Annotated in this window: 57 protein-coding genes, 4 tRNA genes and 1 rRNA gene; 29 read left to right on the forward strand and 33 right to left on the reverse strand. The window is 71.1% G+C overall.

From position 1 onward, the window contains the following. Positions 1-90 (forward strand): 16S ribosomal RNA (locus tag L1280_RS12360); the annotation flags it as partial. A gap of 124 nt (positions 91-214) precedes the next feature. On the opposite strand, the gene L1280_RS12365 is transcribed toward L1280_RS12360, so the two are convergent. The 8 genes from L1280_RS12365 to L1280_RS12400 all read right to left on the reverse strand — a co-directional run bounded on the left by L1280_RS12365 (position 215) and on the right by L1280_RS12400 (position 8,876). Further along, positions 215-1,369 carry a DUF418 domain-containing protein gene (locus tag L1280_RS12365; protein WP_253582606.1) on the reverse strand — a complete coding sequence of 385 codons (1,155 nt, stop codon included), beginning with the start codon at positions 1,367-1,369 and terminating at the stop codon, positions 215-217. Between the two features lie 146 nt (positions 1,370-1,515). Beyond that, positions 1,516-2,685 (reverse strand): cytochrome P450, encoded by a 1,170-nt coding sequence (locus L1280_RS12370; RefSeq protein WP_371922917.1) that lies wholly within the window; start codon positions 2,683-2,685, stop codon positions 1,516-1,518. Then, entirely contained in the window at positions 2,673-4,088 is a 1,416-nt protein-coding gene (locus L1280_RS12375) for an NAD(P)/FAD-dependent oxidoreductase (RefSeq protein ID WP_253582607.1), read from the reverse strand. Before L1280_RS12375 ends, L1280_RS12370 begins: the two co-directional genes overlap by 13 nt. A 31-nt stretch (positions 4,089-4,119) precedes the next feature. Further along, positions 4,120-5,214 carry a glycosyltransferase gene (locus tag L1280_RS12380; RefSeq protein ID WP_253582608.1) on the reverse strand — a complete coding sequence of 365 codons (1,095 nt, stop codon included), beginning with the start codon at positions 5,212-5,214 and terminating at the stop codon, positions 4,120-4,122. Next, positions 5,211-5,867, reverse strand: coding sequence for a 1-acyl-sn-glycerol-3-phosphate acyltransferase (locus L1280_RS12385; protein WP_253582609.1), 657 nt, complete (start codon positions 5,865-5,867; stop codon positions 5,211-5,213). The genes L1280_RS12380 and L1280_RS12385 overlap by 4 nt, the downstream gene beginning before the upstream one ends. Next, the gene (locus tag L1280_RS12390) at positions 5,864-6,910 is read right to left on the reverse strand and encodes a carotenoid biosynthesis protein (RefSeq protein ID WP_305881881.1); all 1,047 of its coding nucleotides are present in this window, start codon (positions 6,908-6,910) and stop codon (positions 5,864-5,866) included. Before L1280_RS12390 ends, L1280_RS12385 begins: the two co-directional genes overlap by 4 nt. After that, a complete protein-coding gene (locus L1280_RS12395) occupies positions 6,907-7,308 on the reverse strand; it encodes an NUDIX domain-containing protein (RefSeq protein ID WP_253582610.1) in 402 nt (133 codons plus the stop codon). Before L1280_RS12395 ends, L1280_RS12390 begins: the two co-directional genes overlap by 4 nt. 17 nt (positions 7,309-7,325) lie before the next feature. Continuing rightward, a complete protein-coding gene (locus L1280_RS12400) occupies positions 7,326-8,876 on the reverse strand; it encodes an NAD(P)/FAD-dependent oxidoreductase (RefSeq protein WP_253582611.1) in 1,551 nt (516 codons plus the stop codon). Between the two features lie 79 nt (positions 8,877-8,955). Here L1280_RS12400 and L1280_RS12405 point away from each other — a divergent pair, with 79 nt between their 5' ends. Beyond that, positions 8,956-9,150: a hypothetical protein gene (locus L1280_RS12405; RefSeq protein WP_104991733.1), complete on the forward strand. Its 195-nt coding sequence runs from the start codon at positions 8,956-8,958 to the stop codon at positions 9,148-9,150. A 15-nt stretch (positions 9,151-9,165) separates the two neighbouring features. Here L1280_RS12405 and L1280_RS12410 read toward each other — a convergent pair whose 3' ends face one another. Then, a complete protein-coding gene (locus tag L1280_RS12410) occupies positions 9,166-9,756 on the reverse strand; it encodes a GNAT family N-acetyltransferase (protein ID WP_253582612.1) in 591 nt (196 codons plus the stop codon). Continuing rightward, positions 9,753-10,214: a ketosteroid isomerase-related protein gene (locus tag L1280_RS12415; protein WP_253582613.1), complete on the reverse strand. Its 462-nt coding sequence runs from the start codon at positions 10,212-10,214 to the stop codon at positions 9,753-9,755. Before L1280_RS12415 ends, L1280_RS12410 begins: the two co-directional genes overlap by 4 nt. Positions 10,215-10,414: 200 nt before the next feature. Between L1280_RS12415 and L1280_RS12420 the strand changes: the two genes are divergently transcribed. Further along, the gene (locus tag L1280_RS12420) at positions 10,415-11,626 is read left to right on the forward strand and encodes a hypothetical protein (protein WP_253582614.1); all 1,212 of its coding nucleotides are present in this window, start codon (positions 10,415-10,417) and stop codon (positions 11,624-11,626) included. An 18-nt stretch (positions 11,627-11,644) separates the two neighbouring features. Here the strand turns inward: L1280_RS12420 and L1280_RS12425 are convergent, their stop codons facing one another. Both L1280_RS12425 and L1280_RS12430 read right to left on the reverse strand, forming a co-directional pair. Continuing rightward, entirely contained in the window at positions 11,645-12,658 is a 1,014-nt protein-coding gene (locus L1280_RS12425) for a GNAT family N-acetyltransferase (RefSeq protein WP_253582615.1), read from the reverse strand. Between the two features lie 125 nt (positions 12,659-12,783). Beyond that, the gene (locus tag L1280_RS12430; RefSeq protein WP_253582616.1) at positions 12,784-14,502 is read right to left on the reverse strand and encodes a M3 family oligoendopeptidase; all 1,719 of its coding nucleotides are present in this window, start codon (positions 14,500-14,502) and stop codon (positions 12,784-12,786) included. Positions 14,503-14,579: 77 nt separating this feature from the next. On the opposite strand from L1280_RS12430, the gene coaBC reads away from it, so the two are divergent. Together coaBC and argR are read left to right on the forward strand one after the other, a co-directional pair. Beyond that, positions 14,580-15,815: a bifunctional phosphopantothenoylcysteine decarboxylase/phosphopantothenate--cysteine ligase CoaBC gene (gene coaBC / locus L1280_RS12435; protein ID WP_371922918.1), complete on the forward strand. Its 1,236-nt coding sequence runs from the start codon at positions 14,580-14,582 to the stop codon at positions 15,813-15,815. Positions 15,816-15,923: 108 nt separating this feature from the next. Further along, positions 15,924-16,385, forward strand: coding sequence for an arginine repressor (argR, locus tag L1280_RS12440; protein WP_253582617.1), 462 nt, complete (start codon positions 15,924-15,926; stop codon positions 16,383-16,385). A 51-nt stretch (positions 16,386-16,436) separates the two neighbouring features. Here the strand turns inward: argR and L1280_RS12445 are convergent, their stop codons facing one another. From L1280_RS12445 to mqnP, 7 genes are all read right to left on the reverse strand, one after another. Further along, positions 16,437-17,549, reverse strand: a complete 1,113-nt coding sequence (locus L1280_RS12445) for a hypothetical protein (RefSeq protein WP_253582618.1) — start codon at positions 17,547-17,549, stop codon at positions 16,437-16,439. Then, positions 17,546-19,108, reverse strand: a complete 1,563-nt coding sequence (locus tag L1280_RS12450; protein ID WP_253582619.1) for an ATP-binding protein — start codon at positions 19,106-19,108, stop codon at positions 17,546-17,548. The genes L1280_RS12445 and L1280_RS12450 overlap by 4 nt, the downstream gene beginning before the upstream one ends. Positions 19,109-19,214: 106 nt before the next feature. Continuing rightward, complete coding sequence (locus L1280_RS12455) at positions 19,215-19,892, reverse strand: response regulator transcription factor (RefSeq protein ID WP_010887388.1); 678 nt, start codon at positions 19,890-19,892, stop codon at positions 19,215-19,217. A 45-nt stretch (positions 19,893-19,937) separates the two neighbouring features. Beyond that, positions 19,938-20,531 (reverse strand): adenylate/guanylate cyclase domain-containing protein, encoded by a 594-nt coding sequence (locus tag L1280_RS12460; protein WP_253582620.1) that lies wholly within the window; start codon positions 20,529-20,531, stop codon positions 19,938-19,940. Positions 20,532-20,619: 88 nt separating this feature from the next. After that, complete coding sequence (locus L1280_RS12465; protein ID WP_253582621.1) at positions 20,620-21,063, reverse strand: hypothetical protein; 444 nt, start codon at positions 21,061-21,063, stop codon at positions 20,620-20,622. Positions 21,064-21,099: 36 nt separating this feature from the next. Then, positions 21,100-21,420, reverse strand: coding sequence for a hypothetical protein (locus L1280_RS12470; protein WP_253582622.1), 321 nt, complete (start codon positions 21,418-21,420; stop codon positions 21,100-21,102). Beyond that, entirely contained in the window at positions 21,402-22,286 is an 885-nt protein-coding gene (mqnP, locus tag L1280_RS12475) for a menaquinone biosynthesis prenyltransferase MqnP (RefSeq protein WP_253582623.1), read from the reverse strand. The genes L1280_RS12470 and mqnP overlap by 19 nt, the downstream gene beginning before the upstream one ends. 74 nt (positions 22,287-22,360) lie before the next feature. Here mqnP and L1280_RS12480 point away from each other — a divergent pair. The 3 genes from L1280_RS12480 to L1280_RS12490 all read left to right on the forward strand — a co-directional run bounded on the left by L1280_RS12480 (position 22,361) and on the right by L1280_RS12490 (position 22,667). Further along, positions 22,361-22,437 (forward strand) — tRNA-Pro (locus L1280_RS12480). A gap of 40 nt (positions 22,438-22,477) precedes the next feature. After that, a tRNA-Gly gene (locus L1280_RS12485) sits at positions 22,478-22,551 on the forward strand. A 39-nt stretch (positions 22,552-22,590) separates the two neighbouring features. Continuing rightward, positions 22,591-22,667: transfer RNA gene (locus L1280_RS12490), tRNA-Arg, on the forward strand. 134 nt (positions 22,668-22,801) lie between these two features. Here the strand turns inward: L1280_RS12490 and L1280_RS12495 are convergent. The 4 genes from L1280_RS12495 to L1280_RS12510 form a co-directional block, all read right to left on the reverse strand. After that, positions 22,802-23,224, reverse strand: coding sequence for a hypothetical protein (locus L1280_RS12495; protein ID WP_253582624.1), 423 nt, complete (start codon positions 23,222-23,224; stop codon positions 22,802-22,804). 68 nt (positions 23,225-23,292) lie between these two features. Further along, a complete protein-coding gene (locus tag L1280_RS12500) occupies positions 23,293-23,616 on the reverse strand; it encodes a hypothetical protein (RefSeq protein ID WP_253582625.1) in 324 nt (107 codons plus the stop codon). A 39-nt stretch (positions 23,617-23,655) separates the two neighbouring features. Beyond that, positions 23,656-23,949, reverse strand: a complete 294-nt coding sequence (locus tag L1280_RS12505) for a hypothetical protein (RefSeq protein ID WP_253582626.1) — start codon at positions 23,947-23,949, stop codon at positions 23,656-23,658. Beyond that, positions 23,946-24,413, reverse strand: a complete 468-nt coding sequence (locus L1280_RS12510) for a helix-turn-helix transcriptional regulator (RefSeq protein ID WP_253582627.1) — start codon at positions 24,411-24,413, stop codon at positions 23,946-23,948. Before L1280_RS12510 ends, L1280_RS12505 begins: the two co-directional genes overlap by 4 nt. A gap of 172 nt (positions 24,414-24,585) precedes the next feature. Between L1280_RS12510 and L1280_RS12515 the strand changes: the two genes are divergently transcribed. From L1280_RS12515 to L1280_RS12535, 5 genes are all read left to right on the forward strand, one after another. Continuing rightward, positions 24,586-24,948 carry a hypothetical protein gene (locus L1280_RS12515; RefSeq protein WP_253582628.1) on the forward strand — a complete coding sequence of 121 codons (363 nt, stop codon included), beginning with the start codon at positions 24,586-24,588 and terminating at the stop codon, positions 24,946-24,948. Positions 24,949-24,975: 27 nt separating this feature from the next. Then, complete coding sequence (locus L1280_RS12520; RefSeq protein ID WP_253582629.1) at positions 24,976-25,464, forward strand: hypothetical protein; 489 nt, start codon at positions 24,976-24,978, stop codon at positions 25,462-25,464. 40 nt (positions 25,465-25,504) lie between these two features. Then, entirely contained in the window at positions 25,505-26,659 is a 1,155-nt protein-coding gene (hemW, locus tag L1280_RS12525) for a radical SAM family heme chaperone HemW (RefSeq protein ID WP_253582630.1), read from the forward strand. Between the two features lie 103 nt (positions 26,660-26,762). Continuing rightward, a complete protein-coding gene (lpdA, locus tag L1280_RS12530) occupies positions 26,763-28,166 on the forward strand; it encodes a dihydrolipoyl dehydrogenase (RefSeq protein WP_253582631.1) in 1,404 nt (467 codons plus the stop codon). A 75-nt stretch (positions 28,167-28,241) separates the two neighbouring features. Beyond that, positions 28,242-28,318 (forward strand) — tRNA-Arg (locus tag L1280_RS12535). A 187-nt stretch (positions 28,319-28,505) separates the two neighbouring features. On the opposite strand, the gene L1280_RS12540 is transcribed toward L1280_RS12535, so the two are convergent. Then, positions 28,506-29,321, reverse strand: a complete 816-nt coding sequence (locus tag L1280_RS12540) for a peptidoglycan-binding domain-containing protein (protein WP_253582632.1) — start codon at positions 29,319-29,321, stop codon at positions 28,506-28,508. A 95-nt stretch (positions 29,322-29,416) separates the two neighbouring features. Between L1280_RS12540 and trmH the strand changes: the two genes are divergently transcribed. From trmH to L1280_RS12555, 3 genes are all read left to right on the forward strand, one after another. Next, on the forward strand, positions 29,417-30,079 hold the full coding sequence (gene trmH, locus L1280_RS12545; protein ID WP_253582633.1) for a tRNA (guanosine(18)-2'-O)-methyltransferase TrmH: 663 nt from the start codon (positions 29,417-29,419) through the stop codon (positions 30,077-30,079). A 47-nt stretch (positions 30,080-30,126) separates the two neighbouring features. Next, positions 30,127-30,927, forward strand: a complete 801-nt coding sequence (locus L1280_RS12550) for a TerC family protein (RefSeq protein ID WP_253582634.1) — start codon at positions 30,127-30,129, stop codon at positions 30,925-30,927. A 98-nt stretch (positions 30,928-31,025) separates the two neighbouring features. Continuing rightward, positions 31,026-32,270: a 2,3-bisphosphoglycerate-independent phosphoglycerate mutase gene (locus L1280_RS12555; RefSeq protein ID WP_253582635.1), complete on the forward strand. Its 1,245-nt coding sequence runs from the start codon at positions 31,026-31,028 to the stop codon at positions 32,268-32,270. Between the two features lie 55 nt (positions 32,271-32,325). On the opposite strand, the gene L1280_RS12560 is transcribed toward L1280_RS12555, so the two are convergent. The 3 genes from L1280_RS12560 to groES all read right to left on the reverse strand — a co-directional run bounded on the left by L1280_RS12560 (position 32,326) and on the right by groES (position 35,030). Then, complete coding sequence (locus tag L1280_RS12560) at positions 32,326-32,850, reverse strand: ATP-binding protein (RefSeq protein ID WP_253582636.1); 525 nt, start codon at positions 32,848-32,850, stop codon at positions 32,326-32,328. A gap of 162 nt (positions 32,851-33,012) precedes the next feature. Next, entirely contained in the window at positions 33,013-34,659 is a 1,647-nt protein-coding gene (gene groL, locus L1280_RS12565) for a chaperonin GroEL (RefSeq protein WP_253582637.1), read from the reverse strand. 83 nt (positions 34,660-34,742) lie between these two features. Further along, entirely contained in the window at positions 34,743-35,030 is a 288-nt protein-coding gene (groES, locus tag L1280_RS12570) for a co-chaperone GroES (RefSeq protein ID WP_152870936.1), read from the reverse strand. 252 nt (positions 35,031-35,282) lie between these two features. Here groES and L1280_RS12575 point away from each other — a divergent pair, with 252 nt between their 5' ends. Genes L1280_RS12575 through L1280_RS12590 form a run of 4 tightly spaced genes read left to right on the forward strand, consistent with a single transcriptional unit; the run spans position 35,283 to position 38,081 of the window. Continuing rightward, positions 35,283-35,888, forward strand: a complete 606-nt coding sequence (locus L1280_RS12575; protein WP_253582638.1) for a diguanylate cyclase — start codon at positions 35,283-35,285, stop codon at positions 35,886-35,888. Beyond that, complete coding sequence (locus L1280_RS12580) at positions 35,885-36,532, forward strand: deaminase (protein ID WP_253582639.1); 648 nt, start codon at positions 35,885-35,887, stop codon at positions 36,530-36,532. The genes L1280_RS12575 and L1280_RS12580 overlap by 4 nt, the downstream gene beginning before the upstream one ends. Beyond that, complete coding sequence (locus tag L1280_RS12585) at positions 36,529-37,485, forward strand: NUDIX domain-containing protein (RefSeq protein ID WP_253582640.1); 957 nt, start codon at positions 36,529-36,531, stop codon at positions 37,483-37,485. The genes L1280_RS12580 and L1280_RS12585 overlap by 4 nt, the downstream gene beginning before the upstream one ends. Next, on the forward strand, positions 37,482-38,081 hold the full coding sequence (locus L1280_RS12590; RefSeq protein ID WP_253582641.1) for a histidine phosphatase family protein: 600 nt from the start codon (positions 37,482-37,484) through the stop codon (positions 38,079-38,081). The genes L1280_RS12585 and L1280_RS12590 overlap by 4 nt, the downstream gene beginning before the upstream one ends. 31 nt (positions 38,082-38,112) lie before the next feature. Here the strand turns inward: L1280_RS12590 and L1280_RS12595 are convergent, their stop codons facing one another. Further along, a complete protein-coding gene (locus L1280_RS12595; RefSeq protein WP_253582642.1) occupies positions 38,113-38,631 on the reverse strand; it encodes a peptidoglycan DD-metalloendopeptidase family protein in 519 nt (172 codons plus the stop codon). A gap of 80 nt (positions 38,632-38,711) precedes the next feature. Between L1280_RS12595 and L1280_RS12600 the strand changes: the two genes are divergently transcribed. The 6 genes from L1280_RS12600 to L1280_RS12625 all read left to right on the forward strand — a co-directional run bounded on the left by L1280_RS12600 (position 38,712) and on the right by L1280_RS12625 (position 47,178). Then, on the forward strand, positions 38,712-39,167 hold the full coding sequence (locus tag L1280_RS12600) for an arsenate reductase ArsC (RefSeq protein WP_253582643.1): 456 nt from the start codon (positions 38,712-38,714) through the stop codon (positions 39,165-39,167). Positions 39,168-39,170: 3 nt separating this feature from the next. Next, the gene (locus L1280_RS12605; protein WP_253582644.1) at positions 39,171-40,133 is read left to right on the forward strand and encodes an RluA family pseudouridine synthase; all 963 of its coding nucleotides are present in this window, start codon (positions 39,171-39,173) and stop codon (positions 40,131-40,133) included. Continuing rightward, positions 40,130-41,410: an insulinase family protein gene (locus L1280_RS12610; RefSeq protein WP_253582645.1), complete on the forward strand. Its 1,281-nt coding sequence runs from the start codon at positions 40,130-40,132 to the stop codon at positions 41,408-41,410. Before L1280_RS12605 ends, L1280_RS12610 begins: the two co-directional genes overlap by 4 nt. Beyond that, positions 41,407-42,633, forward strand: coding sequence for a pitrilysin family protein (locus L1280_RS12615; protein WP_253582646.1), 1,227 nt, complete (start codon positions 41,407-41,409; stop codon positions 42,631-42,633). Before L1280_RS12610 ends, L1280_RS12615 begins: the two co-directional genes overlap by 4 nt. A gap of 173 nt (positions 42,634-42,806) precedes the next feature. Next, positions 42,807-44,417 carry an Ig-like domain-containing protein gene (locus L1280_RS12620; protein ID WP_253582647.1) on the forward strand — a complete coding sequence of 537 codons (1,611 nt, stop codon included), beginning with the start codon at positions 42,807-42,809 and terminating at the stop codon, positions 44,415-44,417. A gap of 46 nt (positions 44,418-44,463) precedes the next feature. Further along, a complete protein-coding gene (locus tag L1280_RS12625; protein ID WP_253582648.1) occupies positions 44,464-47,178 on the forward strand; it encodes a S8 family serine peptidase in 2,715 nt (904 codons plus the stop codon). A 60-nt stretch (positions 47,179-47,238) separates the two neighbouring features. Here the strand turns inward: L1280_RS12625 and cmk are convergent, their stop codons facing one another. Further along, entirely contained in the window at positions 47,239-47,868 is a 630-nt protein-coding gene (gene cmk / locus L1280_RS12630; protein ID WP_253582649.1) for a (d)CMP kinase, read from the reverse strand. 76 nt (positions 47,869-47,944) lie between these two features. On the opposite strand from cmk, the gene L1280_RS12635 reads away from it, so the two are divergent. After that, positions 47,945-48,751, forward strand: coding sequence for a peptidylprolyl isomerase (locus L1280_RS12635; RefSeq protein ID WP_253582650.1), 807 nt, complete (start codon positions 47,945-47,947; stop codon positions 48,749-48,751). A 61-nt stretch (positions 48,752-48,812) separates the two neighbouring features. Here L1280_RS12635 and obgE read toward each other — a convergent pair whose 3' ends face one another. From obgE to L1280_RS12655, 4 genes are all read right to left on the reverse strand, one after another. Then, on the reverse strand, positions 48,813-50,114 hold the full coding sequence (obgE, locus tag L1280_RS12640; RefSeq protein ID WP_253582651.1) for a GTPase ObgE: 1,302 nt from the start codon (positions 50,112-50,114) through the stop codon (positions 48,813-48,815). Between the two features lie 97 nt (positions 50,115-50,211). Then, positions 50,212-50,487, reverse strand: coding sequence for a 50S ribosomal protein L27 (gene rpmA, locus L1280_RS12645; protein ID WP_104991676.1), 276 nt, complete (start codon positions 50,485-50,487; stop codon positions 50,212-50,214). A 137-nt stretch (positions 50,488-50,624) separates the two neighbouring features. Next, positions 50,625-50,927, reverse strand: a complete 303-nt coding sequence (gene rplU, locus L1280_RS12650; RefSeq protein ID WP_152870908.1) for a 50S ribosomal protein L21 — start codon at positions 50,925-50,927, stop codon at positions 50,625-50,627. 387 nt (positions 50,928-51,314) lie between these two features. After that, positions 51,315-52,805 carry a hypothetical protein gene (locus L1280_RS12655; RefSeq protein ID WP_253582652.1) on the reverse strand — a complete coding sequence of 497 codons (1,491 nt, stop codon included), beginning with the start codon at positions 52,803-52,805 and terminating at the stop codon, positions 51,315-51,317. A 68-nt stretch (positions 52,806-52,873) separates the two neighbouring features. Here L1280_RS12655 and L1280_RS12660 point away from each other — a divergent pair, with 68 nt between their 5' ends. Both L1280_RS12660 and L1280_RS12665 read left to right on the forward strand, forming a co-directional pair. Beyond that, positions 52,874-53,263, forward strand: coding sequence for a YkvA family protein (locus L1280_RS12660; RefSeq protein ID WP_253582653.1), 390 nt, complete (start codon positions 52,874-52,876; stop codon positions 53,261-53,263). A gap of 33 nt (positions 53,264-53,296) precedes the next feature. Continuing rightward, the gene (locus tag L1280_RS12665; protein ID WP_253582654.1) at positions 53,297-53,959 is read left to right on the forward strand and encodes a response regulator transcription factor; all 663 of its coding nucleotides are present in this window, start codon (positions 53,297-53,299) and stop codon (positions 53,957-53,959) included. Positions 53,960-54,134: the final 175 nt, after the last annotated feature.

A 54,134-nucleotide genomic window follows, 5' to 3' on the forward strand; every position in this document is an offset into this window, starting at 1 on the left:
TCACGGCAGGCGTCTAGACTGTGGCGCATGACTGGGGTGAAGTCGTAACAAGGTAACTGTACCGGAAGGTGCGGTTGGATCACCTCCTTTCTACAGGTCACGTCACGCACCAGCGATGCGAACACGCCCCGAGTCATATGACTCGGGGCGTTTCCTATTGAGCTGAGATGGACCGGCGCCTAACGGTGTCGGTCCATCTCTTTTGCTTGCTCCTTCAGCGTCGCCCGCCATACACCAGCGTCCGGACCAACTCTTCCAGCGGCCCGCTGCCCCACGTCCGCAACATCCACTGGCTCAGGGGGATCTGCGCGAGGGTGACGCCCAGGGCCAACAGCACGGCGGGAGCGGCCCCCCAGCGGCCGAACTGGCCTCCGGCGTAAGGGTAGAAGACGGTGGTCATCACCAGGCTCTGCAGGATGTAGTTCGTCAGGGCCACGTGTCCGCTGGCGGCAAAGGCTCGCAAGGGACCCAGACGGCCCTGCACAGCCAGCAGTCCCACCACCCCCACATACCCCAGCGCACTGGCGAGGCCCCCGCCCATCCGGACAGGAATGGCGATCAGTCCAGCAGCGAGGCTGGGCTGGGTGTTCAGCCAGGCGAGCAGCCCCCCCAGCGGCAGCCCCAGCCCCAACCCCCAGACCGCCAGGCGGCGCAGCAGCGGTCGGTGCTCGTGCGGGCGGGTGAGCAGGCCGCTGCGCTGCGCGGCGGCGCCCAGCAGAAACAGGGCAATCAGCCATGGGCCGTTGTACAGGCTGCCCCCGATCAGGTCGTCGAGGAAGGTGGCGGCCCGCCCGGCCACGACCTGCGCGTAGGTCATGCCAGCGGTAAGGTCGGGCAATCCCGCCGTGCGGAGACGGGGACTGTTCTGGTAGGCCAGCGCCAGCAGCACTCCCGACCCCAGCCAGTACACCCCCAACACCCCGGCGAGGCCCAGCAGCGCCCGCGCAGACAGGCGCACCGTGACCAGCAGAACCAGCGCCAGCAGCGCGTAGTTGGAAATGATGTCGCCGTGCCACACCAACACCCCATGCAGGGTGCCCAGCCCCAGCAGCACCAGCAGCCGCCGGGTCAGGAGGCCCGAGCCGTGCCGGGTCAGCAGCCCCGCCGCCCCCCAGCCGAACAGCATGGCGAACAGGCTGATGGAACGTCCATTGAAGAACATGTCGGTGACGACCTGCACCGCGCGGTCTACGCCTGTCTGCGTCCACTCCCGAAACCCCGCGAAGTCCTGCACATTGACGATCAGGATGCCCAGCAGCGCCAGCCCCCGCAGCACATCGGGCAACGGCGAACGGTCCCGCACTGTCACCGGCTGTGGCGGCCCAGACTCCGGCGCAGGGGTAGGCGTGGGCTCGGCGGGCAGGTTCATGCGCTCAGGCTAGCGCGGGCAGCCCTCCTGCACGGGCCATAAAAAAAGCCGCCTTCTCAGGCGGTGATAGAACCAAGATAGCGCGGTATGCAGCATGCGTCAACCTCAACCGGGCCATTCTGGAGGCCGGACACAGCGGCGGCCCGTCACGACGTTGCTTCCCCGACCGCCCGCACCCGCACCGGCCCCACGGGTCCCAGCGTCACCCCGGCCCAGGGCACCGGGTCGTCGCCCACAGGAACCAGCGCAGGCAGCCCAGCGAGCGCTTCCAGAATGATCAGGTGCGCGAGGTGCATCCCCAGACAGATGCGCTCGCCACCACCGAAAGGGAGGTAGGTCCAGGCTGGGGGCGGCTTCTGCCAGCGCTCGGGGCGAAACTCGCCGGGGGCCTCCCAGCGCCCTGGGTCGCGGGCGCTGAGGTAGGGGCTATACAGCACCAGCGCGCCGCGCGGCAGGCTCACGCCCTCCCACTCCAGCGGTGTCCCCAGGCGGCGGCTGCCCATCCAGCCGGGAGGGTACAGGCGCAGCGTCTCCTTCAGGGCAGCGGGGTGGCCTTCCCGCGTGTGCCACGCCGGATGCCGGGCGAGGTGCCACATCGTCCACGCCAGCGCGTGCGTGGTGGTGTCGTGCGCGGCGGCGAGGCTGATCCGCACCTCCTCCAGCCCGCCGGGGAGGGGGGCGAGGACGGCGAGGAGATCGTCGCCGCCGCCCGCTGCCCGCCGCCGCAGGGCCAGCCAATCCAGCTCGGCCCGGACGTGGGCGAAGAGCCGGGGTCGGGGCAACGCCGGGTAAGGAAAGGGCCGCCGCAACGGGGCGAGAAAGGCGTGCAGCAGCTCCTCCGGAAACTCGCCGCTGAAGTACGCCGCGTTCAGCATCCGCAGCACGGCGTGGTCGGCCCAGTCCAGCGCGTCGAACTCGCCCGTGGGGACGGGGGGGCGGGCCAAGCGTACCCGCTCGCGCAGGGCTTCCAGCTCCGAGCGGCCGAACGCCGGATTCAGCACGCCCCGGCGGGCGCGGTGCTCGGGGGCGTCGGTCAGGACGATGCCGCCCGCGATGAAGGGCACCAGGCGGGGAAAGGTGCCCGCGCTGCGAAAGCCACGCAGGTCGGTCAGCACCCGGCGGTTCCACTCCGGGCTGAAGCCCATGACGGCGGGCAGACCCAACCGCAGCCGGAAGAGGCTTCCGCCGCCCTCGCGTGCCCGCCGCGCCCCCTCCTCCAGCAGCGGCAGCGGCGCCCGCGCCCAGTCCTGAAGGTGGCCGGAGCCGGGGCGGGGCGGCGGTTCGGGGAGGGCCGCGAGGGGAGTCAGCCGGGCCACGTCTCGCCGTCCCCCGGCACGTCCCGTCCCCCCAGGTCGTCGTAGCTCAGGCCCAGCAACTGCCCGGCCCCGTTCCAGCCGCTGAGGATCGAGAGGGGCACCCCCCCGCCCGGGTGCACCGTGCCCCCCACCTGCACCAGATTGCGGGCGCCGGGCAGCGTCCAGCCGGGGCGCAGGCTCCCGGTCAGGCCGTGCGGGGCCTGTCCGTACAGCGCCCCCCCCACCCCGGTGCGGGCGTAGTCGGCGGGGGAGAGGGGCCGCCACTCGGCCACCTCCAGCGGAAAGCGGGCCTGAAGCTGGCGCAGCAGGAACCCTCCGTACTCCGGCGCGTCCCCGACGGCCTCTGGTTGCGGCGGCGCGTTCACCAGCAGGAAGGCCCGGTCGCCGTCCAGGTGCAGGTAAAGGGTGGGGTCACCCGGCAGCCGCCCCGCCCGGATGTCTCGCCACTCGCGGGTATAGTCGGCGGGCCAGAAGATGTGGTGGGCGTGGCCCCGGTCCTCCGAGAGCCGCAGTTGCAGGGCAAACCCGCTCAGGCCACGCGGAGCGGGGTCCGGCGGCAGTCCCAGCCAGCCGCGCGTGAGGGCACGGTCGGCGGCGCTGACCCAGGCGTCGGCAGCGAAGGCCCCCCGGCTGGTGTGGGCGCCCAGCACCTGCCCGCCGTGGGCGCTCAGAAGCTGCACCCGCGTCCCGAACTCGAAGCGCACGCCCAGCGCCGCCGCCCGCTCGTAGAGCCGCCCGGCGAGCGCCCCCAGCCCGCCCTCCAGGTGCCAGACCCCGTAGCCCAGCTCCACCCAGGAAATGTTGTGCAGGACGGCGGGGGCGCGGTAGGGGTCGGCCCCCAGGTACGTGGCGAAGCGCAGCCAGAAGGGAGTCAGGAAGGGGCCACTCCGCACCAAGCGGGCGAGACTGCTCCACGGGGCGGCCCGGTGCCCCTGCGTGAGGGCGTAGCGGGCGAGCTGGGCGCGACTGGGCGGCGGCCCGAAGATGAAGGTGGGGGCGGCGTCCCGGTACATCCGCCGGGCTGCCCCCAGCAGCCGGGCATAGTCGCGGGCCTCCTGGCGGGAGAGTTGCGCCAGCGTCGGCTCCAGGCTTCCGGCGACGTGCAGCGCCTCGGGGGCGAAGGTCCGTCCCGAGAGCGTGTGGTAGGTCGTGGTGGGGCGGGCGGGCTCCAGCGGGGGCCGCTCCAGGCCCAGCCGGGCGTGCAGGCCCCGGAACACCTGCGGCATGGTGACCACGGTGGGGCCGCTGGAGAAGTCCTCGTAGCCCAGCGCCGCCTTGCCGCCGGGCCGCTTCAAGGCGTCGAGCACGGTGACCCTGGCCCCGGCCTGCGCCAGCCGCAGCGCCGCCGCGAGCCCCGCGAAACCCGCCCCGATCACGGCGATGTGCCGGGTCCGGGGGCTCATGCGGGGCCTCCGGGACGGGGGGCGGGACCGTTCATTGCTCGTACTCCCGGCCCTTCCAGGCCACCTTGCGCCGCATGGCCCGACGATACACGGGCAGCGCCAGCAGGGGGGTGCCGGGAGCGAGCAGGCCCTCCGCGAGGTCGGCGGGGCGGCGCCGCCCGGTCAGGAGGTTGACCGCCGCGCGCTCGGCCAGCCCCGCGAGGCGCAGCGGCCACACCCCCCGCACGTGTCCGGGCAGCAGCCAGGGTAGCGTGTACGCCGCGAGGTGCCATCCCAGCGAGGCGGCCAGCAGCGCCCGCGAGCGCCCGTGAAAGGACCCCATGTTCTTGCCGAAGCCCGCCACCGAGTCCGGGTAGCTGCGGTACATCCGCACCTCCAGCACCCCGCGCCCCAGCGCCAGCCCCAGCCGCCCGCCCCGCGCCTTGACCCGGCTGGCAAAGGCCACGTCTTCGAGCAGTTCCGAGCGCACCAGCGCGTGCCCCCCCACCCGGCGGTACGTCTCCCGCCGCAGCACGATGAGCTGGCCGTTGGCGGCGGCGGCGGTGTGGTGCGGAAAGCGCAGCAGCGGATGCGGCAGGAAGGTCAGCAGCACCGCGTCCACCAGCGGCGTGAGCAGCCGCTCGCCGAACGTCACGTTGCGCTGCCGGGGATAGACGCTCAGGAAATCGGCCCCCGAGCGGGCGAACTCGTGCAGTGCCGCGCCCAGGGCGCCGGAGTGCCACTGCACGTCCGCGTCGGTGAAGATCAGGACCTCGCCCGTCGCCGCCTCCCCCAGTTGCTGACAGGCCCAGGGCTTGCCGTGCCAGCCGGGGGGGAGAGGAGCGCCCGTGAGCACCCGCGCTCCCAGCGCCCGCGCCACCTCGGCGGTGCCGTCCGTGCTGCCGTCATCCAGCACCAGTACCTCCTCCGCCCCCTGCGCGAGCAGGCCCGGCAGCGTGTGGGGGAGGTTGTGGGCCTCGTTCCGCGCGGGCACCAGCAGCGAGACGCGGGGCCGCTCCGGGGGGAGGGGCCGGGGCCGCAGCCGGGGATAGGTCAGCGCGTTGACGAGGAGGGTCAGCGCCTTATATCCGAAAAAGCCCGCCGCCGTGAGCCGGTAGGCGCGGGCGAGGTCGGGCCTCCCCCTCACCGCCCCTCCGTCAGCCGGGCGAGCAGGCGGCTGGCGAGGCCCGGCCGCGCCGGATCGGGCAGCGGCGCCCCGGAGACGTGCAGATATCCCGCCAGCGGCCGCTCCGGGTCGCCCGCCGCGAGGTCGGCGTCCAGCGCCGCGAGTTCGCGGGCGAGGGCCCCGGCCAGCCCTCCGGCGGTCGTAGGTGTCCCGAAACGCAGGTGGGCTTCCGGCCGGGGGCGTCCGCGCAGGCCCACCCGCAGGGCGACGGGCACGAGCGGCACCCCCGCCTGCCGCGCGATCCAGCCCGCGCCGGGCCGCAGCTCGCGGGGGGGACCGGCGGGCTGCAAGGCCCCCTCCGGAAAGACCACCACCCACGCCCCCGCCCGCGCCGCCCGCACCGCCGCCCGCAGCTCGTCGGCGCCCAGCGCCCCCACCCGCCGCAGAAAGGGGTAATGGACGAGTTGCCGGGAAGTCATCAGCACCCGGAAGTCGCCGTCCAGTTCCCAGGTCAGCTCGCCCATCACGTAGCCGTCCCACCAGGAATGGTGGTTGGGAGCGAGGACCGCGCCCCCCGCCGGGAGCGGCCCGCGCAGCCACACGCCCCCCAGCCCGGTGCGGACACTGCGGCGGATAGAGGCCCGCAGCATCGCCCCGACCGGATCGGGAGTCATGCCCGCCCCCCGGTGCCCCGCCCCCGCACCGCCCGCGCCAGGGCGAGCGCTGCCAGCATCGCCACCAGCGTGCCCCCGGCCTCCACGTACCGCCCGACGAGGACGAGGCCCCCCGGCAGAAAGAAGAGTTCGGTGGGGTAGGCGGCGGCGAAGGAGAGGCGCGAGAGGTCGGGGCGGGGCGCGGGTTCCACGCGGACCGCCTCGGCCCGGAAGCCCACCGACACGCGGCCTGCGGCCCGCACCTGCATCGGCCACCCCCACCCGCGACCGGTCCGCCCGAACAAGCTCGGCGCAATGCGGGTGAAGGCCCAGGCCAGCCCGGTCCCCACCACCCACCAGCCCACGAAGTTCTGCAGGGGCGCCCCGGCCCACAGCGGCGCGGGGTCGCTCCAGAGCCAGTACCGCTGGGCGGTCATCAGCGGCTCCAAGCCCACGTCCCACGCGACCATCAGCACTCCGGCCAGCCACGCCCGCCCCCCCGCCAGCCGCGTGGCCGCCAGCGTCAGCGCGAACCAGCCCAGCGGCACGATCAGCGGCACCGTGAGGAGGGTGGGCGGCGGCGCAGTCCCGTAGGAGTAAATCCCGAAGGGAAACCCGGTGCGGCTTCCCAGCAATTCCACCCCCCAGCCGACCCCGAACGACAGCGCGGCCATCGCCCACGCCCGCCGCGCCCCCACCCGCTCGGCGGCGTAGAGCCACCCCGCCACGCACAGGGCCGCCGTGCTGAGCAGCCCCAGCACCGGGAACCCCTCCGGCCAGAGGGGGACCGGAATCTTGAGCGCCACGTAGGCGACCAGCCACCACATCCAGGGCCGCATCTGTGCCGAGAGGGCCGCCCAGCGCGTCCGCAGCGTGCCCGCGAAGTCGACTCCCAGCGCGTCTCCCGCCAGCGCCAGCCCCAGCGAGGCGGGAAAGGCCACGGCAATCATTCCCCACCCCACCGCCATGCCCCGCAGCACGAGCAGCGCCCCCAGGAACGCCACGCCGAGGGCGGTGAAGGCGAGGCCGAAGCGCCGAACGGTAGGGGAGAGGCGCAGGGTCAACCCGCCCCCGTCCGCAGGGCCAGGAAGTAGGCGCGGGTCGTCTCCGAGACTTTGCCCGGCAACCCGCCCAGAGGCCACCAGCGCAGTTCCGAGGCGTCGTCCCCGGCCCGCGCCTCCCCGCCTGCGAAGTCGGCGGCGTAGACGTGCGTTTCCCAATTCACGACGTTCCCATCGGGGTACGTGTGGCGGTGCGGGAAAGTCCCCAGTGGGCGCAGGCTGCCCACCGTCAGGCCCGTTTCCTCGCGCAGTTCGCGCCGGGCTGCCTGTTCGGGCGTCTCACCCGCCTGAGCCCCACCGCCCGGCACGTCCCAGCGCCCGTTATCCCCGCGCCGGACCAGCAGGACCTCGTCACCCCGCAGGACCGCCACCCCCGCGCCAAGGCGGGGCCGCTTCTTCACCCTTCCGAACAGCCCCCTCACTTCCACCCCCGCCGCGTCAGGTCGCGCAGCAGCACCCGCGCCGCATTCCGCCCCGACGCCCCCATGATGCCGCCGCCGGGGTGGGTGCTCGCGCCCGTCAGGTACAGGCCCTTGAGCCCCGGCCAGCGGTACTGGCTCGCGGCCATCCAGGGCCGGAAGGCGAACATCTGGTCAAAGCTCATCTCCAGGTGCATCACGTTGCCCCGGTGCAGCCCGAGGTTCGTTTCCAACCACTGCGGCGTCTGCACGAGTTCACCCACGATGGTGTCCCGCGTGCCCGGCGCGTAATGCTCGAACGCCCGCAGGATGTTCTCCCGCGCCTCGGCCGTGCGCGTCTGCCAACTGCCGGAGGCCAGTTCATAGGGATAGTACTGCGCCCACAGCCACAGCACCTCGCCGCCGGGGGGCGCGAGGCTGTCGTCCACGGCGGAAAAGCTCATGGCGATCAGCGGGGGATCGGTGGTCGGTTCGCCCGCCAGATATTCCCCATACGCCTTCGCCAGTTGCCGCTCGTCCTTGATGAGGAGCCCCAGCCCCACCCGCGACTCCGGCTCGGTGTGCTGGCGGTAGCGCACCTTCTCGCTCAGCGCCAGCCGCAGGATCATGCCGAAGCCGTTGCCCACCCGCACCCGCCGGGCAGCCTCGGGAACGTGTTCCTCAGGTAAGGCCCCCGCCGTCGTCAGGACGTGGGCACCGGACACGACCGCGCGGGCGGTGTAGCGTTCGCCATTCTCCAGCTCCACGCCCTGCGCCTTTCCGCCCCGCACCAGAATCCGTTTCACCGGGGCATTGACATGCACCTCGCCGCCGTAGTCCTCGGTGGCCCGCCGCAGCGCCCGCGTCAGGCCGCCGGAGCCGCCCTTGGGCCGCGCGACCCCGCCCTCGTGATAGAGGGGGTGCCACAGCAGGAAGGGGGCACTCAGGGGGTCCGTGGGCGGCGGGCCGCTCTGCGCCGCCATCCAGGTCAGCGGCGCCCGCACCCGCTCCTCCGAAAAGTATTCCCGCGCCACGTCCCCGTAGGGCCGCAGGATGCGCGAGAGCTGGGTCTGCATCTCGCGGCCCCCACCCTTTCCAGCACGGCCGCTGCCCATCACCATCTTGCCCAGCTCCAGCGGTCCCGGCGCCGAGTTGAAGAGGTCAGCCACCGAACGGGCAAACGGGGTCCAGTCGTCCAGAAACTTGCGATATGCCTCGCCCTGACCGGGAAAGAGGGCTTCCAGCTCCCGCGCGGTGCGCTCCGGGTCGCGGTAGACGAACCACGGCGTCTCGCTGTCGGAGGCGTGGAACATGGGGTCCACTTCGAGGTAATGCAGGCCGTGGCGGGTCAGCTCCAGCTCGCGCACGACGGGCGTCATCCGGATCAGGATGTGGGCGCTGCCCCCGTAGTCGAAGCGGTAGCCGGGCACCAGCTCCTCGGTGCTGACGGCCCCCCCGACGATATGGCGGCGCTCGAAGACGCCCACCTTCAGGCCCGCCCGCGCCGCGTAGGCCGCCGTCACCAGGGCGTTGTGGCCCGCCCCCATCACGAGTACGTCGTAGTCCGGCATCAGTGCCTCCGAGTCTGGCACGCCGGGCGCTCCGGGGACGGTCAGGAATCCGCCAGAGGCCCTCCGCTACCGTGGTCCCATGTTCGGTCGCCGCGTGCCCCCCCACATCGTCTTCGCCCTCAGCGTGCTGCTGGCTGTGCTGTGCGCGATTCCTGCCGTGCGCTACGGGTTGGCGGAAAACTGGCTCCCCGCCCTGATCTGGGGCGCGGTTGCCGTGTGGTTCGCGGTGGACGCAGTGCGGTCCTACGGGTGGAGGCAGCAGAAGAAGTCGTAGACGCTGCGGGAGAGGTCAGTCCAGCCGCTTGACCCAGAAGCGCATGGGCTTGGGCGTGTCCCGCGTCTCGCCCACGTCGGGCCAACTCAGCGTGGTTTCGAGGTCGGGGCGCTCCACGTACCCCCGCGCTTGCCAGAAGGTGTTCAGCGGGCGGTAATCGGCGGGCCGGGCCGGGTGGTCCGCCGGGCGCTGCACCGCGCAAAAGGCGGTGACGGGCAGCCCCAGCCGCCGGGCGTGGGCCTCCCGCTCGTCGAAGAAGCGGTGCCCCAGCCCGCGCCCCCGGTACCCGGAACGCAGCACGCTCTCCCCGAGATACAGCACCTCGCCAGGGTCGAACTCGGACCCCAGGAAGGGACGCTGAATCTCCCCGGTCTCCGCGACGAGGGGGAGGGCGGTGCTGGCCCCCACCACCTCGGTCCCGTCGCGCACCAGCAGGGCGAGGGCTCCGGGCGCCTCCAGATAGGTCTGGAGGTACCGCTCCTCGTACTCGGGGGTGCCGTCGTACAGGTACGGGAAGTCGCGGAACACCTCGGTCCGCAGCCGGGCGAGGTCGGGCAGGGCCGCCCGCAGTGCCTCGCCGCTCGCCGGGGTGACGCTGAGGCTCAAGCCTGCTCCGTCCCCGTGTTCACCTGCCGGGTCCAGTCCGCGAGATTGTAATAGTTCGTCACGCGGGCGATCTTGCCGCCGCGCTCCTCGCCGCGCACCTCGAAAAAGGCGCCCACGGGCAGCACGTAGGTCTGCCCCGCCGCTTCGGGCAGGCCGGGGTCGGTCTTCAGGTACTCGCCGTGAATCACGAATTCGGCCGCCGCACGCCTTCCGTCCGGAGTCGCCATCACCACGATCCCCTCGGCCCGCTCGCGGTAGTGGGCGTCCATCCTCGCCAGAAAGGTGCGGAAAGCGTCCAGCCCGCGCTGGGTCTCGCCCTCGTTGACATCGTGCTGCACGTCGTCGGTGAGCAGGGCCAGCATGCCCTCGGCGTCGCTCGCGTTGAAGGCCGCGTAGTACCGGGTCACGAGGTCGAGGGTCTGCGCCTGCGCAGTCTGGGTCGGGTCGCCGCTGGTCATGCCCGGCAGTCTAGCGACTCCCCCACTGGGGGAAGGGGTATGGTTTTCCTCACATCGCTAAAGATTTTCGCGCTCTGGCCGCGCACTTTGGGGTTGTGGCGCGGGCGGGCTCTGCTATGGTTTGGCGTAAGCAGTGCCCACGAGTCTTCGCGTGTCCGGCGGTGCCGGTTCGGACCGCCATCCATGAAGGAGTTCCCCGCATGAAGCAGATGCGTTACATCCTGACCCGCCCCTGCCTTCAGGAAGGCGTCCTGCGGCTTCAGAAGTACCTGGAGCCCACCTTTCCCGAGAGTGGTCCGGCCGTCTTCGTGGACGACCGTGGCCGCGAGCATGGGGTCCAGATCGACCGCGCGGCCGGAGTCGTGCGCGGCCTGCACCCCCTCTACCACGACGCCAACCTCGGCGTGAACGACGTGCTGATGATCACGCCGCTGGAGCCGGGCCGCTACAGCGTGGAGGGCATCGTCAAGCCGCACGCGCCCATCACCACCCCGCGCCCCGAGCACCAGCGGACCCCCGAGCCGCGCCGGGTGGTCGTGACCGCCACCCCGCACGTCCGCGAGGTGCGGCTGCAACATGCGCAGAGCCCTGAGCCTGCCCGTCCGGTGGCGCCCGCCCGCGAGCCGCTGGTCCCCGTGGCCCAGGCGCCTGAGCCGCCCCGCGCCGCTGCCCCCATGCCGAGCCCGGCGCCCGCTGCTCCCCGTGTGGCGGCCCCCACCCCCGGCCCGGTGCCCGAGACGCCCGAAGCGCAACTTGCCGAACTCGCCAGCCTGACGGGCTACCGCCTGAGCTACGCGGCGCCCGGTGTGGCGCGTCTGGCGGCCGAGCTGGGCGAGTTCAGCTATGTGGTGCACGTTGCGCTGGGCGAGTCGGCCCGTCGCCCCGGCTGGGAGAATGGGGCCGACCACAGCGTCCTGCTGACGGCCGAGAGCCAGCAGGTGGGAACGTCGCGTCTGACCCGCGAGGCCCTGGTCGCGCTGCTGGAACACGCGCGGCTCGCGCCCCTCTCGCCCATCGACCTGCGGCCCTACTGGGAGGCGGGCGACCTCGACCTGAACGCGGCGGCGGGCGTGTCCGAACTGGTCGGCGCCCACCTCGCGCAGCGCGGGGCATTTTCCTTCGTGCTGCTGACCCTGGCGGCGCAGCCCGCGCACAGCATCATTGGGGTGCCCCGCCTCGCCGAGCGCCTGGGCAGCGGCGTGAACCCGGCCGAGCTGCGCAGCATCCTCGACACGCTCAGCCGGGCGCCCTTCCTGGCGCTGACCCCGCTGCCGGGCGGCCAGTACCTGCTGCGGGCGGGCGTCGCCGAGATGCTGCGCGACGTGGCCGACTACGCCGACGGGGTGCGCCGCCGCATCCGCCCGGCGACCCCCGTTCAGACCGAGGCGCGCCGGACGCCCACCCTGGTCTGAGCGGCCCGGCCCCCTGGGTCAGCCCAGCCGCACCTGCCACTCGGTAAAGCTGGCCCAGGGCTGAAACCCCAGCGCCACATTGATGCCCAGCATGGCGGCGTTCTCCTCGGCGTTGTTGGTCCGCATCCAGCGGGCGCCGGGAAAGTCGGCCATCACGCGGCGGAGCATGTCAGCCTTGAGCCACTTGCCCAGGCCCTGCCCCCGCGCTTCCGGGCGGACGGCGGTGGCGCCCTGGTAGGCGAGCGCGGCCCGCTCCGGGTGCCAGAAGGTCTCGGTGTACCCCACGAGCTCGCCCGTGCGGGTGTCCTCGGCGGCGAGGATGAGCCGGACCTCCCCGGCCTCCTCGATCATGCCCTCCCAGGCCCGGACCATCTCGGGGGTGATCCGCCAGTCGTCCACCTCCAGGTCCCCCTTGGGCGCGGTGTTCATGACCTCCATCATGGTGACCATGCGGTCCAGGAAGTCGTCGGGAACGCGGGTCCAGAGGTGCAGGCGGTAGGGGTCCCCCTCCGGGCGGGCGCTCCAGCGGTCCAGCAGCTCGAGGTCCAGTCCCGCGAGGTCGAGCTGGCTCTGGCGCATGGGCAGCGCGGGCTCGGCCCCCAGGGTGCGGGCGAAAGCTTCCCCGGCGGGCACGTGGCTGGTGGTGCCCAGGGTGATCAGGCGGCGGCCTTCCTCCCGGGCGGCTTCCCGCAGCGCCCCCGCCACGGCGCGGCCCAGGCCCCGCCGCCGGAGGTCCGGGTGGACAATCAGCCGGGCGTGGGCCGTGTGCAGGTTCTGCGTGAGGCTGTAGCTCAGGCTTCCCCAGGCCACGGCCCGGTCGCCGTCCCACACGGCGAAGTGCCGCACCGCCTCGTCGGGCGAGACGTGGGTGAGGCCCAGGGCCTCCAGTTCGGGCCGCAGGGGCGGGTCGTCCGGCAGCGCGAAGGCGTGGCTGTCGGTAAGGAGCTGGCCCACCGCGAGCCGCTGCTCGGGGGTGGCCGTCGGTGGGTCGAAGGGGGAAACCGTCCAGAGGGAGGCAGAAAACGTGGTCATGTCCACAGTGTGCGCGGTGGGCCGCCTGGAGACATGGGCCAAACGGCGCACGCCGCGCTAGGCCGGAGCGCGGGGCTGGGGAAGGGGGCAACGTGCGGACGGTCGCCCCCTCCCGGCCCTCCTGCTCAGCTCCCCTCCGCCAGCCGCTCCCGCAGAAAGCCCATCAGCCCCCGGATGTGCTCGCGGTCGAAGCGGAACTCGACCCCGGCGGCGCGGTACAGCTCGGGCACGGGCACGGTGTTCCCCAGGCGCAGGCTGGCCTTGTACCGCTCCAGCGCCCCGGCCGGGTCCTGCCGCGCCTGCCGCCAGATGCCCACCGCCGCGAGGTAACACATCGCGTACTCGATGTAGTAAAAGGGCGCCCGGAAGATGTGGTAGTACTGCCAGCCTTTCGCCCGGATTCCCTCGTCCAGCCCCTCCCAGTTCACGAACGGGTGGAAGGTCCGGTCGAGTTCCAGCCACTTCGCGTCGAGGTCGGCCATCGTCAGGTCCTCGCCCGCCTCGGCGTAGAGCCAGTGCTGGAAGGCGTCCATCTGAGCGGCCCAGGGCAGGAAGGCCACCACGCCCTGAAGCTGCTTCTCGCGGTAGCGGGCGAGTTGTTCCGGTGAGAAGACGTGCCCGAGGTGGTCGAGCGTCAGGAACTCCATCGCCATGGAGGGAATCTCCACGAACTCGATGGGGCTCCAGCGGTTCCACACCAGGGGCTGCGCCGCCCCGCTCAGGAAGCCGTGAAAGGCGTGCCCGACCTCGTGGAACAGCACCCGCACGTCCTCGGCGGTGCCCACCACGTTCATCAGCACGAAAGGCTGGTTCTGCACCGGGAAGTACTGGCAGTAGGCGTGCGTCATCTTGCCGGGCCGCGATTCGAGGTCCAGCAGACCCCCCGTCCGCATCTGCCCGAAGCGCCCGGCGAGTTCGGCGTCGAGGCCCTCAAACGCCGTCTGCGCCAGCGTCTCCAGCTCGGCCCCCGTCGTGAAGGGCTTCAGCGACTCGCGGCCTTCCGCGTCGAGGAGGTTGTTGCGGTTGTAGTCCCAGGGGCGCACCGAGTCCAGTCCCAGCCGGGCGGCGATGTCCCCGACGATCTCGGCGGCGAGGGGCACCACCTCGTCGCGCACGGCCTCGTGAAAGGCGCGGCAGTCTTCGGGCGTGTAGTCCACCCGGTCGAGCCGCTTCCACATGTAGTCGCGGAAGGAGGGCAGGTCGGCGTTCGCCGCGAGCTGGCGGCGGGTGGGTAGCAGCTCCAGCATCAGCGCGTCGAGCTGCGGGGCGACCTCGCCATTGCTGGCCGCGAGCGCCCGCCACGCCCCCTCGCGCACCGAGCGGTCGGGATGGTCGAGGCGCTGTTTGGCCTGCGGCACGGTCAGCGTCTCGCCATTCAGGGGGACCGTCTGGTTCCCGGTGATGACCCCGTGGCGGTTCATCTGCGCCTCGTGCGTCACGCCGAGGTCCACGTTCGCCTCCCGGAACAGGGCCGCCTCGTCCTGCATCCGGCGGTAGGTCAGGGCGAAGTCGGGGGCAGGCTGGTAGCCGGGCACGGCCAGCAGCTTCTCGATCAGGGCCTGCCCGGTGCGCTGCGCCTGCGGGGAGACTTCCTCCAGAAAGCGGGCGTAGCGGGCCTGGGTCGCCTCGTCGTCCGTGTGGAGGTCGGCGTGGGTGGCGAGCTTGCTGCCGACCTGTCCCAGTTCGGCCTCCAGCGCACTCCACTCGGAAAGCCAGCCGGGAACCGATTCGGCGCTGAGGTCGGCGGCGAGCAGGGCCTCGAAACGGGGCGCGTAGGTGTCCCAGCGGGTCGCCTCGGCGGAGACGGTGAGCACGCGCTCCACCGCGTTCAGGGTGGTGGTCATGCGGGAAAGTCTAGCGTCCGGGCTGCCGCGTTCCGGTAGGCCGGGTGGCGTAGCGGGCGGGCCTCTAGACTGACCGGGTGACCGTGCCCGCCCCGACTGCCCCGACGCCGCCTGCTCCTCTCGTCCTCGTGATCGTCGGGGGCAGCATCGCCGCCGTGAAGGCTCCCTCGGTGCTGCGGCGGCTGCGCGAGCGCGGGGCTATAGCGCGGGTCATCGCCACGGACGCTGCGCTCGCTTTCGTGACTGATCTCAGCCTCGCCACCGCCGCCGCGCACGAGGTCGCCACCGACGCGACGTGGTTCTCGCCGCGCCCGGACGCGCAGCACCTCACCCTGGCGCGGGCGGACGCAGTCGTCGTGGTGGGCGCCTCCGCCGACCTGCTCGCGCGGGCGGCCGGGGGGCACGCCTCCGACCTCGCCTCGGCCACGCTGCTCAGCGTCCGCGCCCCCGTGCTGTGGGTCCCTGCCATGAACGAGAAGATGTGGACCCACCCGGCGGTGCAGGCCAACGCGGAGACGCTGCGCGGCTGGGGCCACCGTTTCCTGGGGCCGGAGGTCGGCGCGTTCGGAACAGCGGGGGAGGGGTCAGGCCTGGGCCGCATGGCCGAGCCGGAGGAGATCGCGGCGGCGGCGCTGGCGCTGCTCACGCCCCCGGTTCCCCAGGACCTCGCGGGCCTGCACGTCGTCGTCTCCGCCGGGCCGACCCGCGAATACCTCGACCCGGTGCGCTTTATCAGCAACCCGTCGAGCGGCAAGATGGGCTTCGCGGTGGCCGAGGAGGCGCGGGACCGGGGCGCCCGCGTGACGCTGGTGACCGGGCCGGTGTCCCTCCCCGACCCCTCTGGCGTGACGGTGCAGCGCATTGAGACGGCGCTGGAATTGCGGGACGCGGTGAAGGCTGCCGCGCAGGATGCCGAGATCGTCGTGATGACGGCGGCGGTGGCCGACTACCGCGCGGCCGAAGCCGCCACCGAGAAGCAGGCGAAGGTCGCAGGCGACGTGACCGTCCCCCTCACGCCCAATCCCGACATCCTCGCGGAACTGGGGCGTGAGAAAGGCGAGCGCGTGCTGGTCGGTTTTGCGATGGAGACGCACGCGGGGGTGGAGCGGGCAGCCGCCAAGGCGGAGCGTAAAAACGCCGACTTCATCCTGCTGAACTACCCCACGCGCGAGGGGACCGCATTTGGCGGCGACGACAACGAGGTCACGCTGGTCCGCCCGGACGGCTCGCACGAGGCCTGGCCGCGCCTGAGCAAGCGCGAGGTGGCCCGCAGGTTGCTGGACGAGGCGCGGCGGGTGCGCGGGAAGCGGTAAGCAGGGCGTGGGAGGGGAGGGCGGTTGCCGCGTACCCCGTCCTGCGTCCCGCCTCCCCCTCTCGCCTCACCGTTGCCTTATTCACTCCCGCTGCATACCATGAGCGCAATGCTCAGCAAGGACCAGCGCCAGAAGCGCATTCAGGACATCATCGCCCGCGAGAGCGTCTCCACCCAGGCCGAACTTGTTGAGCGTCTGCGTTCGGAGGGCATTCAGGTCACCCAGGCCACCGTCAGCCGCGACATCAACGAGCTGCGGCTGGTGCGCGTGCCCGTCGGCAAGGGCCGCCACCGCTACGCCCTGGCGCAGATGGCGGGGCATCAGGGGGTCGAAGAAGAACTCGGGCGCCTCTTTCAGAACTTCGTCAAGGACGTGGACCGGGGCGAGAACATCCTGGTGATTCGCACCGCCGACGGCCACGCCACCGGGGTGGCGCTGCTGCTTGACCGCCTGCGCCGCGACGACATCGTGGGCACCATCGCGGGCGAGGACACCATCTTCCTCGTCGCCCGCACCACCGCCGAGGGCGAGGAGCTGATGGAGGAGTTGCACGCGCTGATGCTGGGGTGATGGGGTGCGGGAGGCAGTGCGCGGTGCGTGGGTGGGGCGGGCGGGTCCCGCTTACCGCTCCCCGCGCCCCCGCAGCGCCCCTCCCACCGAGGTGCCCAGCAGCAGCGCCGCGTCCATCCCCGGCAGGCCGTGCACAGCGGCCTGGCCCTCGTGGATCACCCGGACCTGACACGAGGGGCCGAGCCTTCCGTCCAGGCGTTCCCGTAGGCCCGCTTCCAGATCAAGTCCGGCGAGGGAGCCGTAAAAGCTGCTGGCCGCCGTTGCCGGGCTCACGTTTCCCGCCCCGTCCAGATGCGCCGAGAGGCTGACGGCCACCTGTTCGGCCCGTTCCTGTGCGGAAAGAGTCTCCAGCATGGCCCCGGCCAGAAAGTCCAGCAGTCGGTGCCCGTCGCTGACTTCATACGGAGTCGGCAGAAGGGGCGCGGGCCGCACCTCCTGGACCTCGCCCGCCGAGACCTCCGCGTAAGCCCGCTTGACCGCGGTGTGCCCGGCGTCCAGCACGAGCACCGGCCCCTCCCGGTACTGCCGCGCGGCACCGTGCAGCATCAACAGGCGCGGCTGCGCGAAGAGATGCAGCCGCACGCCCTCCACGCCCAGCCGGGGCAGCCACTCCCTCGCCGTGGAGGCGAGGTGCTGGCCCAACGTTCCGCTCAGCACACCCCCACCCAGGACGATGTCGTTGACCTGCCCCCAGCGGTTCCAGTGCGTCTCCGGCCAGTCGGGCCGGGCCGCGCGGCTCTCCGCCGGGGCCAGCTTCAGGGTCGCCACGAGGGCCGCCAGCGCCAGGCCCAGACGGTCCGCGAAGGCGGCGGCGCGGGGGTCTCCCCGAGAAAGGCGCTCCTCCAGAGCTTCTGGATAGCGGCTGCACACCCGCATCTTCCGGGCGTGCAGTTCCCCCACGCTGCTCCGCAGCAGGCTGGGGAGGCCCTGGGTGCGCCGGGGCAGCCGCTGGAGGCACAGCCGCGCGATGTCCCGCTTCCGGGCGGCGGGGATGGGGGGCAGGTCCGGGGTGCCCAGCTCGGCCCGCATCCGGGGCGCGATGCTCCACGTCGCCAACCATTCGTGCGCCAGGCTGCCCGCCATGCCGTCCGGAAGCCCACCGAAGTGGCCCAGGGTGACCCGGTTCAGGCCGGGGTTGAAGGTCTGGCGCGTGCCCCCACTCACGGCACGTCGCCGTCTTCCAGCTCCGGCACGTCCCCCACCGGAAGCTGCACGTGGGCGACGGTCCCCTTCCCGACCTCGCTCTCCAGCCAGATGCGCCCGCCGTGGGCGTCCACGATGCCCTTGGCGATGCTGAGGCCCAGCCCGGCGCCGCCTGCATCGCGGCTGCGGCTGTCCTCGACCCGGTAGAAGCGGTCGAAGAGGCGCGAGAGGTGCTCGGGCGGAATACCGGGGCCGTCGTCCCCCACGCTCAGGCGCACCTCGCGGCCCTCCTCCTGCGGGGTGCTCGTCAGGGTGACGGTGGTGGCCCCCGCCTTGAGCGCGTTGCCGACGAGGTTGATCAAGACCTGCTTGAGGCGGTCGGGGTCGCCCTCAAAGGCCACCTCCTCGCCCGCGACGCGCAGCTCGGTGCCCTGCGCCTGCCCCAGCGGGGCGAGTTCGCGGGCCACCTCGCCCAGAAAGAGGGTCGAGAGGATGGGCTGGCGGGTCAGGGTCAGCGCCCCGCTGTCCGAGCGGGCGAGTTCCAGCAGGCTGGCGATCAGGGCGGTGAGGCGCTCGGATTCGCTGCGGATGATGTTCAGGCTCTCGCGCTGCTGCCCGGTCGGGTTGGTGCGCCGCAGCAGGTAGCCCGCGTGCCCGCTGATCGCGGTGACCGGCGTGCGCAGTTCGTGGCTGGCGTCGGACGTGAAGCGGCGCTGCGCCTCGAAGCTGGCCTGGAGGCGGCCCAGCATGGCGTTCAGCGCCTGCGCGAGCGCCTGCACCTCGTCCCCGGTCCTGGGCACGGGCACCCGCTCGTCCAGGTTCTGCCCGCCGATCCCTTCGGCAGCCTGCCGCACCTGCCGCAGGGGCCGCAGCGCCCGGCCCGCCAGGACATACGCCCCCGCCGCCGCCGCGAGCAGGCCCAGCAGGCTCAGCGCGAGCACCCCCCGCTGAAGCTGCGCGAGGGTCCGCAGCGCCGGGTCGAGCGGGCGCCCGACATAGGCCACGGCGAGGTTGGGCGGCGCTCCGGGGTCGAGTTGCAGCGGCCCCAGCACCACCATGAACAGGTGCGGGCGGCGGATGTCGGTGTAGGGGTCGCGCACCTCCCGCTCGACCAGGATGCGCCCGTTCGGCGACCCGATCAGGCGGGTGAGTTCCTCGTCGGAGAGCCGGATGGCGTTGTCCGGACCCATCCGGATGAACTGCCGCCGACTGCCCGCCTGACTGCGCACGAAGTTCAGCAGTTGCCGCCGCGCCTGCGGGTCCCGCGCCTCACCGAAATCCCGCATCAGCGAGGCCAGGTCGTAGGTCGGCAGCTCCTCGACCTGAATGGCGTCGTCGGGAAAGAGGTAGACCGCCCGGGGCAGGATTCCGGCCGCGTCCCGCTCCTCGGAGGTCGAGGGGTCCTTGAGGTTCAGCCCCGGCACCACGTCCCGCAGCAGCAGGTAGGAATTGCCCAGTTCGCGCTCGAGGTTGCCGATCAGGCTGCCCCGGATGGTAAAGAACACCGACACCGACACGGCCGCGAGCACCAGCGCGACCAGCCCGCTGTAGAACAGGGTCAGCCGCCAGCGCAGGCTCACGGGGCGGCACCCACCGGGGCGGGACGGTGGCGCCGGAACACAGCGAAACCGGGCGCGTCAGGAAAGCCTGTCACGCCCGGCAGTGTACCCTCCCGCCTCCCGGCCCCTACTCCTCGCGCAGCACGTACCCCACCCCGCGCACGGTGTGGATCAGGCGCCGCTCGCCGCCCTCCTCGAGCTTGCGGCGCAGGTAGCCGATATACACGTCGACCACGTTGCTGCCGCCGGTGTACTCGGGCCAGACCTTTTCCTCGATCTCGAAGCGGGAAAAGACCTTGCCGGGGTTGCGGGCCAGCAGCTCGAGCAACTCGAACTCCTTGGCCGACAGCTCGACCCGCCGCCCCCCCCGGAAAATCTCGCGCCCGTCGAGGTTCATCACCAGGTCGGCCACCCGCACCTCGCCCGTGACGGCGGGGTTCACCCGGCGCAGGTGGGCGCGGACGCGGGCGAGCAGTTCCTCGATGGAAAAGGGCTTGATCAGGTAGTCGTCGGCGCCCGAGTCCAGCCCCTCGACCTTGTCCTGAATGCCGTCTTTGGCCGTCAGGATGATGATGGGCGTGTTGCTGGTCTTGCGGATGCGCCGAGCGACCTCCAGGCCGTCGAGCACCGGCAGCATCAGGTCGAGGATGACGAGGTCCGGGTTGACCTCGCGGAATTTGCTCAGGCCGGTTACGCCGTCGAAAGCCACCTCGGTGGCGTACCCCTCGGCGGCCAGCTCCAGTTCGATGAAGCGGGCGATGTCTTTTTCATCCTCGATGACGAGGACCAGGGGCTTGCGTTCCATGCGGCCAGTCTAAGAACCGCTCTCATGAGAAGACGGCCCGGCCGCTTAACCGGTTTTCATGGGGGTTGTGGGGACGGCGCCGGGCAACACCCGGTGGGCGCGGCAGTCCGGTCCGAAGCCGCGCAGGGGAGGCAGGGGGCGGGGCCGCAGCGCCGCCGCGCTCCCCACGGCCCGCGCCGCCGCCTCACAGATCAGGGTCTCGCCGGGCTCGGCGGCGTCACACAGGCGCCGGGCGTAGTTGACGGGCAGACCGTAGGCACTGGGCTGCCCGCCCACCACGCCGGTCACGACCTCGCCCGAGGCGACCCCCGAACGCACCTGAAGCGTGAGCCCCAGCGACCCGGCCAGTCCCAGGTGGGCGGCGCGGTCGTGGGCCTCAACGGCTGCCCGCAGGGCCTGCTCCGCGCGCTCGGCGGGCCACAGCGCCAGCACCGCGTCGCCCTGGTGCTGCAAGACCTGTCCGCCATGCACCTCGAAACTCAGCATCAGTACCTGCACGAACTCGGCCATCAGCGTGGCGTAGGCCCCCAGGGACAGCCCATGCGCGATGCGGGTGCTGCCCACCAGGTCGACCATCACCAAGCACGCCTGCTCGGGGGCGGGAGGGTCGGCGGGCAGCGGCAGCAGCAGGTGGGTCATGGTCCGGCCCCACTATGCGTCCGGCACCGCTCTTGGGTAAAGCCCCATCTGCCTCACATGGCCCCCTCACCTCTTCATGAGGGGGGGTTCAGTGGGCGGGCACCACGAAGCCGTGGAGGGGCGGCAGCGTCCGGAAGGCCACCCCGTCTCCCGGTTGCACGGCGGGCAGGCCCCCGAAATGCCCCAGCACCAACGGCACCCGCGCCTGCACCACCCAGATCTGGCGGCCCACATTCAGGACCCGTCCCCGCCCGCTCACGGCCGAGACGCCGACGACCTCCAGGTGTTCTTCTGCCGCCTCGTCCCACTCCAGGCGCCGCGTGCCTGCCGGGTCGAGCAGGCCGTGGATCACGAAACGGGCCGGGCCGGGCCGCGCGGCGTAGGGGCCACTGCGGTCAAAGAGGTAGAGCACCCGTCCCCCCGCCGCGAACTCCAGCAGCGGGCTGCCCTCGCGGCCGGGATAGAGCACGCCCTCGGCCGCGTGGGGCGCGTAGGTCACCGCGAACTCGGTGTCCGAACTTTCCAGCGTCAAGGCGCCAGCTTCCTCTCGGCGTGCATGGGGGAGATTCTAGGGCACCGCTCCCCCCTCGCCCCTGTCCCCCTCCTCCAGCCACTCCAGCCCCGGCTGGGGCACACCCGCCGCGTCGAGGACCGGGTCGGCCCGCTCCAGCGCGAAAGTCCCCTCCACTTCCCGCAGCAGGTGAATCAGGACCAGCCCGCACAGGCGCTCCAGCACGGCCCAGCGCAGGCTCCCAGCTTCCTCCCGCGCCTGGGCACGGCGCAGACCGGTCAGGGCGAGGCGTTCGTCGCCGTCCCGAAAGGCCCTGGCCGCGTCCGGCGGCACCAGTCCCGCCCGCTCTTCCGGCCCGCTCAGGTCAAGGTGCGCCACGTCACGTCCAGGATGACCCCCGCCAGCATGGTGAGGGCCAGCCACATGTTCGCGTCGAAAAAGGCCACGTTGACGCGCCCGAGGTCCTCCGGGTTCACGATGCGGTGCTCGTACAGCAGGATGCCCCCCATGACGAGTGCGGCGAGGTAATACCAGACGCTCGCCCCCGTGACCACCCCCACCGCGAGCAGCAGCGCGAAGGTGAGGCCGTGGCTCGCCGCCGCGATCCGCAGGGCGCGGGGGATGCCGAAGCGGGCGGGGATGCTCCTGACCCCGTTGGCGAGGTCGAAGCGGTAGTCCAGGGTCGCGTAGATCACGTCCAGCCCGATCATCCAAAAGATCACGACGGCCCACAGCAGCCATGCGCCGGGCGCGAACTCGCCCGTCACGGCGATCCAGCCGCCCGCCGCCGCCGCCCCGTCGGTGACGCCCAGCCAGGCGTGACACAGCCAGGTATAGCGCTTGGTATATGGGTACCCGATCAGGAAGAGGACCGCCAGCGGCATCAGCGCGAGGCACAGCGGATTGAGCTGCGCCGCCGCGAACGCCATGACCGCGAGGCTGACGATCACCAGCGCCCACGCCTGCGCGGGGCGGACCTTGCCGCTGGGGACCTCACGGCCCGCCGTGCGGGGGTTGCGGGCGTCGATGAAGCGGTCGATCACCCGGTTGGCAGCCATCGCGGCGGTCCGCGCCCCGGCCATCGCCACGGTGACCCACAGCAGCACCTCCCAGCCGGGCCAGCCCGTGCCCCGCGCCTGCATGCTGGCGAGCAGCATCCCCGCGTAGGCGAAGGGCAGCGCGAACACGGTGTGCTCGAACTTCACGAGGTCGAGGTAGGTCTTGACACGGGCCGCCGCGTTCACAGCCGCCCAGCATACTCCCCCTGCACATTCCGGTTGTCCTCTGCTATCATGCCTCCCGCGCGGGTGCAGGGAAGCGAGGCGTAGCGCAGGCCGGTAGCGCACTTGGTTTGGGACCAAGGGGTCGCTGGTTCGAATCCAGTCGCCTCGACCAGCTTTTTCCGCAGGGAAAGGGCAGCACGCGCAGCACCCGGGCGGGATTGGTGTAGTGGTAGCACAGCAGCCTTCCAAGCTTCTGGCCTCGGTTCGAATCCGTGATCCCGCTCCAGATTTGAGCCTCCCCCGCGGAGGCTTTTTTCATCTCCGGGCACCCTTAGCTCAGTTGGATAGAGCAACCGCCTTCTAAGCGGTCGGTCGTAGGTTCGAGTCCTACAGGGTGCGCCACAAGAGCCTCCCCCACCCGGTGTGGGGGAGTGCTGCTGGGTCCCGTGGGGTCCGGTGAAGCGGTGGGAGAACCGTTCAGCCCGAGCGGACTGGCAAAGCGGCCGAAGGGGAGAACGGAGTGGGCGGAACCCGGATCAAGCCTGCCGGGGCGCGAAGACGAGGCCCTCGCCCACAAAGGCCACGCCGCCCGGCTCCCGCGCGTCGTGCACAAAAGCGAGGCGGCCCCCCGGCCCGAACTCGGCCCGTTCCACGTTCAGGCGCAGCAGGGCCATCAGCAGGTCGGCGTAAAAGGTCACCTCGTCGCGTTCCTCCTCCAGCCTCGCGTCCGCCGGGAGGGCCGCCGCCTGCCGCAGCCGGGCCAGGTCGTCAGGGTGCGCCCAGGTCAGGTGCAGGGCGACGGGGCGGGCCATGCCGCCCGTTCCCAGCCCCAGGGACCCCGTCTCCCCGGCGCGTGCACGCAGGCTCAAGGCGCCGTGCCGCGCCATCACGTCGCGCAACCCGCGCAGCAGCGGAGCGGCCAGGGCCGATTCGAGGGGCTGAAGGGATTCGGTGCTCACCCCCCGACTGTAACAAACCGGGGTCCACAGCTCCGGTGCAGCCGTCGGGGAATTCGCGCCTCCCGCCCTCACCACGCCACGGTCCCCAGCACCAGCCCCGCCCCGTACTCGCGCGGCACCCGCCGCAGCCGGGCATCGGGTTGCCGCAGCGCGATCTCGGGGACGCGGGCACCCACCCCGAAGTCCAGGGAAATGTTGGCGCTCGCCACGTCGCGCACGTAGCTGCGCTGGGTCAGGAAGGCGGCCCGGTGGGCGTCGGGTTCCAGTCGGCCGTACACCAGGCGGCGCATCGCCACCGGCAGGCTGGTGCGGCTGACCTCGGCCAGATGCAGCACGGCCCCCGGACTCACCCCGTAGCGCCGCAGGGCCTGCTCCAGCAGCGGCCCCGGCATCTGGAGTTGCGCGGCCCCGTAGTTGCAGTAGGCCTCGACCTAGGCGCGGAATTCCTCGGGCGAGTCGGTCTGCCAGCGCAACTGGGCCTCGATGCCGCTGTCGCGCAGCAGGGCGTGGCTGACCTCGTGCATCTTCACGAAGGTCCGCTCGCTGCGGTACACGCTCTCCTCCAGCGTGATGACCGTGCGCGGCAGCGACACCGTGCTGCTGAACGGCCCCGGCGCGACCGGAATATCCAGGCTGGCCGCCAGCCGCCAGAAGTCCGTCTCGTAGCCGTGCGCGGCGTGCACCCGGTCCACGAACTCCAGAAAGGCCGCCCCCAGCTCGCTCACGGCTCCACCTCGATCCACTCGCGCACGCTGGTGAAGTACCGGAACCACTCCTGCGGGGTCTGCGGTCCCCGGCCATAGAAGTTGCCCGCCTGTGCCAGCGCCGCCTGCACCTTCGGGTGCGCGATCAGGGGATCGACCGCCGCGTACCGCTCCCCCGCCTCACGCAGCCCCTCTGGGATATCCGGGGAGGGAAGGAGCGGGGATGGGGCCGCGACCTCCATGACCAGCGCCGGGTTGAGCCGCCGCAACTCCTCGGCCGTCAGCCCCAGCACGTCCGCGATGGCCCGCAGGTACTTGGACTCGGCCACGTTGACCCGCCCCTTCAGCAGGTGGCTGAGGTAACCGGGATCGGGAATCCCCGCCCGACCGGCCAACTGCGCCTGGGTCAGTCCCCGCTCCCGCAGCTTGCGCCGCAGGAACTCGCCCGCTTCGGTAGGGGAGAGAGGAGGGGCAGGCTGGGTCATAGGCGGTGTCCCCAGCGTAGCCCCTCCTGGGATGAATCGCAACTCGACTTGCGACCTGTCGCTTGACACCGGGTGGCAGAGCCGCCACAATGTCCAGCACTAAACCCAGACCCAGAATTCGCTTCCAGCAGAACACCATGTTGCGACCTCTCGCAACTCCAGGAGGTCTTCCATGCCCCTACTCACCCCCACCGAACTGCTCGCCGCCGTCACCGGGGTGGGCGGCCTGCTGATCAGTGGGCTGACGCTGCTGCTGCGGGGCCGGGAAACGGCGTGGAGCCAGGCGGCGGGGCTGCGCGGCGAGTTCCGGGCCGAGATCGGTGAGTTGCGGGGGCAGGTGGCGGCGCGAGAGGCCGAACTGGAGGCCGCCCGCACCCGCCTCACGGAGCTGGAAGACGGGCTGACCGCCCTGCACCTCGACCGCCGCCTGCTGCTGGACTACCTGCGCGACGTGGCGGGCGGGCAGTTCGGCCCCGGCTGGTGCGAGCGCCGGGCACGTGACCTGCTGGGGCGGCTGGAGCGGGAGGGCGGGTAGAGATGGGGGCTCGGTATGCTGGCCTCCATGAACCACACCCGCACCTGGACGGACCTCTACGGCTCGGCCTGCGCCCTGTTCGAGGGCCGGGCGGGGGGCCACCGCTGGCTCGTCGCCGCGCCCCCCGAGCGGGCGAGTGAGCTGCCCGCTACGCTGCAAGCCCTCGACGGCAAGGGCGAGGTCCGCCTGCTCGTGCACGAGGGCCTGACGCCCCTGCTCGCCGCCCTGCACGAAGGCCCCGTGCGCGGCGTGCTCATCGTCGGAGGGCGGACGCTGACCGCCGGGCCGGAGGTCACGGTGCCGGAGCAGGAGGTGGAGGACAGGGGCGGCGTCGTCTACCGCGAGGGCGGCACCTTCCCGGCCTGGACGGCGGCCCTGGACCTCGGCGGCGCGGAGGGCGAGTGCCCCGCCGCGAGCGCCGCCGCGTCGCTGGGCGTGCCGGTCGTGGTGGTCTCCCCGGAGGGCGTCCGCACCGCCCTGGAAGCCTGGATGGACGCCACCCCGCACGGGCGGTAGGCCCCCAATCCGCCTCCCGCGCACCGCGTACCCTGCCCCCGTGCCCGCCCTCGACCCCACCGTTCGCCACCTGTATGTCCATGTCCCCTTCTGCCCCACCATCTGCCCCTACTGCGACTTCCACGTCCTGACGCGGCGGGCCGGGCTGGTCGAGCGGTATCTGGAGCGGGTGGAGGAGGAAGCGGCGCGGCTGGCGGACGAATACCCGGTGGACCTCGATACCGTCTATATCGGCGGCGGCACCCCCAGCTTCCTGCGCGACGCGGAGATCACGGCGCTGGTGGGGAGCGTCCGGCGTCACCTGGGCTGGGGCCGCGCCGAGAACACCCTGGAGATCAATCCCGGCACGGTCAGCCCGGCGCGGGCGGACCTGTGGCGTGACCTCGGCTTCGGCCGCGCCTCGGTGGGCGTGCAGAGCCTCGACGACCCCACCCTGAAGTTCCTGGGCCGCCAGCACGACGCCCGGCAGGCGCGGGAGGCCGTGCGCGAGCTGGTAGGGGCGGGCTTCCGCGTCAGTGGAGATTTGATTACCGCCGTGCCCGGACAGCCGCTGGAGGCCGATATTCGCGGCCTCGTCGAGCTGGGCGTGGGGCATGTCAGCGCCTACACCCTGACCATCGAGCCGGGCACCGAGTTCGCCCGCCGAGGCGTGACGGTGGGGGAGGACGACGAGCGCCGGGGCTTCGAGGAGACGGAGGCCCGCCTGACCGACCTCGGCTTCTCCCGCTACGAGATCAGCAACTACGCCCGCCCCGGCCAGGAGTCGCGCCACAACCTCGCCTACTGGGAGGGGCGCACCTACCTGGGGCTGGGGCCGGGGGCGGCGGGGCACTATCCGGCACTCCGGGGGTCGAGGGGTCGGGGGGTCGAGGAGTCGGGAGAAGCGGCCCTCACCCTGCGCCGCACCAACCCCCATCTCCACGACTGGCTTACGGGGGAGGGGGGGGAGGCCGAGGCCATTTTGCCCGAAGATTACGTCACCGACGCCCTCTTCATGGGGTTGCGGCTGCGGGCGGGGCTGGACCTGGCCGACCTGTCGCGGCGCAGCGGGGTGGACGTGCGGACCCGCTATGCCGTGCCCATCGCCGCCAACGTGGAGCGCGGCCTGCTCGTGCTGGAGGGGGACCGGTTGCGGGCCACGCCGCAGGGCTGGTGGGTGCTCAACCGGGTGGTCACGGACTTCTTGGAGGCGTAACGTCCCGTCTGTCCGGACTCACCACCTCCACTGATGGCTGCCCGCACTCCGACTTCCGGCGCGGGACACGGGCCGCCTGCGGGGGGACGGTAGACTGCCCCCCATGACCAAGCAGATGGATTTCGACGTGCTCGTGATCGGGGCCGGGCCGGGCGGCTACCACGCCGCGATCCGCGCGGCGCAACTCGGCCTCAAGGTGGCCTGCGCCGAGCGCGAGTCGGTGGGCGGCGTATGTCTCAACGTGGGCTGCATTCCCACCAAGGCCCTGCTGCACGCGGGCGAGCAGATGGCGGCGGCCCGCCACGCCTCCGAGTTCGGCCTCTCGTTCGGGGAGCAAACGCTGGATGTTTCCAGGCTCAACGGCTGGAAGGACGGCATCGTCAAGAAGCTGACGGGCGGCGTGAGCAGCCTCTTCAAGGCGAACAAGGTGACGCACCTCAGGGGTCAGGCCTCCTTCGTGGACGAGCACACCGTCAGGGTGGGCGACCAGACCTACACGGCGGCCAACATCATCATCGCCACCGGGTCGGAACCCGCCCGCCTGCCCGGCATCGAGGTCGATCAGCAGCGCATCGTGGACTCGACCGGGGCGCTCGTGGTGCCCGACCCCATTCCCGCGCGGATGCTGTGCGTGGGCGGCGGCGTGATCAGCTTCGAGTTCGCGCACGTCTACAACAACCTCGGCTCCAAGGTCCGCATCATCGAGTTCCTGCCCACCATCATCCCCGGCGCAGACGCCGACGCCGTGCGCGAGTTCGGCAAGGCGATGAAGAAGCAGGGCATCGAGTTCGAGACCGAGACGAAGGCCAACTCCGCCGTTCAGAAGGACGACGGCATCCACGTCGAGATCGAGAACGTGAAGACCGGCGAGAAGCGGGTGGAGGTCTTCGACCGGGTGCTCGTGGCGGTGGGCCGCCGTCCCCGCACCGACGGCCTGAACGCGCAGGCGGCGGGCGTGCACGTCACCGACCGGGGCTTTATCCCCGCCGACCAGCAGCAGCGCACCAACGTGGGGCATATCTACTCCATCGGTGACGTGGCGAGCAACCCCATGCTGGCCCACAAGGCGATGAAGGAAGGCCTCGTCGCCGCCGAGGTCATCGCCGGGAAGCCCGCCGCGCAGGATGCCGTCGCCATCCCCGGCGTGGTGTACACCTCGCCCGAACTCGCCTGGGTGGGCCTGACCGAACTCGAGGCCAAGGAAAAGGGCTACCAGGTCAAGACCGGCGTCTTCCCCCTCTCGGCGTCGGGCCGCGCGATGACCCTCCAGCAGACCGACGGCTTCGTGAAGATGGTGGTGGAAAAGGACACCGACCTGCTGCTCGGCGTGCATATCGTGGGGCCGCACGCCTCCGACATGCTGGGCGAGGCCAGCCTCGCGCTGGAGATGGCGGCGACCGCCACCGACATCGCCCTGACCATCCACGCCCACCCCACCCTGGGCGAGACGGTGCTGGAGGCCGCCGAGGCCGTCCACAAGCAGGCGATTCACATCATGAACCGCTGAGCGGCGAGGGGGGGGGCGGGCGAGGAAGCTTCCCCGCGCCCCCTGCTATACTCGGCCCGCTGTGCGCCCGCCCCCGCACTCGTAGCTCAGTTGGATAGAGCGGCCCCCTCCTAAGGGGCAGGCCACTGGTTCGAATCCAGTCGAGTGCACCACCTGCGCTGCCCCTGGCCCCCCGGCCAGGGGGCTTCGCCTTCTATGAAGGCCACCAGACTTCGCCCAAATCGGACTCGCATGCAGGCCCCCCACACTGAGGGTGTTCCACAATTCAACCCGGCCGGGTGAAGTCGGGTCTACCGCTCCCGACCCTGTGCGGGAGCTTTTCCTGGGCGGTGCGGGGGCTCAGGGCAACTCGATGCTGCTGGCCGGGAAGGTCCGGGCCTGCTCGCTGAAGAGCCGGGTCCACGTCGCGCGGTCCAGGGTTCCCGTGCCCGGCAGGCCGTTGGCGGCCTGGAAGGCCCGCACCGTTGCCGCCGTGACCGGGCCGTACCAGCCGTCGCCGCGCCCGCCGCCGCTGGGCCGGGTCAGGGCGATCAGGCGGTCTTGCGCCGCGCGGACGTCGGCGCCGTTCATGCGCTGGGCTTGCAGCCGCAGGGTCCGCGTGAAGGGGACCGGAGCGAGCGAACGGGGCGTGGTCGTCGTGGCCGCCGGAGCCGGGCGAGGCGTCTGGGCGGGTTGGGGCGTGGGGGCAGGCCGGGGCGCTGGCGTGGTCGCCGCCGGAGCGGGGGTGGGCTTCACCGTCACGCGCGGCGCGGCCTGTGTCGCCGCCGCGCCGCCCTCGCTCTCAGGGGGGAGGTCGAAGTAGAGCAGCGATCCGGCCCGGCCTTCGGGATCAGGCTGCACCCGCAGATACACGTAGCCGCCCGTCGTGCGGACCCAGTTGTACACGCTGCGCTGGCCGTCGCGGCTGCGCCACACCCCGTAGAGGTCGTCGCCCAGCACCGCGCTGAGCTTGCCGCGCACCGCTTCGACGCTGCCGCCCGCGCCCACGCACTGCTTGCCCGGCGTGCCCACCCGCGCGAAGCTGGTCGGGCAGGTCCGCAGCACACCGTCGAGCGTCCCGGCGGCGCGGGTCGCGGCCCGGTTCACGTCCCGCGCGGTCGGGGCGGCGAGGGCGGCAGAGGCCAGCAGGGCGGCCAGGGAGGGGGCAAACTTCATACCCCAGTGCTAGCACCCGCAAGCTGACGGGGCCTGAGTGCGGGGCGGGGGAGGGTTGAGCGCGGCTTGAGCGCCGTGCGCTAGCCTCTGGCCCGATGACGCCCGAACGCTACCAGAAGATTCTGCGGGTCCTGCGGCGGCGCCAGCCCACGCTGACCGTCCTGATGGACGAGGTCAACAAGCCGCACAACCTCTCGGCCATCGTGCGGACCTGCGACGCGGTGGGTGTGCTTGAGGCCCACGCCGTCCCTCCCCAGGGCGGGCAGCTCGCTGGCTTCAAGGGCCATACCTATGCGGCCACCTCCGGCAGCGCCCACAAGTGGGTCCCCGTGCAGGCACACGCGGCCGCCACCTCTGCCGTGCGGGAGTTGCAGGGCCGGGGCTTTCAGGTGCTCGCCACCCACCTCTCGCAGCGCAGCGTGGACTACCGCGAGCCCGACTACACCCGCCCCACCTGCGTGTTGCTGGGCGCCGAGAAATGGGGTGTGTCCGACGAGGCCGCCGAGGCCGCTGACGCCAACATCGTCATTCCGATGTTCGGGATGGTCCAGAGCCTGAACGTGTCGGTGGCCGCCGCGACCATCCTCTTCGAGGCGCAGCGCCAGCGCCTCGCCGCCGGGATGTACGACGCGCCGCAGCTTTCCCCGGAGGAGCTGGCCCGCCTCGCCTTCGAGTGGGGCTACCCGGACCTCGCGCCGGGCTACCGCGAGCGGGGCGAGCCCTATCCGGCACTGGACGAGGACGGGCAGATCGTCTGACCACCGTGGCCCACCCTCACGGGCCGGGCCGCTAGACTGACCCGATTATGTTCAATCTCGAACTGCCTCCCTTCAACGCCGAGACCTGGGCGATTCTCGGCACGCTGGTGCTGCTCGAGGGCCTGCTGTCGGCCGACAACGCGCTGGTGCTCGCGGTGATGGTGCGGCACCTCGCGGGCGACCTGCAACGCAAGGCGCTCGCCTACGGCATCGGCGGCGCGGTCGTGCTGCGCATCCTGGGCGTGTTGCTGGCCTCCTACGTGCTGGAATACTGGTGGCTGCGGGCCTTCGGTGCCCTGTACCTCGCCTACCTCGCCGTCAGTCACTTCACGAAAAAGGACCACGGCGGGGCCGAGGGCGGCGGCGCGAGGGGCCGGGGCTTCTGGGCGACCGTCGTGCTGCTCAACCTCACCGACCTCGCCTTCAGCGTGGACTCGATCCTGGCGGGCGTGGCGCTGATTCCGCGTGACATGCCGCGCGAGCAGGGCCTGACCATCGTGGTGATCGGCGGCATCATCGGCCTGATCCTGATGCGCTTCGCGGCGACCGTGTTTCTCAAGGTGCTCAACCGCTACCCGGCGATGGACAACGTGGCCTACGCGCTGGTGGGCTGGATCGCCGTCAAGCTAGGCATCGAGACGCTGGAAGCCGCCCACGAGCACTTCCCGTGGGTGCCGACCTTCCACATGCCGCAAGCCCTCTTCTGGAGCGTGATGGCCGCCATCGCCGTCATCGGGACCTTTCTCGCCACCCGCAAGCCCGCCATGTCCGAGGCGCAGGCCGAGGCCGAGGCCCACCGCGAGGGCGTGGACCTGCTGGAAACCGACGAGCAGCTCGAGCGGCGCTGAGTGCTCCCCGCCCCCCAGCATCCGGCCACCCACGCCGGATGTTTTTTTGTCCCTGAAGGGCCGGGGGCCGCGCCTGGCTCCCCGCGTAGACTGGGGCCATGAGCGACCTGATGGACACCATTCGCACCATCGCCAAGAAGACCGACAGCAAGATCCTGATGGTCGTGCTCGACGGCGTGGGTGGCCTGCCCCTCACGGTGAACGGGGACACCGAACTGGCGACCGCGCAGACGCCCAACCTCGACGCGCTGGCGCTGGAGTCACAACTCGGGCAGGTCGAACTGGTGGGCGCCGGAATCACGCCGGGCAGCGGGCCGGGGCACCTGAGCCTCTTCGGGTACGACCCGCTGCGCTACGTGGTAGGGCGCGGCGCCCTCTCGGCGGTGGGCATCGGCGTGCGCCTGCGGGCCGGGGACGTGGCCGTGCGCGGCAACTTCGCCTCGCTGGGGGTGGGCCGCGTGATCGCCGACCGCCGCGCCGGGCGCCCCAGCGACGAGAAGAACGCCGAGATCGTGGCGAAGTTGCGGGCCGCCATTCCCGAGATTGACGGCACCCCGGTCGAGATCTACACCGAGTCCGAGCACCGCTTCGTGGTGGTCTTCCGCTCGCAGGGGGTGGACGAAGCCGGGCAGGGCCTGGGCGCGAACCTCAGCGACGTGGACCCGCAGGTGACCGGCGTGCCGCCCCAGACGGCGGTGGGCGGCGACCCCGCCAGCGAGCGCACGGCCTTCCTGGTCAACGAATTCGTGGCCCGCGCCGAGGCGGCCCTCGCGGAAGAACCGCAGGTCAACGGGGTGCTGTTCCGGGGCTACAGCGACGTGCCGCACTTCCCGTCCTTCGCGGACACCTATGGGCTGCGGGCCGCCTGCATCGCGTCCTATCCGATGTACAAGGGCCTCGCCAGCCTCGTCGGGATGGACGTGCTGGAGGTGGAGGGCGAGGAAGACGCGCTCGACGGCAAGGTGGCTGCGCTGGCCGCGCACTGGGCCGAGTACGACTTCTTCTATTTCCACGTCAAGAAGACCGACTCGACCGGCGAGGACGGCGACTTCCACGCCAAGGTGAAGAAGGTGGAACTGTTCGACGCCCTGCTGCCCCGATTGCGCGAGCTTCAGCCCGACGTGCTGTGTATCGTGGGCGACCACTCCACCCCCAGCAAGCTCGCCAGCCACTCCTGGCACCCGGTGCCGCTGCTGATCAACAGCCGATACGGCCGCAAGGATATGGCCGCCCGCTACACCGAGGAAGAAGCGCAGAAAGGCAGTCTGGGCCTGCGCCGGGGCACCGACGTGATGCCGCTCTTGATGGCGAACGCGCTGAAGTTGCAGAAGTACGGGGCGTAAAAGCCAGTCGCCAGCGGCCAGCAAAAGAGGGGAGGGCTCCGGGTGGGCCTTCCCCTCAGCTTTGGTCGCGTACCCAGCGGGCGAGCTCAGCCGTGTCCTGGGGCTGGGTGGTGTCCACCCGGCGCAGTGGCGCATCCAGGGCCAATGGCGTCCAGCACGCACTCTCCGGCAGCTCGGCATGGTCGAAGGGCAGGTCGATATGGGGCCGTGCGCCCGAGGCCACCCGCGCCGCATGGCGCCGTCGGAGGTCATCCAGCGAAGCCTCGCAGAAGAGTTGAATGATTTCTGCGCCGTGCGCCCGCGCCAACTCCTCAATCTTCGGCTCGCTGACGCCCCGGTAGAAATGCGTTTCCAGCACCGCACTCCCGCCCGCCGCCAGCACCACCCCAGCGACGTGGTACATCAGCTCGAAACTCAGCGGCCCGGCCTGGGCGCGGGTCAGGTCGGGCAGGTGGTCATGCAGCATCGCCTTGTAGTCGTCCTTGCTCACGAAGGGCCACCCCAGCGCCCGCGCCAGCCGCGAGCCGAGGTGTGTTTTGCCTGAAGCGGGAAGGCCGGAGACGACGAGGAGGGTGGGCATGGGGGCAAGCTATGGCCTGCTCACGCCCGCTGCGTCCACCAAAAGAAAGAAGCCGGGGCATTGCGCCACGGCTCCTTTCCTGCTCTGCGTTTTGGTGGCCTCAGGTTCGGGGGTGGCCCCTCACCTTTCTTGCCCCGCCAACGCAGGCTTACTCGCTCTTGGTTAGAAGTCCATCCCGCCCATGTCGCCGCCCATACCCGCGCCAGCGCCCGCAGGCACCTTGTCCTTCTCGGGCTTGTCGGAGACGATGGCCTCGGTGGTCAGGATCAGCGCACCGATGCTGGCGGCGTTCTGGAGGGCGGTGCGGGTCACCTTGGCAGGGTCCACGATGCCAGCGGCGACCATATCCTCGACGTACTCGCCGGTCGCGGCGTTGAAGCCGTAGCGGGCCTTGTCGGAGTTGATGACCGCGTTGACGATGACGCTGCCTTCCTCACCGGCGTTCACGGCGATCTGGCGGGCGGGCTCTTCCAGGGCGCGGATCAGGATGCGGGCACCGGTCGCCTCGTCACCCGTCAAGCCTTCGGCGGCCGCACGGACAGCGGGGATCACGCGCAGCAGCGTGGTGCCGCCGCCTGCGACGATGCCTTCCTCGACCGCCGAGCGGGCGGTGGAGAGGGCGTCCTCGTAGCGGTGCTTCTTCTCCTTGAGTTCGGTCTCGGTCGCGGCGCCGACGCGAATCACGGCCACGCCGCCCGCCAGCTTGGCGAGGCGCTCCTGGAGCTTCTCGCGGGCGTAGTCGGAGTCGGTGGAGTCGAGTTCGGCCTTGATCGCGTTCACGCGGGCATCAATCTCGGCCTGGTTGCCCCGGCCGTCCACGATGGTGGTCTCGTCCTTGGTGATGCGGATGCGGGCGGCGCGGCCCAGCATGTCCATGCCGACGTTCTCCAGCTTGTGGCCGAGGTCTTCGGAGACGACCTGACCACCGGTCACGGCGGCGATGTCGCGCAGCATTTCCTTGCGGCGGTCGCCAAAGCCGGGGGCCTTGACCGCAGCGATGTTCAGGGTGCCGCGCAGCTTGTTCACGACCAGCGTGGCGAGCGCTTCACCTTCCACGTCCTCGGCGATGATCAGCAGGGGGCGGCCCGTCTGCGCGACCTTCTCCAGCACGGGGAGCAGGTCCTTGAGGGCACTGACCTTCTTCTCGTTGATCAGGATGTAGGCGTCTTCGAGGACGGCTTCCATCGTGTCGGGGCTGGTGATGAAGTAGGGGCTGATGTAGCCCTTGTCGAACTGCATCCCTTCCACGACGTCCACTTCGGTGTCGAAGCCCTTGGACTCCTCGATGGTGATGACGCCTTCCTTGCCGACCTTGTCCATCGCGTTGGCGATTTCCTGGCCGACGGCCTCGTCGTTGGCACTGATCCCGGCGACCTTCTTGATCGCGTCGCTGTCCTCGACGGGCACGGCGAGCTTCTTGATCTCCTCAATGGCGACGGCCACGGCCTTGTCGATGCCGCGCTTCAGGGCGAGGGGGTTGGCACCCGCCGCCACGTTGCGCAGGCCTTCCTTCACGACGGCCTGACCCAGCACGGTGGCGGTGGTGGTGCCGTCACCCGTGATGTCGTTGGTCTTGGACGCGACTTCCTTGAGGAGCTGGGCGCCGATGTTCTCGAGCTTGTCCTCCAGCTCGATCTCCTTGGCGACGGTCACGCCGTCCTTGGTGATCGTGGGGGAGCCGAACTTCTTCTCGATGACCACGTTGCGGCCACGCGGCCCCAGGGTCACCTTGACGGCGTTGGCGACGGCATTGACGCCGCGCTCGAGGCTGCGGCGGGCGGACTCGTCAAAAACAAGCTGTTTAGCCATGTGTTTTGCTCCTTAAAAGTGCAGGGTGAAAAGAGGGCAATGCTGACCGGGCGAAAGAGGCCCAAAGGCCTCTCCCAGGGGTCTTACTCGACGATGGCGAGGATGTCGCGCTCGCTGAGGATGCTGTAGTTCTTGCCTTCCAGCGTCACTTCGGTGCCGCCGTACTTGGCGAAGTACACGGTGTCGCCTTCCTTGACATCGAGCGCGACGCGCGTGCCGTTGTCGAGCATCTTGCCGTTGCCCACCGCGATCACGCGGCCGCGCTGGCTCTTTTCCTTGGCGGTGTCGGGCACGTACAGGCCCCCGGCGGTCTTCTGCTCGGCTTCCTCGACGATTTCGACCAGCACACGGTCACCTAACGGTTTCAGCATGGATGAACCTCCTGTGGATGAGATGCGTTGGGGCTACCCCCGCCCAGGCTGAGCGGTTTTCGCCGTTCCAGACGGAATCCTAGTCGCATGGACTCAAGAATGTCAACTCTACAAAGGCAACAATCTGAGTCGGGTGCGCTCAAGTGCGGCTGAGACGGTAGATTCCTGCCACCTTGCCTGACATAAAAGATGAGACATATATATGTAAGACCGCATGATGTACGGTGGGGCACCCCATCCAGGAGGTTCTCTATGCCCAGACCCGACATCCTGACCCGACCTGCGTTTGAGGCTGCGTTCGAGGAATTGCGCGGCGCTCCCGTGACCCTGGCCCTGCTCGACCTCGACCACTTCAAGACGCTCAACGACGCGCTGGGGCACACCGAGGGTGACCGGGTGCTGCGCGGCGTCGAGCGCCTTCTGTCGGGCAGCCTGCCCACCGGCAGCGTGATCGGTCGGCTGGGCGGCGACGAGTACGCGGCCCTCCTCCCCGAGACGGCGGCGGAAACGGCGTTGATCCTCCTCGACGAGGTGATTCGGCACTTCCACATTCACCGCGACCCCCACTGGCCGCGCACGCTGGGCCTGAGCGTGGGGCTGGCGGCGCGGCCTGCCCATGCCCACACCTTCGCCGACCTGCAACGCGCCGCCGACGAGGCGCTGCTGCGGGCCAAACGCGAGGGGCGGGGCCGGGCCTGCATCTATGTGGAGAGCAAGATGGTCCTGAAGTCCAACTATTACCCCAAGAGTCAGCTTGAGCGCCTCTCCAAACTGTCGGGGGCGCTGGGCCGCACCGAGGCGTCCTTGCTGCGGGAAGCGCTGGACGATCTGGTGGAGAAGTACCGGGGGGAGCTGTGAGTCAGGGCTCCTGGGTACGGTCCCCCTGGGACGACGCCTTGGCCGAGGCGTGGGCGGGGTACTGCCACGGCTCCTACCCCATCGGGGCCGTTGTGGTGGACGCGCAGGGTGAGGTCATCGCGCGGGGCCGCAACCGACTGGGCGAGGCGCGGACGGTCGAACGGGGCTTTATCTCCGGCCACGACCTCGCGCACGCCGAGATCAATGCCCTGCTGAACTTGCGGGAGGTGCCGCGCCCGGAGGTGTACGGCTGGACGGTCCTCACGACGGTGGAACCCTGCCCGCAGTGCGCCGGGGCCATCGCCATGAGCGGCCTGCGGGCGGTCGAGTACGCCGCGCCCGACCCGTGGGCGGGCTGCACCCGGCTGCTGACGGACGATCCCTACGTCGCCCGCAAGGGGATTCGGGTGGGCCGGGCGCCGGAGGCCGTGCAGTCGGCGGCGCTGCGGCTGGCGCTCGTCGGCTTTCTGGAGGAAGGCCACGCGGCCCTGGAGTCCTCGCTGCTGCGCGAGTACCGGCGGACGCACCCGCTGGACCTGCGGGCGGCGGAGCACCTGCACGCTTCCGGCACGCTGGCGGCGTTGCGGTCCCGGCAAGCGCCCTTCGCCCAGGCCCGGCCGCTGTTGTTGGAGGTGCCCGCATGAAGTCCTTCGTCAATCTCTCCCCCTCGCCCACGCGGGTGGGCCGGGCCTGCGCGTGGATCGAGCAGGAAGACGGGCGCGTGCTGATGACCGGGCTGGAATGGGGCGGCTGGACGCTTCCCGGCGGCGGCGTTCACCCCGGCGAGACGGCGGCGCAGGCGGCGGTGCGCGAGGCCTGGGAGGAGGCAGGTGCCCGCTGCGAGGTGGCCGGGGACCCCGTGCCCCTGCGCGGCGCGTCGGGCGTGGACGCCGAGTGCTTCCCCCTGCGGCTGCTCGCGCTGGAGCCGAGTCCGGAGGGCCGCCCGGTCGCCTGGGTCAACCCGCGCTCGCTGCCCTGGGCCGACGACGTGCAACTGCGTCAGGTGCTCGCGGCGCGGGGGGAGACGCCCCAGGCGCTGGCCTTGCCGCCGCTCGTCGCGCGGGCGGTGAACAGTGCAGAGGCACATGGCTTTCCCCACTCCTGCTCATTTGAAACCGGGCGACTCCTGAGAACGCTGGCCGCCTCGCGTCCCGGCGGGCGGATGCTGGAACTGGGAAGCGGCTGGGGGGTGGGGACGGCCTGGCTGCTGTCGGGGCTGGACACTGCGGCGGGGCTCGTGACGGTGGACGTGACCCCAGCCTGCGCGGAAGCCGTCGCCTCCCTGCTGGCGGGCGACCCCCGCGCCGAGGTCCGGTGTGCCGACTGGCGGGACGCGCTGACGGCAGGCCCCTTCGACCTGATCTTCGTGGACTGTGCTCCGGCGAAGGGGGAGGAAAGTCTGGACGCCCTCGTGGACGCGCTGCGCCCCGGCGGACTGCTGGTGGTGGATGACCTCAGCCCGCCTGCCTTCTTGCCGGAGCGAATGCACGGCGGCGATCCCTTGCGTGAGGCCCTCTACGCCCAGCCGCGCCTCCTCTGCACCGAGGTCAGCGTCAGCCGCCGCGAGAGTGTCGTGCTGGCGACGAGGACGGCGTGACCCTCCGCCTCACCCTGTTGCGCCACGGCCGCAGCCGCGCCGACGACGAGAACGTGCATGAGGGCCACTACGATTCGCCTCTGACCGATGTGGGCCGCGCCCAAGCCAGGGCACTCGCTGCCCACTGGCAGGCCCACCCGCCGGGCTTTGGCCGGGTGTACGCCTCCACCCTGGTCCGGGCACACGAGACGGCGACCATCGTGGCGGGGGCGCTGGGGCTCCCCGTCACGCCGACGCCGCTGCTGATGGAGTGGGACAACGGGCCGCTGGCGGGTCTTCCGCACGAGGAGGCGCTGGAGCGCTACCCCATCCCCGAGTTCCGCCACGACCTCTCGCCCCTGACCCGCGACGGTGGGGAGTCGCAGGCGGCCATCCGTGCCCGCGCCCTGCTCGCGCTGGAACTGATCTGGCAGGGCGGGGGAGAACATGCCCTCGTCGTGTCGCACGGCGGCTTTCTGAACTCCATGCTGCGCGAGCTGACCGGGGCGCACCGGGGCTGGTTCCGCTTCGGGGACACGGCCTTTGCCACGGTGGAGCTGTCATGGACGAGCCACACGGCGCTGGTAACAGGGGTCAACCTCACGCCGCACCTGTGACCGCTGGCGGCTGGAAGCTGGTGGCTGGCCGCTACTCCCCCCGCAGCAGCGGATACGGATTGATCGCCCCGCCCCCCGCATAAATCCCGTAATGCAGGTGCGGCGGCGTGCCCTGCGCGTTCCCGCTGTCCCCCACGTAACCCACCACGTCTCCAGCCTCGACCCAGTCGCCTTCCTTCAGATCCTCGCGGTAACGCTCCAGGTGGGCGTAGTAGTGCCGCTGTCCGCCCGGCCCCAGGATCATCACCGTGCGCCCGCCCAGACGGTTCTCGCCCACGTTCACCACGATGCCCGGTGTGGTCGCGAGAATCGGCGTCCCGCGCGGCGCGAAGATGTCCACCCCCTCGTGCCGCCGCCCCTCGGAGCGGGCCGCGCCCCAGGTGTCCACGAAGGACTGGCCGGGCAGCGGGTTGGGCAGGCTGCCCTCGGCGGGCGTGGGAGCAGCGAGCAGGGCCGAGTAGCGCCGGGCATTTTCCAGGAAGGGCCACAGCAGGTAGGCGGCTCCGGCGAGCACGGCGAGAATCAGCAGGAAGCGGAGGACACGGCGCACCTTCCCAGCATGGGGGCAAGCCGGGCGGGGCAGGGCGAGGGTGCCCACGGTCGGGCGGAAACGCGGCCTATCCTGGGCGCGTGACCCGCGTCCTGATTCTCTGCACCCACAACTCGGCCCGCTCGCAGATGGCGGAGGCCCTGACGCGCGAGGCGGCCCGCCGCGCGGGGGCCGCGCTGGAGGTCCACTCCGCCGGAACCGAGGCCACCCGCGTCAAGGACGAGGCGAGGACCGTGATGGCCGAGCGGGGCCTGAGCCTCGACGGGCACCGCAGCAAGACGCTGCACGACCTGCCCGACCCGCAGCGCTTCGACTATGTGATCACCGTCTGCGACTCGGCGGCGGAAGCCTGCCCGGTCTACCCCGGTCCCACCATCCGGTTGCACTATCCCTTTGTCGACCCATCGGGCGGCTCGCTGGAGCGCTGGCGGGCGGTGCGGGACCAGATCGAGACACAGTTCACGGCTTTCGTGGAGGCGCTGGCAGGTGGGCGGCCCGTGCCACCGAGCTCCACGCAGAGCCCGGCCGTCGCCTGAGCCATGCCGCTCAATTCCGGCTACGTCTACCGCGAGCGCGTCCCCGCCTGGGCGCGGGGGGTGACCGTGCTGACCTACCTCGTGCGGGCGCACACGCACTCGGACGAGGCGGCGTGGCGCTCCCGGCTGGAAGCGGGCGAGGTGCGGCTGGACGGCGAGGCGGCCCACGGCAGCGAGAAGCTGCGCCCCGGTGGGCGGCTCGACTGGCACCGTCCCCCCTGGGACGAGGAGGCCGTGCCGCTGGACTTCGGAGTCGTCCATGAGGACAGGGCGATTCTCGCGGTCGCCAAGCCCTCCGGCCTGCCCACGCTGCCGGGCGGCGGCTTTCTGGAGGGCACCCTGCTGACCCAGGTGCGGCGGCGCTGGCCGGGGGCGCGGCCCCTGCACCGCCTGGGGCGCGGCACGTCGGGGCTGGTGCTGTTCGCCCTGACCCCGGAAGCGGCGGCGTTGCTAGCGCAGGCCTGGCGAGCCGACGAGGTGCAGAAGGTCTACCGGGCGCTGGGCACCGGCCACCCTGACTGGGAGGAGCGGGCGCTCACCACGCCCATCGGCCCGGTGCCGCACCCCCGGCTGGGCACGGTGTACGCGGTGAGCGCGTCGGGGAAAGAATCCCTCAGCGTGGCGCGGGTGCTGGAGCGGCGCCCGGAGGCGACCCTGTTCAAGGTAGACCTCCACACCGGGCGGCCCCACCAGATTCGCATCCACCTCGCGGCGGCCGGGCACCCTCTGGTGGGCGACCCCCTCTACGCCCCCGGCGGCCTGCCCCGCGAGGACGACCCCGGCCTCCCCGGTGACCTCGGCTATCTCCTGCACGCCGAGCGCCTGACCCTGACCCATCCAGTCACGGGCGAGCGGCTGATCCTGCGGGCGGAGCCTCCGGCGGCGCTGCGGCAGGCCGGGGAGTCGGGGAGGACTGCAACTTGGCTCCCAGCCCCGCCCGGCCCAGCCGCTACACTCCCCCGGTGACGTTGCCCCCCACCCCGCCCACCCACGTCTGGACCCTGGACTCCGGCCTGACGGTCGCCTTCGAGCGCCGCCGGGGACCGGGCTTCGCCTTTGACCTGCGCGTCCCGGTGGGGAGCGCCCACGACCCGCGCGGGCAGGAGGGGGCGGCAGGCGTGCTGGAAGAGTGGCTGTCCAAAGGAGCCGGGGGCCGGGACGCCCGCGCCCTGGGCGACGCCTTCGACGACCTCGGCGTGCGGCGGGGCGGGGGCGTGGGGCCGGAGGCGACGCGCGTGAGCCTCAGCGGCCTGACCGCCGACCTCCCGGCCGCGCTGGGTCTCGCCGCCGACCTCGTGCTGCGGCCCCATCTGCCGCCGGAGGAACTCCCCATCCTGACCGACCTTGCCCGGCAGGACCTGGAGGCGCTGGAGGAAAGCCCCCCCGACCGCCTCGCGGTAGAAGCGCGGCGGGTGGCCTTTCCGCCCGACCCCGCTTCGCCCCACGCGGGCTATGTCCACCCCGCGAGCGGCACGCGCGAGGGCCTCTCGCGCCTGACGCCGGGGGGCCTGCGGGCCTTCCACGCCCGCTCTCCGGCGCGGGGAAGCGTGCTGGGGGTCGTGGCCGACGCCGAGCCAGCCGAGGTGCGCGGCCTCGTCGAGCGGGCTTTTGCGGGCTGGACCGGCGGGGAGCCGCTGGTTGTCCCCGCCCGGTTCGTCCCCGGTGCCCGTGCCCATGTCCCGCACCCGGACGCCGAGCAGACCCACCTCAGCGTGACGGCGCCCGGCGTCCCCCCGCTCAGCCCCGACTGGCTGCGCTGGCAGCTCGCGCTGACGGCCCTCTCGGGGGGAAGTGCCAGCCGCCTCTTCCACGCCGTGCGCGAGGAACGCGGGCTGGCCTACAGCGTGGGGGCCTCGCCCGTGGTGCTGGGGGGGCAGGGGTTCGTCAGCCTGTACGCGGGCAGCACGCCGGGCCGCGCTCCGGAGACGCTGGAGGTGCTGCTCGCGGAACTCGGCCGCCTGAGCGCCGGGCTGGAGCACGCCGAGTTCGAACGGGCACGCCGGGGCCTCCTCGCCGGGGTGGTCTTCGGCGCCGAGAGCCTGCGCTCGCGGGCCGGGGGCCTGACCCGCGACCTCGCCCTGTTCGGCCGGGTGCGCCCCCTCGCGGAGCTGCGGGCGGCGGTGTCGGCCCTGACACTGGACGACGTGAACGCTTTTCTGGCCGGATACGACCCCCTCGCCGGGGCCACGGTGGTCACCCTGGGGCCGGAGGCGGCGGGCCAGGGCACCGGGGAGGCCGCATGACCCTGCGCGAGCGGCGGTTGCCGAATGGCCTGACCCTTCTCCTCGACCCCGATGAGGCCGCCCAGACCGTCGCGGCGGGCTACTTCGTGGCGACCGGGGCGCGAGAGGAGCACCCGGACGAACTCGGCGCCTCCCACTTCCTCGAACACCTGATGTTCAAGGGGTCGAAGGAAGTTCCGGCCGCCGAGCTGAACGCCCGGCTGGACGACCTCGGCGGGCACGCCAATGCATTTACCGGCGAGGAAGCTACCGTCTACCACGCGGCGACCCTGCCCGAGCAGGGGGGCGAACTATTGGACACGCTGACCGAACTGCTGCGCCCCGCCCTGCGCCCGGCCGACATCGAGGCCGAGCGGGGCGTGATTCTGGAGGAGATCGCCATGTACGCCGAGCAGCCCGCCGTGCGCGTGGCCGACGAGCTGCGGGCCGACTACTGGGGCGGGCACGGGTTGGGCCACCCCATCCTGGGCACGCCCGAGACGGTGGGCGGGCTGACGCGGGAGATGCTCGCCCGCAACTGGCAAGAGCGGTACGGGGCCGGGCGGGTAACCCTGACGGTGGTGGGGGCCTTCGACCCGGACGCGGTGGAGGCGTGGGCTGTGCGGGAACTGGCAAGCTGGCCGAGCGGCCTCCCGGCCCCAGTGCTCGCCCCGGCTGTCCCACGTCACCCCGGCACCTTCCGATTTCTGCCCGACGAGAACCTCAGCCGGGTGCAGGCGTCCTTCGCCCTGCCCGGCGTGTCTGCCCGTCACCCCCTGCGCGAGGCAGCGGCGGTGCTGGCCGAGCTGATCGGCGGGGAGAACGGCGACCTCTACTGGGCGCTGCTGGACACCGGGCTCGCCGACAGCGCGGACCTGGCGCATCTGGACTACACCGACGCAGGCACCTTCGAGGGGGGCTTCTCCTGCGACCCGGAGCGCTTTCCGGAGGTGCAGGCCACCTATCTGGACGTGCTGCGCCGCGCCGGGGACAGGCTGACGCCCGAGCGGGTGCGCCGCGCCGCCCGCAAGCTGGCCGTCTCTGGCCTGCTGCGGGCCGAGACGCCGGGAGGCCGCCTCTTCGCCCTGGGCATGGACGCCCTCGCGCTGGGCGAGGCGCTGACGACCGACGAGCAAGTGGCCCGTTTTGAGCGGGTCTCGCTGGAGGAGGTGCGGTCCGTGCTGGAGTTGTGCCCGCTGGCGGGGGCAACGGGGGTGGGAACGGGACCGGAAGTGAGGCGCTAGACCCCCCCGCTGGTGAGGGTGACATGAGTAACATTTGTCTTGCGCTCAGCAGAGTCTTATAGTGCGGTCACCGAAGGAACTGTGAGTGAAGGTTGAGCGGTTACCGTCTCCTGTGGGAGCGGTTGCCGTTTGATACGGCCCAGTCACTTTGGTTTGGCTTCCCCAGGACCCTGATGAAACGACCCCTCTGCTTCCTGACCCTCCTCACCAGCCTGCTGTGTGCCTGCGGCCCCGGCTCGGCCCCTGGAGTTCCCGTGACACCGGGCTCGGCCGACACGGTGCCCCCGGCAGTGCGGCTGAACGTGGGGGAGGGGGTCGTGAAGACCAGCGGCGCCGTCCCCCTGCGGGCCGAGGCTTCCGACAACGTGGGAGTGGTCTCCGTCGCCTTTTATGACGGCGAGCGGCTGCTGGGCACCGACCGGGAAGCCCCCTTCGAGGCCACGGTGAGCTACGCGGCCTCCGACAACGGCGCCCACACGCTGCGGGCCGTGGCGACCGACGCGGCGGGGAACCGCAGCGAGGCCCGCGCGACCCTGACGGTCGCCATCGCGGGGGCAGGGGCCACGGATACCCAGCTCCCCACCGTGCGCCTCTCGGCGACGCCCCAGACCCTGACGGCGCCCGGCCCGGTCGACCTCACGGCGACGGCCAGCGACGATACCGGGGTGACGGGCGTGACCTTCTACCGGGGTGAGACCCGGCTGGGCGAGGACACGGCCGCGCCATACACCTTCCGCGACGACCTCACGGCGGTGGGGGCGGGCGCGTGGGTTTACCGGGCGGTGGCCTCGGACGCGGCGGGGAATGCCGCCGAGGCGACGACCACCGTCACGGTGGCGGGGCAGCCCACGGCGCCGCAGGGGGCGGAGGTTGCCGTCTTGCGCAACAGCCCGACGAGCTACACCGTGACTGTCCGGCCGGTGCCGGGGTTCCCGGTCTCGCGGGTCGAGGTCTACGACAACGGCCGCCTCGTGGCGACCGACGATCAGGCCCCCTACAGCGCCGACCTCACCTACACGGCGGCGGACAACGGGCCGCGTACTCTGCTGGTCAAGGTCTTCGATGGCCGCGGCGGGGTAGCCGAGGTGACCCGCACCCTCAATGTCGACGTAGTGGCCACCGGAGACGCGCCGCCCACCGTCAGCCTCGCGCCGGACGCGCTCACGGTCACCCGAGAGGAGCCCGTCACCCTGACGGCTAACGCGCAGGACGACCGGGGCATCGACCGGGTCGAATTCCTCCTCGACGGCGAGCGCGTGGGTGTGAGCCGCGAGGCGCCCTACGCGGTGTCGCTCTCGTTCGGGGCGGCGCAGGGGGGCACACGTGTGCTCACGGCGCGGGCCTACGACGCGGCCGGGCAGACGGCCGAGGCCAGGACCACCCTGACCGTGGCCATCGACGCGGGTGACTTCGTGGACCGGGCGACCCCGATTCAGATCGGCCAGAGCATCGACGGCGTGATCGCGGGCAGCCCGCGCGACATCGACATCTACCGCTTCACGGGAACCGCCGACGACCGCCTGCGCCTGAGCGTGGGTGGGCAGGGTGGCCCCTTTCCGAACAGCACCCTCGACCCCTACGTGCAGGTCCTGCTGCCCGACGGCAAGACCGTGTTCGAGCAGGATGACGACAGCGGCCCCGGGTACGACGCCGAGCTGCTGTTCAACCTCCCGCAGGAAGGAACGTATTACATTGTGGTGACCAGTTTCCGCATCCTCGACGATCCACGCGCGACCGACGACCGACCGACCAATCTGTACCGTCTGTCTCTCAGCCGCCGCTAGGCGACCCGCCTCTCGCCCGGCTCCGCCGGAGTACAGGAGACCACCCTTGAACACTCCCCGTCATGCCCTGCTGCTTCTGACCGCCGCCATCGCTCTCGCGAGCTGCGGCAGCACGACCAACGCTCCTGCCGGCAACGCGCCCTCGGCGGGAGGCAACGGCTCCGGCTCGGCCGCGATTCGTGCCGCCGACGTCCCTGTCAGCGAGACGGGCCGCTACTTCGTGGAACTCGCGGGCGACCCCACCACGCTGGGTGCCCAGAGCATCCGCAGCCAGCAGGCCGACTTCCGGTTGCGGGCCGCCCAGGCGGGCCTGAAGCTCCAGGAGTTCGCCAGCTACCAGCGCCTCTTCAACGGCCTGAGCGTGGTCGCCAGCGCCGAGGAAGCCAACCGCATCGCCCGCCTGCCCGGCGTGGTCAACGTGTTCCCGGTCGTGAAGATTGAGCGCCCCGTGACCGAGGTCGGCGAGGAACCCTCCGTGCCGCAGGTGCAGACGGCCGCCACGATGACTGGGGCGTCCATCCTGCGCGACGAGATGGGGATCACCGGCAAGAACGTCAAGGTCGCCATCATGGACACCGGGATCGACTATGACCACCCGGCGTTCCAGGGCCGCATCATCACTGGCTACGACTTCGTGGGTGACGCCTTCGGCTCGAACGGCGTCACCACGCCCACGCCTGACGAGAACGCCGACGATTGCGGCGGACACGGCACGCACGTGGCCGGAATCGTGGGGGCCAACGACCCCACCAACGGCTTCAAGGGCGTGGCGCCCGACGTGATGTTCGGGGCCTACAAGGTGTTCGGCTGCGAGGGCTCGACCAACGCCGACATCATGATTCAGGCGATGGAGCGGGCCGAAGCCGACGGCATGCAGGTGCTCAATATGAGCATCGGCTCGAGCTTCCAGTGGCCCGAGTACCCCACCGCTAAGGCGGCCAGTGCGCTCGCCAAACGCGGCGTAATCGTGACCGTCTCGGCGGGCAACAGCGGCACCGACGGCCAGTTCGCCACGGGCGCTCCCAGCCTCGGCGCGAATGTGATCGCGGTGGCTTCGGTCGACAACGCCAAGCTGGAGATGGACTACCTGACTGTGAGCACCGACGGGGCGCGGGTGGCCTACACGGTGGCGACGGGCGCTCCCAATCCCAGCACCGGCCTGAACCTGGAAGTGACCCGTGGACCGGGCGTCACGAACGCGGCGGCGGCTGACGGTTGCTTCGTAAACGGGGTCAATCCCTACGCCCCCAACAGTCTGGCAGGCAAGGCGGTCCTGATCCGGCGCGGCACCTGCTCGTTCCGCGAGAAGGCCCTCAACGCGCAGGCCGCGGGTGCCCGCGCCGTGCTGCTCTACAACAACGCTCCCGGCGTGCTCTCGCCCACCGTAGCCCCCAGCGTCGCCAACGACAACCAGGTCATCGAGATTCCTGTTGTCGGCCTGTCGGACGTGGACGGTCTGCGCATCGGCAACCAGATCTCCTCAGGCGCGGCGCCGCGCGTGACCTTCACGGGTCAGCGTGCCCTGTTTGACAATCCGACTGGCGGGACCCTCAGCAGCTTCTCCAGCTACGGCACCTCGCCCGACCTCGACCTCAAGCCCGACGTGGCGGCCCCCGGCGGCCTGATCAAGAGCACCTACCCGCTGACTAAGGAAGCGACCGGCTACGCGGTGCTCAGCGGCACCAGCATGGCGGCGCCGCACGTGGCGGGCGTAGCCGCGCTGCTGCTGGAGCGTTACCCCCAACTCGGCAGGATTGACGGTGAAGCCCGGCGCCTGCTCCAGAACACGGCCAAGCCCAGCAACTACTTTCTGGGTAGCAGCGTGTCGTCCTTCGTGGACTACGTGCAGCGTCAGGGCGCGGGCGTGGTCAATGCTCCGGCGGCCCTCGCGGCGCTCCAGAGCGGTGTCAGCGTGACGCCCAGCAAGATCGCCCTGGGCGAGAGCGAAGGGATGCCTACCCGCACCAAGGTGCTGACCATCCGCAACAGCGGCAGCACCGCCCAGACCTACCAAGTGACCCACGTGGCGGCCCTGACGATCAGCGGCACGACCTTCGTGCCTGCGGCCAGCACGGCGGCGGCCACGGTCACCATCAACGGCCAGGCCAGCACCACCGTGACGGTCCCGGCAGGCGGCACTGCCGAGCTGAATGTGAGCATTATGGCCCCCAGCGGGGCGGGGGAGCGCTCGCAGTACGGCGGCTACATCCGCATGACCAACACCAACGCCAGCGGCGTTAGCCTGAGCGTGCCTTACGGCGGCTTCAAGGGTGACTACCAGAGCATTCAGGTGCTGGGCAATGTCTCGCTGCCGGGCTACGGCCTGGGCACCACGCCGCGCGACTTCCCGGCCTTCTACGACGCTGTGGAGGGGCTGCTGTACTACGAGAACGGGGTGCCCACGACCAAGCCCGTCTTCACCCTCGGCCAAGTCGGCACCACGCTCGACATCCCGCGCATCTGGGCTCACCTCGCGCACCAGTCGCGCTGGATCGAGATGGACGTGCTGGACGCGAGCGGCAACCGGATCGATACCGTGAGCCGTGACGAGTACGTGGGCCGCAACGCCACCAACAGCTACACTGGCCCGACCAGCAACGCCTACTACACTTGGAGCTGGGACGGCACACTCGCCAACGGCAATGCTGCACCCAACGGCGACTACCGCCTGCGCCTGCGCGTTCTGAAGGCCCTGGGCGACGAGAGCAACCCCGCCCACATCGAGACGTACACCAGCCCGGTGTTCGGCATTCAGCGCTAAGCGAACCTGTAAAGGGGGCCAGGTCCACGTGACCCGGCCCCCTCTGCTCATCCGGCGCCCTCAAGTCATCCGCGTCCGCACGCCCTCCAGCACCTCCCCAATCACCCCCTCCAGCGGCAGCGGCCCCGTGTCGATCACCCGCGCGTCCGGGGCGGGGGCGCTCTGCACGGTGTCCAGCCGGTCGCGTTCGGTCAGCGCCGCCTCGATGGCGGGCACGTCCTCGGGGCGTTCCTTGGCGCGGCGCTCGGCGCGGACGCGGGGGCTGGCGGTGAGGTAGAACTTGGCCCCCGCGTGGGGAAAGACGTTCGTGCCCATGTCCCGCCCCTCGGCCACGAAGGGCTCGGGCAGGGCACGCAAGTGCGCGTCCACCCAGGCCCGCACCTCCGGCAGGGCGGCGACCACGCTGACCCCCGCGTCCACCCGCGAGGAATGCAGGTCGGCCGTCAGCTCGCGCTCCCCCACCCACACCCGGTTGCCCTCGGCGCGGGGTTCGAGGCGCAGGGGATTGGCGTGCAGGTGCGCGAGCAGGCTGGCCGCGTCGTCCAGAGCCAGCCCCTGCTCCAGCCCCAGCAGGGTCGCGGCGCGGTACAGCAGGCCGCTGCTGACATAGGGAATCCCCAGCGCCCGCGCCACGCCCGACGCCACACTCGATTTGCCGCTGGCCGCCACGCCGTCTATCGTCACGATCACCCGCCCAGTGTAGAGGGCACAGTGGAGTGGGCGCCCCGCCCCTTCTTCTCAGGCCCCTTCCCGCTAGACTGCCGGGGTGAAACGCGCCCTGCTGATCCTCACGGCCCTGCTGACCCTGACCGCCTGTCAGGACCAGCAGGAGAGCACTACCGACACCCCGGCCAGCCAGACCGAAGAAGCCCAGACCGACACGTCCGCCACCGACGAGACCTCGGCCGAGACGGAGGAGGCGAACGCGGAGGAAGGGGCGGCCACCGAGACCGAGGACGCCGAAGCCAGTGCCGAGAAGGTCAGCGAGCCTGGCCCGGTTCCGGCGGGCTACACCCTGGTGCCCGCGCTCTCCGAGGAACCCGTGCGCGAGTACGAGGCGGAACCCGAGTTCGCCCTGGAAGACGGCAAGGACTATTACGCCCTGATCGACACGACCAAGGGCCAGATTCTCGCCGACCTGTACGAACAGGAGACCCCCGTCACGGTGAACAATTTCGTGGCGCTGGCCCGCAACAGTTACTACGAGGGGATCAAGTTCCACCGCGTCATCGAGGATTTCATGGCGCAGACGGGCGACCCGACGGGCACAGGCAGCGGCGGCCCCGGCTACCAGTTTGCCGACGAGTTCCGCACCGACCTCACCTTCGACGCCCCCGGCATCCTGGCGATGGCGAACAGCGGCCCGGCCACCAACGGCTCGCAGTTTTTCATCACCTTCGCGCCCACCGACTTCCTGAACGGGCGCCACACCATCTTCGGCAAGGTCGTGCAGGGCGACGATGTGCTCGCCAAGCTGACCCGCACCGCCGACGCCAGCTCCGGCCAAGAGCAGCCCATCGAGGGCGCCACCCCCGACGAGATGATCACCGTACGGATCGTCACCAAGGGCTGAGCCCCAGCAACGAGAGGGCCTCGCCTGCACGACTCGCAGGCGAGGCCCTCCCACTTGTGGGTTATTCCTCGTCCTCGAAGTATTCGAAGCGGAAGGGGCCGATCTCCACGGTGTCGCCCTCCCGCGCCCCGGCCCGTTTGAGTTCCCGGTAGAGGCCCTGGCGCTTGAAGAGGTTCGAGAGATACTCGGCGGCGTCCTCCATGTGCCGGGAGAAGCGGTCCAGCCGCGCCTCGAAGCCGCCCCCATGCACCTCCCAGACCCGCTCGGGGTCGGTCTGGCCGCGCTCGGGGGCGTCCTCGCGGAAGGTGAGCGTCAGGGGTTCCTCGCGCACCTCGTCGGTCTCGACCTCCAGCGCCTGGGTCTGTGCCCACAACTCGCGGTCGGGCAGAAGCTGGAAGAGAGCCTCGCGCAGCTCTGACAATCCCGCGCCCGTCTTCGCGCTGACGGGCAGGATGGGCAGGCCGAAGTCCGCCAGCTCGCCTTCCACCATCGCCATGAGGTCGGCGTCGACCAGCTCGACCTTGTTCAGCGCGATGGCGGCGGCGTTGTCCAGCAGGCTGGGGTCGTAGGCCCGCAGCTCGGCCTGCAAGGCCCGCAGCTCCTCCACCGGGTCGCGGGTCACGTCCAGCACGTACACCAGCAGCCGGGTGCGGCTGATGTGGCGCAGGAACTCCAGCCCCAGCCCCTTGCCCTCCGACGCGCCCTCGATGATGCCGGGGATGTCGGCCATCGTGAAGCGCTCGCCCACGTCCTCGCGGTCCACCACGCCCAGGATGGGGGAGAGGGTCGTGAAGGGGTAGTCTGCGATGGCCGGGTTCGCCCGCGAGAGGGCTGCCAGCAGGCTGCTCTTGCCCGCGTTGGGGTAGCCGACCAATCCCACGTCGGCGATCAATCGCAGTTCCAGCCGCACCCGCCGCTTCTGGCCCGGCGTGCCCAGTTCCGCGAAGCGCGGCGCCTGCCGGGTGCTGCTCACGAAGGTCGAGTTGCCCCGGCCCCCGAGCCCACCCCGCGCGATGACCTGCTCCTGCCCTGGCCGCACGAGGTCGGCGATGACCTTGCCCGTGTCGCGGTCGAAGGCGGTGGTGCCCACCGGCACGTCGATATAGAGGTCCGAGCCGTCCGAGCCCTGGCGCAACCGGCCCTCGCCGTAGGCCCCGTTCTCGGCCTTGAACTTGCGCCGCCCCACCAGCCGCTCCAGGCTTTCCACGCCTTCGATGGCCCGCAGGATGATGCTGCCCCCGCGCCCGCCGTGGCCGCCGTCCGGGCCGCCCTTTTCCATGTACTTGGCCCGGTGGAAGCTCATGCTGCCGTCGCCGCCATTTCCGGCCGCCAGCTCGATGTCCAGCACGTCACGAAATGCCATCCGGCACCTCCTCTGTTGTCTCGTCTCAGCTTGTTGTCGAGTCTCAAAAAAACACGCCCCGCCACGTCGCCGGGCAGGGCGTGCCGTACAGCCGTGTTCAGTCGGCGGCGACCGGCGCCTGCACCGTTTCCACGCTGATGAAACGGCCCTTCTCGCCACGGTTGGTGAAGATGACCTTGCCGTCCACCAGCGCGAAGAGGGTGTGGTCGCGGCCCATGCCGACGCCCTGGCCCGCCTTGAACTTGGTGCCGCGCTGACGCACGAGGATGTTCCCGGCGACAACCACTTCGCCGCCGAACTTCTTCACGCCCAGGTACTTGGGGTTGCTGTCGCGTCCGTTCTTGGACGAACCCACGCCTTTCTTGTGTGCCATTTCAGTTCACCTCTCCTGCTGCGAAACTCGCTCTGCTCCGCGTCCCTCGGACAGTGCACCTCGGGCCGCTCCACGCCGCGAGTTTCTGATCTGTCCCTACTCGCTCCGCTCGGTTCTCACCGGGGGCGAGAACGGGATTAACCCTTGATGCCCGTGATCCGGATCGCCGTGTAGTTCTGGCGGTGGCCGGTGCGGCGGCGGTACTGGATGCCGCTCTTGTACTTGCGGATGTAGATCTTGGGGCCGCGGCCGTGCTCGACGACCTCGGCTTCCACGCTGTAGCGCCCGGCGCCTTCGCCGAAGATGGCCTGCTCGCCGCCCACGAAGAGGGGGGTGAGGCTCAGGGTCTGCCCGGCTTCGCCCGTGAGGGACTCCACACGCACGACGTCGCCTTCCTGCACGCGGTACTGCTTGCCGCCGCTTTGAATGATCGCAAACATCTCTTCCCTTCCTCCTGCCGCGCCGGGAACGCTGCCCCGGTGTCCGGCTTCTTCGCTCGCCCGTCCCGTCCAAGGAGGGGGGGGCGAGTCACCAGTGAAAAATCCTAGCACACTGCCCGCGCCGGAGCCACATGCTGGAAGTGCCCGAACCGGGCGAGGTCCCCCTGGGGAGAGCACCGGAACGAGCCAGTCATCACCCGCCCCCGCTATGGGGACGTTTTGCCGGTGATGTGCCGTTGCGGTGTCTCTCGCGTGTCCTCGCGGTACACGCTGGCTCGGCGCTGAGGGGCCGAGTCGTCTGCCTGGGGAAACCTCCGGGGTGGGCGGCGTGAGGCCGCCTGCGCCTGCGGGCCAGGATAGCAGAGGCCGCGCTCTCTCCAGGCGGGACTACCGCGCCCGGTAAATGGTCCGGCCCCGCGCGTCCGTTTCCCGCGTCACTTCCAGGGGCCTGCTCAGCCCAGGGTGCGTGACGACCAACCGGCCGGATTGTGTCCCGACCCAGCCCGGCTCGACCACGAAGGTCATCGACATCTGGGCACCCTCCTGTTCGAGCCACACCGCGTTTTCAATCGTCACCGTGCCCTGTTTGGTCTCCACGGTCGCCCTCGTGAGGGGGGTCAAGGTGTACTCCGGAAACGCGGCGGATCGGTAAAACCCCTTCGGGCTGAAGGAACCCTGGGGCCTGCCCTCGAGGACGAGGAAGGGAGCGCCCGCCCGCAGGTGGGCCAGCACAGGGTCCAGCCACGGCGAGAGGGCCTCATTGAGCCGGTCAGCGGCTTCCTGAGCCTGCCCCAGCGCCGCCCCGGATGGAGTCACCTGCTGCGGAGTCCGGGTGCCCAACAGCAGTTCGAGAGGCGTCACGCCCGCCATCAGCCGCTGTTTCCACCGCAGCGGGTCCCCTTCCTGATCGAGGAGCAGCCCCGCCAGCGCCCCCAGGCGGTAGGCCTCGGTGGTGAGGTCCGGCCGGGCCGGGGGGACCGACTGGGGGAGGTACGACGCCAGCGCTGAGGCATTCCCGTCTGCCCCCTGGGTCATCAGGCCCACCCGTGCCTCGAAGTAGGTCGCGCTCCCCTCCATGATGTCGGTCCACTGGCTGAGGCGTGCTTCCTCCGGGAACCTGGTTTTCCAGCCCTGATACAGCCCGGCGGCTTCGGCCAGCAGGCGGCTGCGCCAGGAGGGGTCCGGGGTGGTGAGGGCGTCCAGCAGCCGCCTGCCCAGTTCTTCCCGGTAGGCGCGGGGTTCGGCCACCACTGGGTAAGTCTGCACCCGGCGGCTGCCCCTGGCAATGAGGCGCGACACCTCCAGCCAGTTGTTTCCCTGGACGAAGGCGTGGAAGGTTTCATGCACGATGAGGCGTACCAATTCTCTGTTCGCCACTTCGGGGGGCAAGCCCAGGAAAGGCGCGTCAAGGCAGTAGTAGGCCCGCCGCCGTGCCCGGTCATGCTCGAAGCTCAGGCCCATGGCCTGCCGGATAGAAGCGGGCAGCTCCGCCAGCGGAAAGCTCGACACCTCCCCGAACCTCAGGAGATAAGCCGCCGCGCCGTCCGTGACGATGGTTTCCACCGCAGCCTGCTCTCCCCCAGGCCAGGCCGAGCGGTAAAAGCGCTCATGCATCGCCAGCTCACGCGCGAGCGGGCGAATGCGCCACTCCAGCGCCGAAGAGCTGGCTGGAGTGGCCCCCTGGGCTGCTGGACTGACCTGGGCCGACGCGGCTGGGTTGCCAGTGAGCGTCAGAAGACCGCAAAGAAGGGCAACCGATAACCTCGAACGGAGGGGAGGCGTCCCCCGCACCCGCGTCAGGACCACCTGCCCGGACAGCTTCATGCCCAGGGCAGTTCCCGGCGGATCGTCGAGGATCACGGGCGGGGCAGGGTTCATGTCTGATGGTAATCGGTGAAATTTGATAAAGCAGGCGAATGTGGGTGGACCGACTCCAGAGGAACCCTATGGCCGTTTTCCCCGTATCTAGCCCCGTGATCTTCCGACTGCGCCGCATCTGGCGGGACGCCCTGACCCTGCTGCTCGCCCTGCGCGACCGCCGCACGCCCGCGCGGGCACGGCTGGCGGCCCTGGCCGCGCTCGCCTACGCGCTGAGCCCGGTGGACCTGCTGCCCGAGGCCCTGCCGCTGCTGGGCGTCGGGGACGACCTCGTGGTGGTGCCCACGGTGCTCGCGTTCGCGGCGCGGGGACTGCCCCCGGCGGTGCTGGCGGACGCACGGGCACGGAGCGGACGGCTTGCGCGGCGCCTGCCTTGGCTGCTGCCCTCGCTGGGACTGCTGTTTCTGGCCGGGCTGGTGGGGTTGGGGTGGGCCTTGCTGCGCACGCTCTCCGGTTAACGCCCGGTTTACCAGGCCCTCTAGACTGGCCCCATGCGCCTGCTGCTTGTCGAGGACGACCCCCGAATCGCGGAGCCGACGCTGGGTGCCTTGCGCGAGGCGGGCTACGCGGCGACGTGGCGGCAGACCGGGCCGGAGGGCCTGGAGGAAGCGCTCGTCGGCGAGTACCCCCTGGTCGTGCTGGACGTGATGCTGCCGGGCCTGGACGGCTTCGAGATCGCGCGGGAGCTGCGCTCGGCGGGGTCGGAGGCGGCCATCCTCTTCCTGACGGCGCGGGGCGAGCTGGAAGACCGGGTGCAGGGGCTGGACCTGGGGGGAGACGCCTACCTCGTCAAGCCGTTCGCGGTGCCGGAGCTGCTTGCCACGCTGCGGGCCTTGTCGCGGCGGGAGCGGGGAGCGCCGAGCCCGCGCGTCACCTTTTCGGGTGGGCGCGGGGTGCTGGACACCGTGGGCCGGGTGGTGACCTGGGACGGGGCAGAGGTCGCCGTGACGGGCCGCGAGTACGCGCTGCTCGAAGCCCTCGCGCTGGCGCCCGACCGCTGGTTTACCCGCGAGGAACTGCTGGACCGGGTCTGGGGGCCGGAGTTCGGCGGCGAGGCCCGCATCGTGGACGTGTACGTGCGCTACCTGCGACGCAAGCTCGCGCCGGAGGCTGTAAGCAGCGAGCGGGGGCGGGGCTACCGGGTGGCGGGGTGAGGGGAGGAACGGCGGCCCTCAGCCGTCCGCCGATGATCGACGCAGGTCACAGAAAAAAGTCGTGCGGCACGGTGTTCTTGCTCCTCGCCCCTTGCGGGGGAGGCTGGGTGGGGGGTGAACGGCGCAGCCGTCCCAGCGCGAGAAAGCGCACCTTCCCCCCTGCTCCCAGGAACGC

Origin of the sequence: Deinococcus sp. HSC-46F16, assembly GCF_024171495.1 — a bacterium.
Taxonomy (GTDB): domain Bacteria; phylum Deinococcota; class Deinococci; order Deinococcales; family Deinococcaceae; genus Deinococcus.

What these genes read in the sequence shown, in the direction of transcription:
- L1280_RS12365 (WP_253582606.1), bottom strand. Translation starts at nt 1,369, where the DNA reads ATGAACCTGCCCGCCGAGCCCACGCCTACCCCTGCGCCGGAGTCTGGG.
- L1280_RS12375 (WP_253582607.1), bottom strand. Translation starts at nt 4,088, where the DNA reads ATGAGCCCCCGGACCCGGCACATCGCCGTGATCGGGGCGGGTTTCGCG.
- L1280_RS12385 (WP_253582609.1), bottom strand. Translation starts at nt 5,867, where the DNA reads ATGACTCCCGATCCGGTCGGGGCGATGCTGCGGGCCTCTATCCGCCGC.
- L1280_RS12400 (WP_253582611.1), bottom strand. Translation starts at nt 8,876, where the DNA reads ATGCCGGACTACGACGTACTCGTGATGGGGGCGGGCCACAACGCCCTG.
- L1280_RS12405 (WP_104991733.1), top strand. Translation starts at nt 8,956, where the DNA reads ATGTTCGGTCGCCGCGTGCCCCCCCACATCGTCTTCGCCCTCAGCGTG.
- L1280_RS12415 (WP_253582613.1), bottom strand. Translation starts at nt 10,214, where the DNA reads ATGACCAGCGGCGACCCGACCCAGACTGCGCAGGCGCAGACCCTCGAC.
- L1280_RS12420 (WP_253582614.1), top strand. Translation starts at nt 10,415, where the DNA reads ATGAAGCAGATGCGTTACATCCTGACCCGCCCCTGCCTTCAGGAAGGC.
- L1280_RS12425 (WP_253582615.1), bottom strand. Translation starts at nt 12,658, where the DNA reads ATGACCACGTTTTCTGCCTCCCTCTGGACGGTTTCCCCCTTCGACCCA.
- L1280_RS12430 (WP_253582616.1), bottom strand. Translation starts at nt 14,502, where the DNA reads ATGACCACCACCCTGAACGCGGTGGAGCGCGTGCTCACCGTCTCCGCC.
- argR (WP_253582617.1), top strand. Translation starts at nt 15,924, where the DNA reads ATGCTCAGCAAGGACCAGCGCCAGAAGCGCATTCAGGACATCATCGCC.
- L1280_RS12455 (WP_010887388.1), bottom strand. Translation starts at nt 19,892, where the DNA reads ATGGAACGCAAGCCCCTGGTCCTCGTCATCGAGGATGAAAAAGACATC.
- L1280_RS12460 (WP_253582620.1), bottom strand. Translation starts at nt 20,531, where the DNA reads ATGACCCACCTGCTGCTGCCGCTGCCCGCCGACCCTCCCGCCCCCGAG.
- L1280_RS12500 (WP_253582625.1), bottom strand. Translation starts at nt 23,616, where the DNA reads ATGCCGGGGCCGCTGCTGGAGCAGGCCCTGCGGCGCTACGGGGTGAGT.
- L1280_RS12510 (WP_253582627.1), bottom strand. Translation starts at nt 24,413, where the DNA reads ATGACCCAGCCTGCCCCTCCTCTCTCCCCTACCGAAGCGGGCGAGTTC.
- L1280_RS12515 (WP_253582628.1), top strand. Translation starts at nt 24,586, where the DNA reads ATGCCCCTACTCACCCCCACCGAACTGCTCGCCGCCGTCACCGGGGTG.
- L1280_RS12520 (WP_253582629.1), top strand. Translation starts at nt 24,976, where the DNA reads ATGAACCACACCCGCACCTGGACGGACCTCTACGGCTCGGCCTGCGCC.
- lpdA (WP_253582631.1), top strand. Translation starts at nt 26,763, where the DNA reads ATGACCAAGCAGATGGATTTCGACGTGCTCGTGATCGGGGCCGGGCCG.
- L1280_RS12540 (WP_253582632.1), bottom strand. Translation starts at nt 29,321, where the DNA reads ATGAAGTTTGCCCCCTCCCTGGCCGCCCTGCTGGCCTCTGCCGCCCTC.
- trmH (WP_253582633.1), top strand. Translation starts at nt 29,417, where the DNA reads ATGACGCCCGAACGCTACCAGAAGATTCTGCGGGTCCTGCGGCGGCGC.
- L1280_RS12550 (WP_253582634.1), top strand. Translation starts at nt 30,127, where the DNA reads ATGTTCAATCTCGAACTGCCTCCCTTCAACGCCGAGACCTGGGCGATT.
- L1280_RS12555 (WP_253582635.1), top strand. Translation starts at nt 31,026, where the DNA reads ATGAGCGACCTGATGGACACCATTCGCACCATCGCCAAGAAGACCGAC.
- L1280_RS12560 (WP_253582636.1), bottom strand. Translation starts at nt 32,850, where the DNA reads ATGCCCACCCTCCTCGTCGTCTCCGGCCTTCCCGCTTCAGGCAAAACA.
- groL (WP_253582637.1), bottom strand. Translation starts at nt 34,659, where the DNA reads ATGGCTAAACAGCTTGTTTTTGACGAGTCCGCCCGCCGCAGCCTCGAG.
- groES (WP_152870936.1), bottom strand. Translation starts at nt 35,030, where the DNA reads ATGCTGAAACCGTTAGGTGACCGTGTGCTGGTCGAAATCGTCGAGGAA.
- L1280_RS12575 (WP_253582638.1), top strand. Translation starts at nt 35,283, where the DNA reads ATGCCCAGACCCGACATCCTGACCCGACCTGCGTTTGAGGCTGCGTTC.
- L1280_RS12585 (WP_253582640.1), top strand. Translation starts at nt 36,529, where the DNA reads ATGAAGTCCTTCGTCAATCTCTCCCCCTCGCCCACGCGGGTGGGCCGG.
- L1280_RS12605 (WP_253582644.1), top strand. Translation starts at nt 39,171, where the DNA reads ATGCCGCTCAATTCCGGCTACGTCTACCGCGAGCGCGTCCCCGCCTGG.
- L1280_RS12615 (WP_253582646.1), top strand. Translation starts at nt 41,407, where the DNA reads ATGACCCTGCGCGAGCGGCGGTTGCCGAATGGCCTGACCCTTCTCCTC.
- L1280_RS12620 (WP_253582647.1), top strand. Translation starts at nt 42,807, where the DNA reads ATGAAACGACCCCTCTGCTTCCTGACCCTCCTCACCAGCCTGCTGTGT.
- obgE (WP_253582651.1), bottom strand. Translation starts at nt 50,114, where the DNA reads ATGGCATTTCGTGACGTGCTGGACATCGAGCTGGCGGCCGGAAATGGC.
- rpmA (WP_104991676.1), bottom strand. Translation starts at nt 50,487, where the DNA reads ATGGCACACAAGAAAGGCGTGGGTTCGTCCAAGAACGGACGCGACAGC.
- rplU (WP_152870908.1), bottom strand. Translation starts at nt 50,927, where the DNA reads ATGTTTGCGATCATTCAAAGCGGCGGCAAGCAGTACCGCGTGCAGGAA.
- L1280_RS12655 (WP_253582652.1), bottom strand. Translation starts at nt 52,805, where the DNA reads ATGAACCCTGCCCCGCCCGTGATCCTCGACGATCCGCCGGGAACTGCC.
- L1280_RS12660 (WP_253582653.1), top strand. Translation starts at nt 52,874, where the DNA reads ATGGCCGTTTTCCCCGTATCTAGCCCCGTGATCTTCCGACTGCGCCGC.
- L1280_RS12665 (WP_253582654.1), top strand. Translation starts at nt 53,297, where the DNA reads ATGCGCCTGCTGCTTGTCGAGGACGACCCCCGAATCGCGGAGCCGACG.